This window comes from Acidimicrobiales bacterium (assembly GCA_025455885.1).
In the GTDB taxonomy this organism is placed as follows: domain Bacteria; phylum Actinomycetota; class Acidimicrobiia; order Acidimicrobiales; family Acidimicrobilacustridaceae; genus Rhabdothermincola_A.
On record JALOLR010000019.1, the window covers coordinates 1 to 52,817 of the forward strand.

At 73.6% G+C, this 52,817-nt stretch carries 45 protein-coding genes; 21 read left to right on the forward strand and 24 right to left on the reverse strand.

Translation table 11 applies throughout. From position 1 onward, the window contains the following. Positions 1–406: 406 nt before the first annotated feature. Together MUE36_14270 and MUE36_14275 are read left to right on the forward strand one after the other, a co-directional pair. Complete coding sequence (locus MUE36_14270) at positions 407–649, forward strand: hypothetical protein (protein ID MCU0312096.1); 243 nt, start codon at positions 407–409, stop codon at positions 647–649. Beyond that, positions 646–1,023, forward strand: coding sequence for a type II toxin-antitoxin system VapC family toxin (locus MUE36_14275; GenBank protein ID MCU0312097.1), 378 nt, complete (start codon positions 646–648; stop codon positions 1,021–1,023). The genes MUE36_14270 and MUE36_14275 overlap by 4 nt, the downstream gene beginning before the upstream one ends. 377 nt (positions 1,024–1,400) lie before the next feature. Here the strand turns inward: MUE36_14275 and MUE36_14280 are convergent, their stop codons facing one another. After that, on the reverse strand, positions 1,401–2,972 hold the full coding sequence (locus tag MUE36_14280) for an amidohydrolase family protein (protein MCU0312098.1): 1,572 nt from the start codon (positions 2,970–2,972) through the stop codon (positions 1,401–1,403). 119 nt (positions 2,973–3,091) lie between these two features. Between MUE36_14280 and MUE36_14285 the strand changes: the two genes are divergently transcribed. After that, positions 3,092–4,264: an SPFH domain-containing protein gene (locus tag MUE36_14285; protein MCU0312099.1), complete on the forward strand. Its 1,173-nt coding sequence runs from the start codon at positions 3,092–3,094 to the stop codon at positions 4,262–4,264. Positions 4,265–4,266: 2 nt separating this feature from the next. Next, positions 4,267–5,214, forward strand: a complete 948-nt coding sequence (locus MUE36_14290; GenBank protein ID MCU0312100.1) for a Tim44-like domain-containing protein — start codon at positions 4,267–4,269, stop codon at positions 5,212–5,214. Positions 5,215–5,232: 18 nt separating this feature from the next. On the opposite strand, the gene MUE36_14295 is transcribed toward MUE36_14290, so the two are convergent. The 12 genes from MUE36_14295 to cofC all read right to left on the reverse strand — a co-directional run bounded on the left by MUE36_14295 (position 5,233) and on the right by cofC (position 17,476). Then, the gene (locus MUE36_14295; protein ID MCU0312101.1) at positions 5,233–6,708 is read right to left on the reverse strand and encodes an extracellular solute-binding protein; all 1,476 of its coding nucleotides are present in this window, start codon (positions 6,706–6,708) and stop codon (positions 5,233–5,235) included. A 19-nt stretch (positions 6,709–6,727) separates the two neighbouring features. Beyond that, complete coding sequence (locus tag MUE36_14300) at positions 6,728–8,209, reverse strand: extracellular solute-binding protein (protein ID MCU0312102.1); 1,482 nt, start codon at positions 8,207–8,209, stop codon at positions 6,728–6,730. Between the two features lie 25 nt (positions 8,210–8,234). Beyond that, positions 8,235–9,071 carry a carbohydrate ABC transporter permease gene (locus MUE36_14305; protein MCU0312103.1) on the reverse strand — a complete coding sequence of 279 codons (837 nt, stop codon included), beginning with the start codon at positions 9,069–9,071 and terminating at the stop codon, positions 8,235–8,237. Continuing rightward, positions 9,061–9,999: a sugar ABC transporter permease gene (locus tag MUE36_14310; GenBank protein ID MCU0312104.1), complete on the reverse strand. Its 939-nt coding sequence runs from the start codon at positions 9,997–9,999 to the stop codon at positions 9,061–9,063. The genes MUE36_14305 and MUE36_14310 overlap by 11 nt, the downstream gene beginning before the upstream one ends. Next, positions 9,996–11,012: an ATP-binding cassette domain-containing protein gene (locus MUE36_14315; GenBank protein ID MCU0312105.1), complete on the reverse strand. Its 1,017-nt coding sequence runs from the start codon at positions 11,010–11,012 to the stop codon at positions 9,996–9,998. Before MUE36_14315 ends, MUE36_14310 begins: the two co-directional genes overlap by 4 nt. A 246-nt stretch (positions 11,013–11,258) precedes the next feature. Next, entirely contained in the window at positions 11,259–12,011 is a 753-nt protein-coding gene (locus MUE36_14320; protein MCU0312106.1) for an FGGY family carbohydrate kinase, read from the reverse strand. Between the two features lie 51 nt (positions 12,012–12,062). Then, positions 12,063–12,947: a hypothetical protein gene (locus MUE36_14325; GenBank protein ID MCU0312107.1), complete on the reverse strand. Its 885-nt coding sequence runs from the start codon at positions 12,945–12,947 to the stop codon at positions 12,063–12,065. 107 nt (positions 12,948–13,054) lie between these two features. Further along, entirely contained in the window at positions 13,055–13,708 is a 654-nt protein-coding gene (locus MUE36_14330) for a 3'-5' exonuclease (GenBank protein ID MCU0312108.1), read from the reverse strand. 73 nt (positions 13,709–13,781) lie between these two features. After that, positions 13,782–15,146, reverse strand: coding sequence for a PhoH family protein (locus MUE36_14335; protein MCU0312109.1), 1,365 nt, complete (start codon positions 15,144–15,146; stop codon positions 13,782–13,784). 250 nt (positions 15,147–15,396) lie between these two features. Continuing rightward, positions 15,397–16,113 (reverse strand): DUF429 domain-containing protein, encoded by a 717-nt coding sequence (locus tag MUE36_14340; protein ID MCU0312110.1) that lies wholly within the window; start codon positions 16,111–16,113, stop codon positions 15,397–15,399. Further along, positions 16,110–16,895, reverse strand: a complete 786-nt coding sequence (locus tag MUE36_14345) for a PIG-L family deacetylase (GenBank protein ID MCU0312111.1) — start codon at positions 16,893–16,895, stop codon at positions 16,110–16,112. The genes MUE36_14340 and MUE36_14345 overlap by 4 nt, the downstream gene beginning before the upstream one ends. Further along, entirely contained in the window at positions 16,892–17,476 is a 585-nt protein-coding gene (cofC, locus tag MUE36_14350) for a 2-phospho-L-lactate guanylyltransferase (protein MCU0312112.1), read from the reverse strand. The genes MUE36_14345 and cofC overlap by 4 nt, the downstream gene beginning before the upstream one ends. A 97-nt stretch (positions 17,477–17,573) precedes the next feature. Here cofC and MUE36_14355 point away from each other — a divergent pair, with 97 nt between their 5' ends. The 3 genes from MUE36_14355 to MUE36_14365 all read left to right on the forward strand — a co-directional run bounded on the left by MUE36_14355 (position 17,574) and on the right by MUE36_14365 (position 22,601). Beyond that, on the forward strand, positions 17,574–18,593 hold the full coding sequence (locus MUE36_14355) for an NAD(P)H-dependent glycerol-3-phosphate dehydrogenase (GenBank protein MCU0312113.1): 1,020 nt from the start codon (positions 17,574–17,576) through the stop codon (positions 18,591–18,593). 79 nt (positions 18,594–18,672) lie between these two features. Further along, positions 18,673–20,961 (forward strand): hypothetical protein, encoded by a 2,289-nt coding sequence (locus MUE36_14360; GenBank protein ID MCU0312114.1) that lies wholly within the window; start codon positions 18,673–18,675, stop codon positions 20,959–20,961. Then, positions 20,958–22,601: a hypothetical protein gene (locus tag MUE36_14365; GenBank protein ID MCU0312115.1), complete on the forward strand. Its 1,644-nt coding sequence runs from the start codon at positions 20,958–20,960 to the stop codon at positions 22,599–22,601. The genes MUE36_14360 and MUE36_14365 overlap by 4 nt, the downstream gene beginning before the upstream one ends. Positions 22,602–22,623: 22 nt before the next feature. On the opposite strand, the gene MUE36_14370 is transcribed toward MUE36_14365, so the two are convergent. After that, complete coding sequence (locus tag MUE36_14370) at positions 22,624–25,329, reverse strand: hypothetical protein (protein ID MCU0312116.1); 2,706 nt, start codon at positions 25,327–25,329, stop codon at positions 22,624–22,626. Between the two features lie 198 nt (positions 25,330–25,527). Between MUE36_14370 and MUE36_14375 the strand changes: the two genes are divergently transcribed. The 3 genes from MUE36_14375 (at position 25,528) to MUE36_14385 (ending at position 29,793) form a co-directional block, all read left to right on the forward strand. Further along, positions 25,528–27,198 (forward strand): ABC transporter substrate-binding protein, encoded by a 1,671-nt coding sequence (locus tag MUE36_14375; protein MCU0312117.1) that lies wholly within the window; start codon positions 25,528–25,530, stop codon positions 27,196–27,198. A gap of 103 nt (positions 27,199–27,301) precedes the next feature. Then, the gene (locus MUE36_14380) at positions 27,302–28,000 is read left to right on the forward strand and encodes a ribonuclease HII (protein MCU0312118.1); all 699 of its coding nucleotides are present in this window, start codon (positions 27,302–27,304) and stop codon (positions 27,998–28,000) included. A 137-nt stretch (positions 28,001–28,137) separates the two neighbouring features. Beyond that, entirely contained in the window at positions 28,138–29,793 is a 1,656-nt protein-coding gene (locus MUE36_14385; GenBank protein MCU0312119.1) for an ABC transporter substrate-binding protein, read from the forward strand. 6 nt (positions 29,794–29,799) lie between these two features. Here MUE36_14385 and MUE36_14390 read toward each other — a convergent pair whose 3' ends face one another. Further along, positions 29,800–31,047 carry an acyl-CoA dehydrogenase family protein gene (locus tag MUE36_14390; protein MCU0312120.1) on the reverse strand — a complete coding sequence of 416 codons (1,248 nt, stop codon included), beginning with the start codon at positions 31,045–31,047 and terminating at the stop codon, positions 29,800–29,802. Positions 31,048–31,159: 112 nt separating this feature from the next. Between MUE36_14390 and MUE36_14395 the strand changes: the two genes are divergently transcribed. The 7 genes from MUE36_14395 (at position 31,160) to MUE36_14425 (ending at position 39,358) form a co-directional block, all read left to right on the forward strand. Then, positions 31,160–31,600 (forward strand): hypothetical protein, encoded by a 441-nt coding sequence (locus tag MUE36_14395; protein ID MCU0312121.1) that lies wholly within the window; start codon positions 31,160–31,162, stop codon positions 31,598–31,600. Between the two features lie 12 nt (positions 31,601–31,612). Then, entirely contained in the window at positions 31,613–31,942 is a 330-nt protein-coding gene (locus tag MUE36_14400) for a NifU N-terminal domain-containing protein (protein ID MCU0312122.1), read from the forward strand. Between the two features lie 102 nt (positions 31,943–32,044). After that, complete coding sequence (locus tag MUE36_14405) at positions 32,045–32,806, forward strand: LLM class F420-dependent oxidoreductase (protein ID MCU0312123.1); 762 nt, start codon at positions 32,045–32,047, stop codon at positions 32,804–32,806. A gap of 84 nt (positions 32,807–32,890) precedes the next feature. Then, positions 32,891–33,760, forward strand: coding sequence for a hypothetical protein (locus MUE36_14410; protein ID MCU0312124.1), 870 nt, complete (start codon positions 32,891–32,893; stop codon positions 33,758–33,760). Beyond that, the gene (locus MUE36_14415; GenBank protein ID MCU0312125.1) at positions 33,757–35,331 is read left to right on the forward strand and encodes a DNA polymerase Y family protein; all 1,575 of its coding nucleotides are present in this window, start codon (positions 33,757–33,759) and stop codon (positions 35,329–35,331) included. Before MUE36_14410 ends, MUE36_14415 begins: the two co-directional genes overlap by 4 nt. Before the next feature lie 134 nt (positions 35,332–35,465). Next, complete coding sequence (locus MUE36_14420) at positions 35,466–35,984, forward strand: hypothetical protein (GenBank protein MCU0312126.1); 519 nt, start codon at positions 35,466–35,468, stop codon at positions 35,982–35,984. Between the two features lie 101 nt (positions 35,985–36,085). After that, a complete protein-coding gene (locus tag MUE36_14425) occupies positions 36,086–39,358 on the forward strand; it encodes a S8 family serine peptidase (protein ID MCU0312127.1) in 3,273 nt (1,090 codons plus the stop codon). A gap of 45 nt (positions 39,359–39,403) precedes the next feature. Here MUE36_14425 and MUE36_14430 read toward each other — a convergent pair whose 3' ends face one another. Then, the gene (locus tag MUE36_14430; GenBank protein ID MCU0312128.1) at positions 39,404–40,744 is read right to left on the reverse strand and encodes a hypothetical protein; all 1,341 of its coding nucleotides are present in this window, start codon (positions 40,742–40,744) and stop codon (positions 39,404–39,406) included. A 172-nt stretch (positions 40,745–40,916) separates the two neighbouring features. Between MUE36_14430 and MUE36_14435 the strand changes: the two genes are divergently transcribed. Together MUE36_14435 and MUE36_14440 are read left to right on the forward strand one after the other, a co-directional pair. Continuing rightward, positions 40,917–44,396, forward strand: a complete 3,480-nt coding sequence (locus MUE36_14435; GenBank protein ID MCU0312129.1) for an error-prone DNA polymerase — start codon at positions 40,917–40,919, stop codon at positions 44,394–44,396. A 108-nt stretch (positions 44,397–44,504) separates the two neighbouring features. Then, complete coding sequence (locus MUE36_14440; protein MCU0312130.1) at positions 44,505–45,053, forward strand: DoxX family protein; 549 nt, start codon at positions 44,505–44,507, stop codon at positions 45,051–45,053. Positions 45,054–45,126: 73 nt separating this feature from the next. Here MUE36_14440 and MUE36_14445 read toward each other — a convergent pair whose 3' ends face one another. The 3 genes from MUE36_14445 to MUE36_14455 are packed head-to-tail and all read right to left on the reverse strand — an operon-like array spanning position 45,127 to position 47,202. Then, on the reverse strand, positions 45,127–46,170 hold the full coding sequence (locus tag MUE36_14445; GenBank protein ID MCU0312131.1) for an NAD(P)-dependent alcohol dehydrogenase: 1,044 nt from the start codon (positions 46,168–46,170) through the stop codon (positions 45,127–45,129). Between the two features lie 57 nt (positions 46,171–46,227). Further along, the gene (locus tag MUE36_14450; protein MCU0312132.1) at positions 46,228–46,518 is read right to left on the reverse strand and encodes a hypothetical protein; all 291 of its coding nucleotides are present in this window, start codon (positions 46,516–46,518) and stop codon (positions 46,228–46,230) included. A 39-nt stretch (positions 46,519–46,557) separates the two neighbouring features. Beyond that, on the reverse strand, positions 46,558–47,202 hold the full coding sequence (locus MUE36_14455; GenBank protein ID MCU0312133.1) for a YbhB/YbcL family Raf kinase inhibitor-like protein: 645 nt from the start codon (positions 47,200–47,202) through the stop codon (positions 46,558–46,560). Between the two features lie 60 nt (positions 47,203–47,262). On the opposite strand from MUE36_14455, the gene mca reads away from it, so the two are divergent. Together mca and MUE36_14465 are read left to right on the forward strand one after the other, a co-directional pair. Further along, positions 47,263–48,114: a mycothiol conjugate amidase Mca gene (gene mca / locus MUE36_14460; protein ID MCU0312134.1), complete on the forward strand. Its 852-nt coding sequence runs from the start codon at positions 47,263–47,265 to the stop codon at positions 48,112–48,114. 35 nt (positions 48,115–48,149) lie between these two features. Continuing rightward, positions 48,150–49,112 (forward strand): hypothetical protein, encoded by a 963-nt coding sequence (locus MUE36_14465; protein MCU0312135.1) that lies wholly within the window; start codon positions 48,150–48,152, stop codon positions 49,110–49,112. A gap of 47 nt (positions 49,113–49,159) precedes the next feature. On the opposite strand, the gene MUE36_14470 is transcribed toward MUE36_14465, so the two are convergent. The 5 genes from MUE36_14470 to MUE36_14490 all read right to left on the reverse strand — a co-directional run bounded on the left by MUE36_14470 (position 49,160) and on the right by MUE36_14490 (position 52,705). Continuing rightward, the gene (locus MUE36_14470) at positions 49,160–49,663 is read right to left on the reverse strand and encodes a hypothetical protein (protein MCU0312136.1); all 504 of its coding nucleotides are present in this window, start codon (positions 49,661–49,663) and stop codon (positions 49,160–49,162) included. A gap of 76 nt (positions 49,664–49,739) precedes the next feature. After that, the gene (locus tag MUE36_14475) at positions 49,740–50,576 is read right to left on the reverse strand and encodes a polysaccharide deacetylase family protein (protein MCU0312137.1); all 837 of its coding nucleotides are present in this window, start codon (positions 50,574–50,576) and stop codon (positions 49,740–49,742) included. Continuing rightward, positions 50,573–51,124, reverse strand: a complete 552-nt coding sequence (locus MUE36_14480) for a thermonuclease family protein (protein ID MCU0312138.1) — start codon at positions 51,122–51,124, stop codon at positions 50,573–50,575. The genes MUE36_14475 and MUE36_14480 overlap by 4 nt, the downstream gene beginning before the upstream one ends. Before the next feature lie 152 nt (positions 51,125–51,276). After that, entirely contained in the window at positions 51,277–52,455 is a 1,179-nt protein-coding gene (locus MUE36_14485; protein MCU0312139.1) for a steroid 3-ketoacyl-CoA thiolase, read from the reverse strand. Positions 52,456–52,498: 43 nt separating this feature from the next. Next, positions 52,499–52,705, reverse strand: coding sequence for a hypothetical protein (locus MUE36_14490; GenBank protein MCU0312140.1), 207 nt, complete (start codon positions 52,703–52,705; stop codon positions 52,499–52,501). Positions 52,706–52,817 lie beyond the last annotated feature (112 nt).

The following is a 52,817-nucleotide window of genomic DNA, read 5'->3' on the forward strand; positions in this document are numbered from 1 at the left end:
GCCTCGCCGCTACGGCGTTCTTCGTCGCCACCCCGGCGGGACTTGTTGTGGCTGTCGGCCTCGTGGCAACGGCCGGTTCTGGTGCCCAGCTACTCGGGGTTCCGGTGTCGGGCGGGGAGATCAACCTCTCGTATGGGGTAACGGCGATCTCGGGGTTGTCGTTCGTGCCGGTGGACGCGTCGGGGCGGATCCTGCGGTTGCGGTTGACCTCAGAGCGTGGACACGTGGTTTCCGTTGGTCGGTCCGTCGCTGTCGCCGGCTGGATGGGGCCACGTCTCACCAGCGCGGAGCACATCGGAGAGGCCCCACGGCGGTCCACCGAACCTCACCAACCGGTTCGGGGCGGTGTCCGACCGAACCCCTGATGGGTGCGATGTGCACCCATCAGAGTGGTAGCCTGGCGGCCGTGTCCAGAGTGATCCAGATTCGAAACGTGCCCGATGACGTCCACGAGGCGCTGGCTGACGCGGCCGAGGCCGAGGGTCTGTCCCTGACCCGATACATGCTGCGCGAACTGGAGCACCTGGCCAAGCGTGCGCAGGCGGTGCACGCGAACGCCGCCGTGATCAGAGAGACGCAGGCAAAGGTTCGAGGCCATGTCGATCGAGACACGATCCTCAGCGCGTTGCACGAGGGACGCGGCGATTGAGAGTCGTCGATGCCGGCGTCATCGTCGGACTCGTTGCGAACGACCTCGATCCCGATCGTCTCGGAGACGAGGAGCTCGCCGTTCCCCACCTCATCGACAGCGAAGTGACCAACGTCCTTCGGCGTCTCGTCGCCCGGAAGATCCTGACCGAGCAGCAAGGCGCGTCCGCCTTGGATGGCTTCATGCGTCTCGCCTTGACCAGGTTCCCGGCCGACTGGCTCCGTCCGAGGATGTGGGCACTCCGGTCGAATCTGAGCGCGTACGACGCCACCTACGTCGCCCTCGCCGAGATGACCGACGCCACGGCCCTGCTCACGACCGACACCCGATTGGCCAACGCCCCGGGCACGAACTGCCCGATCGAAGTGATCTGAGCACCACCCGACGCAGCGGCGATCTCCTGGTTCGCGCAGCCAGTGACCAGCGCGTTCTCCCCGCAACCGGGTATCGGGCCGGCCGGAACGAGCGTGGGAGAGCGGGGCGCTTCGCGTCTCCGCGGGGTGAGACCGTGGCGAGGAGGTCCCGATCGGCGCGTCCGGCGTGGAGCAGACCCTGATGGAGGTCCTCGCTGGTGCCCGCGACGAACGCCATCTCCTCCGACTGCGAGCTGCTCGGTCGGGCGACGATGCTGCCCACCGCTCCGGTCGACCACGCCGTCCTCGCCAGGCGCACCGAGGTGCGCATCCCCCCGGCATCGGTGCGCTGCCGCCCATCCGGCTGGACCGTCGCCGATGCCCCGCCGCAGTGTGCGCTACGCCGTGGAGCCCTTGATGGGCTGCCCGGCGCGGACGCTCTCGTCGACGCCGGTCGGGGTGAGCACCACCTGGCCCATCACGAGGACGTGGTCGACACCGGCGGACATGCTGGCCGGGTCCTCCACCGAGGACGTGTCGGCGATGGTCGCAGGGTCGAACACGGTGATGTCGGCGTCGGCGCCGATCTGCATGCGGCCCTTGCGCTGCATCATCGGCACCGCCGCCTCGACCCGACGGGTGGGGATGATGGTGGCCTTGGCCAGCGCCTGTTCGAGGGTGAGCACGCCGAGGTCGCGCACGTAGGGGCCCATGAGCCGGGCGAAGCAGCCCGACGCCCGGGGATGGTTGTTGTTGCTCGACTCGGGGATGGCGTCGGAGCCGACCATCGTCCAGTCGACCTGGGCGGCGGCGTTCACGTCCTCCTGGGGGATCGCGTAGGCCACGACCAGCTTGTTCTGGGCCTGGTACCGCCGGAACGAGTCGGCGGTGAGGCGCTCGGAGGTGCCGGCGAGCTGGAGGTCCTCGTAGGAGATGCGGAACCGGCCCTGCCAGTCGCCGTTGAACCGGGCCGACGCCAGGTAGGTGCCCCAGAACGTGTACGGGTAGAAGCACCCGGTCATGTCGAGGCCCCGGGCCCGGGCGTCCTCGAGCTTGGCCATCGCCTCGGGCATCACGTGGGTGGCCATCGACGGGATGTGGTCGACGTGGACCGACGCCCCCGAGGTCTCCGCCACCCGGATCACCTCGTCGATGGCCAGCAGCGAGCTCTTCTCGGGCGGCTCGGGGCTCGAGTACCGCACATGGGTGAAGATCGGGACGTTCAGCTCACGAGCCACCTGGCCGAGGGCCACGTACTCGTCGTAGTCGATGTCGGGGGCGTACTCGGGGTCGATGGCGATCCCGATGAACCCCGCCTCGATCTGCTCGGCGACGGCGTCGCTCAACCGGGACAGCTGGGCGTCGCTGGCCGTGCCCCGGATGCCGAGCGTCTCGCGGAAGTACTGGTCGGAGACCGCCCCGCCGTAGTGCAGCGGCGGGCCGTTCGGTCCGGCGTAGGTGTCGAAGAACCCGGCGGCGTTGCTCGGCTGGGTGATGCCGTGCATGCCGAGGTTGGTGGTGACGCCGTCGCCGATCTTGAACCACACCCCGTAGGAGTTCGGCTCGTAGGAGAGCAGATCCACGAAGCCGGGCCCCACCACCTTCCCGGTGGCGTCGACGGTGGTCGCGCCCTGGAGGGGGTCGAGGGAGATCGACGCGATCCGCTCGCCGATGATCCCGACGTCGCCCACCGCGTCGAAGCCGGTGTCGGGGTCCATGATCCGCCCGCCCTTGATGACCACGTCGAACACCGTGTCGTTCGGGGGTGCCGGGGCGGCGCCCGGGAGGACGGGCGGGACGGGTCGGGGCGGCTCGGTGACCTGGACCGTTCCCGCGCCGTCGTCGCCCCCGCCGATGCTGCACCCCGTGGCTGCCACCGCGGCGGCCAGCGCCGCGCTGCCGCCCAGCACCAGGAAGCGCCGGCGGCCCGGGTCGGCAGGATCGGGAGTCTGGGGTGCGGGGGGAGGCACCCGGCGAATCTACCGGCCGTCCGGTGCCGTTCCCGGGCACCCGCGCACCTCCGGGGTCGGGCAGTACGCTCGGCGGCGTGCACCCGCACGGGGTGCGCACGAGCTCGTGAGGTGGTGTCGTGGCGATCCTCGGTGGCGTCTTCATCGCCGTTCCGGACGACAAGAAGGACCAGGTCCTCTTCAAGTGGCCTGACGTCAACCTGCGCAAGGGCAGCCGGCTGATCGTCGAGCCCGACATGCTGGCGCTGTTCGTCAACAAGGGCGAGGTCGCCGGGGTGATGGGCCCCGGCCAGCACCGCGTCGAGGCCGACGAGCTCATGGGCATCGGCATCATCATCGACTGGGCCACCGCCGGCAACGCCTACCGCGCCGAGCTGTTCTTCGTCGGCACCCGCGAGTACACGAGCGAGCGCTTCGGGGGGCGCATCGACGACGTCCAGGACCCCCAGACCGGCAACATCGTCACCCTCGGCGTGTTCGGCGAGTACAGCTTCCGGGTCACCGATCCCACCAAGCTGGTGCTCAACCTGGTCGGCACCATCGACGTGCCCGACAACGACCACATCACCGACTGGCTCGAACAGCAGATGATCAAGGTGATGCGCACCGAGGTCACCCGCCAGATCGTGCGCAACGGATGGCCGGTGCTCGGCCTGTCGGCCTACATCCCCGACATCGAACCGGTGGTCATCGCCGCCACCAACGAGGCCATCGCCGACTACGGCCTGGCCGTGGCCCGCATGGGCAACTTCGACATCAACCTCTCCGCCGAGGACCAGGCGACGCTCAAGGAGCTCGCCAAGGACACGGCCTACAGCCGCCTGGCCGGCGGGTTCCAGCAGTACGCCCAGGGCGAGGCGCTGCTCGGGGCCGGCGAGGGCATGGCCAAGGGCGGCGGCGACGGCACCGGCGCGGCGTTCATCGGCGTGGGCATGGGCATGGCCAACCAGATGACCCAGCCCCCCGCCCAGGGCCCCGTGCCGCCTGCGGCCCCCGGGTTCGCCGGCGGCGGCGAAGGGTTCGCCGGTCAGGGCACGGCGCCCGCCGGCGCGGCGATCACGTGTGCCGGCTGCGGTGCCGAGAACCCGGCCGGCGCCAAGTTCTGCCACCAGTGCGGCACGGCGATGCCCCAGGCCCGGTTCTGCGCCGAGTGCGGCACCGAGCTCGTGGCCGGAGCCAAGTTCTGCGCGTCGTGCGGCACCGCCGTCGCCCAGGCGACCGGCGCCGCTGCTCCTGACGGCGCCGACGACCCGACCCCCGGACCGTCCGACGACACCCCGGCGTCGAGCTGACCTTGCCCGGTCCCTTCTTGGCTCCGCTGGCGGCGATCGCCGCGCTCTGGTTCCGCGCCGGCGGCGGCACCGGCGGTGGCTTCTCCGGAGGGGGCGGAGGGTTCTCCGGCGGCGGCGGGTTCTCCAGCGGCGGGGGCGGGTTCTCCGGCTCGGGCGTGGGCACCGTCGGGGCCAGCGCGCTGTTCACGCTGCTCTTCGGCGGCGGCTTCATGTTCTTCATCGTGATGATGGTGTTCCTGTCCGCCCGGCGTGGCGGCCGGGGCATGATGCCGAGCCAGCCCGTCAACCCCAGCCAGGGTGCCTACCTGTCGGGCACCGACGTGGCCCGCCAGCACGCCGGGTCGCTCGCCGAGCTCCAGGTCGGCCTCGACGAGATCCGCGCCCACGACCCCGCCTTCGACCCCTCGGCGTTCGTCACGGAGGTCAACAAGGCGTTCTTCGTCATCCAGCGCGCCTGGGTGGAGCGCACCCCCGAACTGGCCCGGCGGGTCATGGCCGACGCCATCTGGCAACAGCACCGGTTTCAGATCGAGCAGTACCTGTCGGCCGGCAAGCAGAACGTGCTGGAGAACCTGGCCATCCAGAACACCGTCATCGTGTGGGCCGACAGCGACGCCACCTACGACACGATCCTGGTTCGCTTCTTCGCCAGCTGCGCCGACTACGACATCGACCTGAACGACAAGAACAAGGTCGTGCGGGGCAGCACCCGGGTCGAGCCGTGGACCGAGGACTGGGCGTTCCAGCGTTCATCGAGGGCGGTCACCAGGCCCGAGGGCGGCACCCTCGCCGATCGTTGCCCCAACTGCGGGGCGCCCCTCGACCTCGACATCGCCGGCGTGTGCAGCTACTGCAAGGTGGCGGTCATGTCCGGCGAGTACGACTGGGTGCTGGCCCGCATCGAGCAGCTCCCCAGCTGGGAGTACGGCCAGGCGACACTGCCCCGCTGAATCGAGGGCGACCGGCGATCAGAAGCCCTCGTCGCGGTAGCGCTCGAAGGCGGCGTCGAGCTCGGCCTGCATGCCGTCGAGCGCCACCTCGGGGGTGACCTTCTCGACGGTCAGCGCCTCCAGGCCGTTGCGGACCGCCAGGCGGGTCTCGGTGTACGGGCCGATCAGCGGGCCGGGGAACGCCGGGTCGATGCCGTCCACCACCATCTCGTTGGCGATCGACAGCCAGCGACCGGCCAGAGTCGTCGTCCAGTTCTCGACCACCCGGGGGTCCTGCGCGGCCGACTCGCGGTAGGGCAGGTACGACCCGCCGAGGGCGAGCTGGGCCTGGGCGTCCTCGGAGTTCAGGAAGGTCATGAAGTCCCAGGTGGCCGCCTGCACCTCCGGCGGACCGGTGTTGGTCATGTACCAGGCGTTGCCCCCGACCTGGCCCCGACCACCGGTGGTGATGCCCGCGAAGGGGCCGGCGCCGATGTCGAGCGTCGAGGTGTCGGCGGGCACCGGCGTCGTGGCCCCCAGGTCGGTGATGTCGAGGGTGCCGGCGAGGAACGACGCCACCGAGGTGGCGGCGCTCGACGACTCGACGAGGAACGACGACGACTGGCTGGCCAGTGCCAGGTACTGGTTGATCTGGCCCTCGGCGTAGGGGATGACCTCGAGGAGGCCGTCGGCCTGCATCTCGCTCATCCACGTCAACAGCTCGGTGGCCTCGGGGTTGCCGGCCAGGGTGGCGGCCTGGGCGCCGTCCCCACTGCGGCCGTTGTCGTTGTCGACGATCGACGACCCGGCCCCGGTCATCCAGAACTCGAAGATCCACGGTGCCACCGCGTAGACCATCGGCTTGTCGGCCACGCCGGCGGCCTTGATGGCCTCGGCGGTGGTCCGCAGCTCCTCGAGGGTCGTCGGCGGGACCTCGGGGTCGAGCCCGGCGCGCCGGAAGTGGTTCTTGTTGTAGTAGGTGAGCGCCGCGCCCAGGTTCGCCGACGCCGGGTACAGCGCCCCGTCGACGGTGTAGTAGTCGACCGCCGTGTCGACGAACGGCGACATGTCGTAGCCGGCGGCGTCGACGCAGCTCTGCGCGGGGAGCACCACGCCTGAGTCGACCATGAACTGCGTGGAGGTGTCGTCGACGACGATCCCCGCCGGGAGCTGACGGGTGGGGATGGCCTGGGTGAACTTGCGGACCAGCTCCTCGAAGCTGGCCCCCTGGCTCTCGAGGCTGACCCGCACCCTGGACTGCGAGGCGTTGTACTGCGACACCAGGGCCTCGATGGTCTTCTGGGGCTCGGCGACCTGGGAATGCCAGACCGTGATCTCGACCGGCTGGGTGGCCGACGCGAGGGCGTCGAGCGGGCAGGTCGGCAGCTCGGCAGAACCTCCGCCCCCGGTGTCGTCGGTGGCGTCGTCGGTGCCGCTGCTGCATGCGCCGGCCAGCAGGGCGGCGAGGCTCAGGGCGGCGATGGCGCCGAGGAGTCGGGATCGGGTCGTGGCCACGGTGGCCTCCTGGGTCGGGCTACAACGAGTCGTTGTAGGCAGTGAGGGCGGCGGTCACCTCGGCCGACGCCTCGGCGATGGCGGTGGCCGGATCGGTGGTCTGCAACGACACGGCGGCCATGGCGTCGGTCATGGCGATGCGGAACTTGTCGTAGGGACCGATGAGGGCGCCGGTGGAGTCGGGGTCCATCGCCTGGAGCTGGTCGTAGGCGATGCCGAGCCACTTCCCGGCCAGCTGGGTCGACCAGAACTCCTGCACCCGCGGGTCCTCGGCGGCGGCGTCGAGGAAGGGCAGGTAGCTGCCCTCGATGTTCCAGGTGGCCTGCTGGTCGATCTGGTTCCACCAGGTGATGAAGTCCCAGGCGGCGGCGATCTGGGCCTCCGACGAGGTGTCGCCGTCCATGATGAAGAAGCCGTTGCCGCCGATCTGGGTGGCGCCCGCCTCGTCGATGCCGAACATGGCGCCGGCGCCGATGTCGAGGCCGCTCGTGTCGGTGGAGGCCGCCTCGGCCCGGTTCTCCTCGCCGAGCACCGTGGTGTCGCCGCCGAGGAAGGCCACCACCGACGTCGCCGCGGTGGAGGTCTCGACGGTGATCGACGCGTTCTGGCTGGCCATGGCCAGGTAGTGGTCGACGGTGCCGGGGGTGGACTGGACCGGGGTGAGGAGGCCGTCGGCGACCATCTGGTCGATCCACTCGAACACCTCGAGGGTGACGGGGGTGTCGAAGGCGGCCTCGGTCGTCTGGTCGGGCCCGTAGCCGTTGTCGTTGTTGACGAGAGGCTGGCCGGCCCCGGCGAGCTGGGTCTCGACGAACCACGAGTCCATGAGCATCACGACCGGTGTGCCGGTGACGCCGGCGGCCTTGATGGTCTCCGCGAACTGGCGGACCTCGGCGAGGGTGCCGGGCGGCGTCTCGGCGTCGAGGCCGGCGCGCCGGAAGTGGTTCTTGTTGTAGTAGGTGAGCAGCCCCGAGACGCTGGCCGTGCCCGGCCACATCGCGCCGCCCACCGTGAAGTGGTTCACCGCCGCCTCGGCGAACCCGTCGGTGCTCGCCCCGGCGGCGTCGAAGCAGGCCTGCGCGGGGAGCACCGTCTGGCTGTCGATGAGGGCCTGGGTGGTCGTGTCCTCGCTGACGAGGATCTCGGGCAGGTCGCCCGTGGGGATGCCCTGGGTGTACTTGTTGAACAGCTCGTCGTAGTTGGCGCCCTGGAGCTCGGCGGTGACGCGGACCTTGTCCTGGGAGGCGTTGTACGCCGCCACCTGAGCCTCGAGCGTCGAGCCGGCCTTGCCGCTCAGCTGGTACCACACGGTGATGTCGACCGGCGCAGTGGCGCTGTCGAGGGCGTCGACCGGGCAGTCCGGGAGCTCGATGGTGTCGGTGGCCGGGCGACCGACGTCGTCGCTGCCGGCGTCGTCGGAGCCACCCCCGCAGGCGGAAGCGACGAGCAGCCCGGTGAGCAGCACGCCGGCGGCGCGCAGGGTGTGGGTGGAGCGAGACATGTGGGGTCTCCTTCGGTTCGGGGGGTCAGCCCTTGACCGCACCGGCGGTGAGGCCTCGGACCAGTTGGCGTTGGAGGAAGATGAGCAGGAGCAGGACCGGGATCGCGGCGATGATGGCGCCCGCGAAGCCGATGTTGTTCTGGTCGACGGTCGAGGCCGACAGGGTCTTGAGGCCGATCTGGATCGTCTCCCAGCGGCCCTCGGTGACCACCGCCCGCGGCCAGGTGTACTGGTTCCAGGCGGCCAGGAACGCGATCACCGTGAACGACGCCACGATCGGCTTCGTGACCGGGATGGCCACGCGGCGCAGGAAGGCGAGGTGTCCGAACCCGTCGAGCGCGGCGGCGTCGCGCAGGTCGCGGGGGATGCCGAGGAAGCCCTGGCGGATGAGGAAGGTGCCGAAGGCGGTGGCCAGGAACGGCCCGACGAGCGCGGGGTAGCTGTTGAGCAGGTCCCAGTCGCGGATCGTGCCGACGTTGGGGATGAGGGTCACCTCGATGGGCAGCATCAGGGTGGCCATGAAGACGAGGAACAGCACCCGCTTGAACGGGAACTCGAGGAAGGCGAAGGCGTAGGCGGCGAGGATCGAGGTGGCCAGCTGGGCCCCGACGATGATGACCGTGACCACCGCGCTGGTGAGCAGCTTCGGACCGAGGTCGCCGAGGTCGAAGGCCCTCGCGAACACCCCCCACTGCACGGCGACGGGCCAGGGCGGCTGTCCGGCCTGGACGTAGTCGGCCGGGGTGGACAGGGCCCGGATCAGCGTCATGTACACCGGGAACAGCACGATGACGCCGAGCACGGTGAGCACGACGTACCAGGCGGCCTTCTTCCACGGCGCCTGGAGGGTGTCAGTTCCCATAGTGCACCCGCCGGTCGAGGAGGAGGAACTGGGCCAGGGTGACCACGAGGGTGATGCCGAACAGGCCGATGGCGATCACCGAGCCGGTGCCCTGGTCGGAGGGCTGCTGGCTGTAGAAGATCTTGTAGACGAGGGTCTCGGTGGCCCCTACCGGGCCGCCGGCGGTGAGGATGTCGGACTGGGCGAACGCCTGGAGGGCGAAGATCACCAGCACCACCACGAGGAACATGAGCGTCGGGCTGATGAGCGGGAGCGTGACGCGGAAGAAGCGGCGCAACGGGCCGTACCCGTCGAGGGTGGCGGCCTCCTGGATCTCGTCGGGGACGGCCTGGAGGCCGGCCAGCACGATGATGAACGTGAGGCCGAGGTTCTGCCACACCGACGAGAGCGCGACGCCGCGCAGCGCGGTGTCCGGGTCGGCGAGGCTGAAGAACGACAGGTCGGAGAAGTAGCCGATCTGGGGGTTGAGCAGCACCAGGAACACCACCGACGCCACGGCCACCGAGCTGGCCACCGTGGAGGCGAAGATGGTGTGGAAGATCTTGATCCCCTTGAGGCGCCGGTTGGCGGCCACGGCCAGCAGCACGCCGAGCACCAGGCCCAGCGGCACCGTGAACAGCACGTACTTGGCGCTGATCTCCAGCCCGGAGGTGAACTCGTCGCCGGTCAGCACGTCGGTGAACTGGCTCGGCCCCACGTAGCGCTCGCTGGTGCCGAAGCGGTTCTGCTGGTGGAGGCCCAGGTAGACGAGCCGGACCAGCGGGTAGAAGAAGAAGATCCCGAAGACGATCGCCGACGGCACCAGGAACAGGTACGCGACGCCGGCGTCGCGCAGCCGTCGGCGGCGGTGGCGCGGCACCGGGGTGGGCGCCGGCGGCGGGGTGGACGTCGGCGTGGCGTCGACGAGGAGGTCGGTGGTGTCGGTCAATTCAGCCGCCCGGTGGTGTCGGGGCTGAAGAGGTGGACCTCGGCGGGGTCGGCGCTCAGCGGCAGCTGCTCCCCGGTGGTGACGGGGGTGTCGCTGCTGGCCTGGCGGACCGTGACCTCGGCGCCGCCGATCTCGCACAGCACCAGTCGCTCGTGGCCGAGCCACTCCACGGCGCGCACGGTGGCCTTCACGGGGCCGTCGGGGTCGACCACGAGGTGCTCGGGTCGCACCCCCACCACGACCTCGGTGCCGTCGGCGAGCGGTTCGGCGGCGAGGGGGGCCACCGGGATCCGTTGCCCCCCGAGGTCGACGTGGGTGGCGTCGGCCTCGACGACCACCCGACCGGGCACGGTGTTCATGGGCGGCGAGCCGATGAACCGGGCCACGAACAGGTTGTGGGGGCGGTCGTAGACGGCCTGGGGCGGGCCGACCTGTTGGAGTTCACCGTCGTTGATGATGGCGATGCGGTCGGCCATCGTCATCGCCTCGACCTGGTCGTGGGTGACGTACACGAAGGTGGTGGCCAGGCGCTTCTGGAGCTCCACGAGCTCGAGGCGGGTCTGGGCCCGGAGCTTGGCGTCGAGGTTCGAGAGGGGCTCGTCCATGAGGAACGCCGAGGGGCGGGCGACGATGGCGCGGGCCAGGGCGACGCGCTGGCGCTGCCCGCCGGAGAGGGCGCCGGGCTTCCGGCCGAGCAGCTCGGTGAGGCCGAGGATGCCGGTGGCGTCGGCCACCCGCTCCTTGCGCTCGGCGGCGGTCAGCTTTCGGGGCTCGTCCTCGCCGTCGACGTGGAACTTCCGGGCCACGAGCGGGGACTCGACGTTCTTGGCCACCGTCATGTGGGGGTACAACGCGTAGCTCTGGAAGACCATCGAGATGTCGCGGTCCTTCGCCTCGATGTCGTTGACGACCCGATCGCCGATGCGCAGCGTGCCCTCGGTGATGGTCTCGAGGCCGGCGATCATGCGCAGCGCCGTGGTCTTGCCGCACCCCGACGGCCCGAGCAGCACCATGAACTCGCCGTCGGCGATCGACAGCGTGAGCTTGCTCACGGCGGTCACGTCGCCGAAGCGCTTGGTCACGTCGTCGAAGGCGACGCTGCTCACGGCCGATCGCCCCCGGTGGGGTGGCCGCCCGAAGGTGCGGTGCCGCCCGCGGGTGGTGTCGGGTTGCGCACTGACCCCCCTGTCATCGAGCGGAGCGTAGCCCTGGTGGCGGCGGTGTCGAGGTGAACACGAGGTGACCGGCCCGCGCGCCGCTCAGGTGGGGAGCGCCCCGCCGGCGTGCACCGGGAGGAGCGGGGCCAGGCCGAGCGTGGCCGCGGCGTCGGCGGTGAGGCCCCCCGCCGGGTCGGCCGGGAGGACGAGACCGGGGAGTGCGTCGGTCCACACGATGTCGGCGTCGACCACCGCGAGCAGGTCGGTTCGCCAACGGCACGGGTCGCGGCGGTCGACGACGCCCGTGCCGACGGCGTCGTGTGCCCCGAGGCGGGCCTGGCCGGTGAGCCGCTCGACGAGCCAGCCCGACGGGACCGTCACGCGGTGCAGACGGGCCCAGGCGTCGGGGTCGCTGCGGTGGAGCCACGACAGCAGTGCCACCGTGGAACCGGGTCCGGGCAGGGCCCCGGTGGCGTCGAGCCACGCGTCGTGCCCGCCGGGGACGTGGCCGGCGAGCCACTCGGCGTCGGCGGCCGACGCGGGGTGCGACCCGAGCACGGCCGGACGCACCACCTCTCCCCGCTGGTCGAGGATCACCATGCCGCCCGGAGGCCGGCCGACGCCGACCATGAGGAGTGCGAACTCGTCGGTGGGCAGGCCCATGGCGGCCATCCCCGCCAGCACGTCACGGGTGGCGCCGCAGGCGGCCTCCCACCAGGCCATGGGGTCCTGCTCGTGGCCGTTCCCGGGATCGTGGCCCACCGAGGCCTCGACGACGACCTGCCCGGCGGCCCGGTCGTGCACGAGGGCGAGGACGGCGGTGGGCGACCACGAGATCTCGAGGACGAGCGACACGGGGTGAGCCTGGCACGACGGGGCGGGCGGCGCCGGGTCGCGTCCATCACCTCACCACGCCGGCGAGCCGGTGCCCAGCCGGGCGGCCGCCCTGATCCGGTCGACGGTGCCCGGCGCCAGGGTGGCGTCGAGCACGTCGGTGACCAGGGCGAGCGGGGGGAGCTCGGCCTCGACCCATCGGGCCAGCATCGACCCGTCCATCCAGCCCGCGGCCGGTGGCTCCGCGCAACCGGCGGCCGCGTCGGGGTTGCCGGCCGCCACGGCGCGGCGGAGCTCCTCCCAGCTCCACCGCACCGTGGCGTCGCGAAGGGCCGCGGCGGCGTCGGCGGGGGTGGCGGTCGGCGTGAGCGGGCGGGGCAGGCGGGACAGTGCGCCGGGCCAGTCGAGCCGGGGATCGCCCGCGGCCACGCGGGCCAACCGGCTGAGCCACAGGAGCACGACCGTGTCGACCGTCGGCGGCGGGGCCGGGGCGGTGGGCAGGCCCAGCATCCGCCGGCAGGCGTCGGCGGCCCGGCCGGCGATCGGCTCGCGGGTGGGCCCGACGACCAGGGGCCCCAGCGCGGGGGCGACGGTGACTGACGTCCCCGTCCGGTCGACGAGGTGGACCACGACGCCGTGGACGACGGGGCCCTGGCCACGGGCGAGGCGGCTCCGGGCCGGGGCGCGCAGGCCGACGGCGACGACGTCGGCTGCCGCGATGCGCCCGACGAGCGCGTCGACCGGGTCGGGCGCATACAGGGGGTGGACCACGACCTCGTCGGCTCCGGCGCGACGGTGGACGTGGACGAGGGCCGGCCGGTGGAGACCCGAGGTGCCCAGCAGGGAGCGGGCCGCCGCGACCAACGACGGCGGTTCCGGGGTGAGGGCCGACTCGGGGCCGGTGGCGGTGGCGGTGCCGGTGCGGACGGAGGACGGGACGGACGGGGGGTGGGCCACGGGAGGACCTCTCGCTCGGTGGGGTTCCGGCGAGTCGTGACGTGCCCAGCGCACCGGGGTCTCGCGAGCCCGTGGGCCGAGTCTGCCCCGGGGGTGCGACAGCCGGGTCAGCGCCTGACGGTGAGGCGGCGCGCCAGGGGTCGGCTCCGACCGCCGGGCACCTCGGCGAGGAGTACGCCGAGCAGCCCGGCGGTGGCCCGGGCGTCGACCAGGGCCCGGTGCGGCCCGAGGAGCGGTACCCCCACCTCGGCGCACAGCGCGCCGAGGGACCAACCCTGCGCAGGGCGGCGGAGCAGGCGGCGGCTCAGCTCCAACGTGCACAGCCCGGCGTCGACCCCGGCGAGCGGCGCGACGTCGTCGCCCAGGCGGCCCTCCTCGGAGCCCAGGAAGGCCACGTCGAAGGCCAGGTTGTGGGCGACGAGGATCGTGCCGGCGAGACGGTCGGCCAGCTCGGGCGCCCGGTCGACGAAGGCGGCGGCGTCGACGAGGTCCCCGTCGGCGATCCCGTGCACGTGGGTGGCCCCGGCGTCACGTCCCGGATCGAGGAGGGTCGACCACTCGTCGGTGATGCGTCCCTGCGCGTCGGTGGTGACCACCGCCATCTCGATGACCCGGTCGACCTCCGGGTCGAGCCCCGTGGTCTCGACGTCGAGCACCGCGAAGGGGCGGCCGTCGAGGGGCGCTCCCCACCGGCGGACCCGCACGTCGGGAAGGCGGCCACGGGACCGCCGCCGGGGGACGGTGGTCGGACGACGGGGCACGGGATCACCGTACGCGCCCCCGCCGACACCGCTCCCCGGTCGTTCCGGGCCGGCAGAGGCCGGTCGCCGTCGCTCAGCCGTGGAGGGGCACGTCGAGCAGCTCGGTCACCACGGCGGCGATCTCGCTGCGCTCGCTGCGGGTCAGGGTGATGTGGCCGAAGATCGGGTGGCCACGCAACGCCTCGATCACCGACACCACCCCGTCGTGGCGCCCGACGCGCAGGTTGTCGCGCTGGGCGACGTCGTGGGTCAGCACCACCCGGCTGCCCACCCCGAGGCGGCTGAGCGCGGTGAGCAGGACCGGCCGCTCGAGGTTCTGGGCCTCGTCGATGATCACGAAGCTGTCGTTCAGGCTGCGACCCCGGATGTGGGTGAGCGGCAGGACCTCGAGCAGGCCCCGCGCCTGCACCTCGTCGATCACCTCGGGCCCGGTGATGGCCTCGAGCCCGTCGAGGACCGCCGCCGTCCACGGGCTCATCTTCTCGAGCTCGGACCCGGGGAGGTAGCCGAGCTCCTGACCCCCGACGGCGAACAGGGGTCGGAACACCAGGACCCGCTTGGCCGACTGCTGCTCGAGCACCGCCTCGAGCCCGGCGGCGAGGGCCAGCACGCTCTTGCCGGTGCCCGCCGGCCCGCCCAGCGACACGATCCCGACGTCGGGATCGGCGAGGAGGTCGATGGCGATGCGCTGCTCCGCGGACCGGCCCCGCACGTCGAAGAGGTTGCGGTCGCTGCGGATGAGGTGGAGGGCCTTGTCCTCGTGCACCCTGGCCAGCGCCGACTGCGAGCCGGCGTGCAGCACGACCCCGGTGTGGCAGGGCAGGTCGCGGGCCCGGTCGTCGTCGGCCACGCCGACGTCGAAGAGCTCGTCGATCGTGGCGCCGTCGACCTCGAGCGAGGTCATGCCCGTCCACCCGGTGTCGCGGGCCAGCTCGTTGCGGTACTCCTCGGCGTCGAGATCGACGATCGACGCCTTGAGCCGCAACGGCAGGTCCTTGGTGACCACGCTGACGGCGAGGTCCTCGTCGGCCAGGTTCCTGGCCACGGCCAGGATGCGGTGGTCGTTCGTGTCGCCGGTGAGCGACGGCGGCAGCGCCGCGGGGTCCTGGTGGTTCAGCTCCACCCGTAGCGTGCCGCCCTGGTCGTTGACCGGGATCGGGGAGGTCAGCCCCCCGTGGCGCACCCTCAGGTCCTCGAGGAAGCGCAGCGCCTCACGGGCCGCCCAGCCGAGCTCGGGGTGGTTGCGCTTCGACTCCAGCTCGAGCAGCACCACCACCGGGATCACCACGTCGTGCTCCTCGAAGCGCACCAGGGCCTTCGGGTCGGCCAGCAGCACCGAGGTGTCGAGCACGTAGGCCCGGCGACGCACCTCGGAGGTGGCGGAGGGACGGGTGGGGCACGCGCCGGGGCGCGTAGGGGTGCGGCTCAGGTCGTTCACGGATCTCCCACGGGGCTCGGGCACCACGGGCGACCCACGATCTCAGCGTGCTCCCGCTGGTTGCGCACCGGCGGGAGGCGACGTCCGGGAGGGCGTCGGGTCCGGCAGCGATGGGCGTGAGGTGGGCTCGGGTGCAGGACGGAGCATGCACTGCACATATGACACCCCGACCGCGAGGACGTGGTGGATCCCACGGGACATGTCACGTCCTGTTCACGTGCCGGTCCGGAACCGTCCACGGGGGTGTCGCTCAGACCACGATCCGCATCGGGAGCCCCCGCTCGTCGCGGCTCCCGTCGCCGAGCACCTCCGCGGTCCCGGCCCACCACCGTCGGGCCGTCCAGGCGTTGGCGCCGGCGTCGAGGAGGTCGTCCACGGCCGCCCCCCGGGTGCGTGACGTGAGCACGGCCGCGTTGTCCGCGAGGTGGGCGACGAGGAGGTCGACACGTTCGCGTCGGCCCTCCGGCGATCGCTTGGACGTGGTCAGCGGCGCGCCGGCCATCGCCGCGAACCCCGACTCGGGGTGCGCCTCCACGACCGCCGCGGCGTCGGCAGGCCCGAGGGCGGCGTCGAGCTCCGCGATCCGGGGCAGGAGGTTGTAGGCCTGGACCGAGATCCCCCGCCCGTCGAGCGCCCGCCCGCGGCGCACCGCCTCGGCGTGGGTCGCCGCGCCGAGCAGCGGCCGCGGTGGCGTGGGGAACACGGTGGCCCGGCGGGGCCCGAGGCGGCGGCGGGCCTCGTCGTCGCAGGCCCGGCGTCCCGAGGCCGCGAGACCGAAGGGCATGTCGATCGCGACGACGGCCAGCCGTCCCCGTCGCACCCGGTCGACCAACGGGGCGACGTGGGTGACCACCTCCACGTCGAGCACCGGCCCGGCCGGCCCGACGGTGACGACCACCCACCCGCCCCGGGCCCCGTCGACCCCCGCCAGGAGCGGCCCGGTCCGGGCGTCGGGGGGCGTCGTCACAGGTCGCGCAGCGCCTTGAACGCCTCGCCGGCCTCGACCCCGGCGGTGGCACCGACCGCGGCCGCCCGTTCGGCGACCCGCCGTCGGAAGGCGGCGCGGGCGGTCCCGTCGTCGTCGGCGGGGATCCCGTGGGTGGTGACGAACTGCGACTCGTGGGCCAGGAGGGCGTCGACCTTGCTGTCGACGAAGCCCGTCACGTCCTCGACGTGGTCGGCCTCGTCGGCCTCGAAGAGCAGCACGGTCGAGGGGCGGTGCGGCGCCACGTCGTGGTGCGGGGCGAAGTGGGGGTCACGGGCGGCGACCACCGCGTCGAGGGCCAGCCAGCCCGCGGCGCGGTGGTCGGGGTGCAACCGGTAGCGCTTCCACGGGTCGTGGGCCGCCACGACGTCGGGGCGCAGTCGCCGGATCCAGTAGGCGACCTCGTCGCGGACGGTGAGCGAGACCTCGAGCTCCCCGTCGACGTGCCCCAACATGACCACCATGCCCCGCGACCCGAGGCGACGGGCCGCCTCGTGCTGCTCGTCCTCGCGGCGGGTGATCAGCGCGCCCGTGTCGGCCTCGGGGTCCCAGGTCCCCTTCGAGCCGTCGGTGAGCACCAGGTGGTCGAGCACGCACCCCCGGGCGGCCCACTTGGCGAAGGTCGCCCCGCAGAGGAACTCGGCGTCGTCGGGGTGGGCGGCGATGACGAGGGCCCGCCCCGGTACCGGGAGGTCGACCGAGTGGATCGGGTTCGCCGGCACCGCCCCGACCGGCAGCGGCGACGGTCGGGGGGCGTCGGTCAACGGACGGCGCCCCAGTCGGGGGCGACGAGGTCGGCGGGGACGTCCACGTCCCACCCGAGCCGCGGCTCGCGCACGACCCGCAGCCCGAGGCCCAGGCGCTCGGCCTCGGCGGCGTGGCGGGCGAACGAGCCGGGGCCGTAGGCGAAGGTGAAGCCGGCCGCGGTGGGCACGGCGGCCACGTTCGTGCCGTCGTCGTGGCGGTCCGGGACGAGCGTGACCTCCGGCCCGTCGGCCACCCAGGCGAGCTCGAGGGCGTGGGGGAGGTCGGCGTGGGCGACGATGGCCCTCGCGTACCCGGCGACGGCGAGGTCGGCCACCCCCTCGTTCACGGCGCCGTTGAGCCCCCGTCCCGGCTTCCACAGCACCGTCGCACCGTGGTCGACGGCCCACTGCGCCACCCGTTCGTCGTCGCAGACCACGTGGACGGGCAAGGGGCGGGCGGCGGCCACGACCGCCGTCGCCATCTGCCGTGCCAGCTCGGCGCGGGCGGGTCCGTCGAGGGCGGGAGCCAGGCGCACCTTCGCCTCGTGGAAGGCCTTCACCGGCACCAGCACGGCGACGGCGGGCAGCGGGCTCGGCACGGGCCGAGTCTAGGGGGAGGGGTTCGAACGACCCCCGGTCGCCCCGGTCGGTCAGATCCCCGTCACCGGTCGCGGCCCGGGTCCTAGGGTGCCGCGCATGGAGATCCGGTGCGCAGTGCTCGGCGCCGGCAGCTGGGGGACCACCGTCGCCCACCTGCTCGCCCACAACACCCCCACGGTCCTGTGGTCACGAGACCCGGCGGTCGCCCGTGAGGTCCGGGAACGCTCGACGAACGAGCGCTACCTGCCCGGTGCATCGCTGCACCCCGAGCTCGCCGCCACCGACTCGATGGCCGAGGCCGTCGCCTCCGCCGACCTGCTCGTCATGGGGGTGCCGTCGCACGGCTTCCGCGACTCGCTCGAGGCCGCATCGGCCCATCTCCGCCCGTGGGTCCCGATCGTCAGCCTGGCCAAGGGCCTCGAGCAGGGGACCCGGCTGCGGATGACCGAGGTGATCAACGAGGTCGTGCCCGGTCATCCCTACGGGGTGCTCACCGGCCCGAACCTCGCGAAGGAGATCCTCGCCGGTGACGCGGCGGCATCGGTGCTGGCCATGAGCGACGAGACGATCGCCGCACGGCTCCAGCGGGTCTTCTGCACCCGGCTGTTCCGCGTCTACACGAACCCCGACGTCGTCGGGTGCGAGGTGGCCGGCGCGCTCAAGAACGTGATCGCCATCGCCTCCGGCATGGCCGACGGCCTCGGCACCGGCGACAACACCCGTGCCGCCGTCATCACCCGGGGCCTGAACGAGATGGCCCGCCTGGGCACGGCCATGGGCGGCCAGGTCGTGACCTTCGGGGGCCTGGCCGGCCTCGGCGACCTGCTGGCCACCTGCATCAGCCCCCAGAGCCGCAACCGCCACGTGGGCGAGCAGCTCGGCCGGGGCCGCACCATCGAGGAGATCCAGGCGGAGATGCACATGGTCGCGGAGGGCGTGAAGTCGGCACCCGTCGTCATGGCCCTCGCCGAGGAGCACGGTGTCGAGATGCCCATCGCCAACCAGGTGTACAAGGTGCTCTACGAGGGCAGCACCGCCCAGGACGCGTACCGGGGACTGCTCGGTCGCGACCACGTCGACGAGATGTACGGGATGCGCCGGGCCCGGCGGCGCTGACGCCCGCCGTCGGAACGCTGCAGCGCATCGGCGAGCCGCCCCGACCTCCGGCACGGGGCGACCGGTAGCGTCTGGCCCGATGGCCGCGCCCCCCGACGACCGAGTGCTGCCCTGGTGGCTGGAGCGCCAGCTCGATCCGGCCGGCCCCGACGTCGTGCCCGGGCCGGCGGCGACCGAGAACTCGACCCACCGCAACTGGGTCCGGCTCGGCACCGTCGGCGCGCCGGAGCGGGCCGTGCTCGACCCGCGAGGGCTGCTGACGCCCTGGCCGCAGGGCTGGTCGCTCGACTGGTGGGCGGGGGCCGACGACCGCTGGCACCTCCCTTCGAGGTCGGCGACGGTGCGCCAGCGCCTGATCGACGATGCCCCGGTCGTCGAGACGGCGATGCGCATCCCGAGCGGCGAGCTCCTGCACCGGGCGTGGGCGGTCGCCGGGGGCTCGGGGGTCGCTCCCGGCGGCGCGGTCGTCGTCGAACTGGAGAACGCCTCGCCGGTGCCGGTGGCGGTGGCCGTGGCCGTCCGGCCGTGGAACCCGCTCGGTCCGGCTCGGGTCGACCTGATCGAGCTCGACGGCACCACGGTCGCCGTCGACGGCCTCGTCGCCGCGATCCTCCCCAAGGCCCCCTCCCGGGTGGCGGTGGGCGATGCCGAGGCCGACTCCGTGCACGTGGTGCTCTCCGGGGCGGCCACCGGCGACTGGCCCGACGGTGGGGCCCGCTGTCGGCGCGGTGGCGCCAACGCCGCGTTCCTGTTCCCACTGCCCCACACCGCCGTGCTCCGCCTCGTCGTGCCGTTGGCGGGCGTCGAGGTCCCGACGACCGCGCGCCGCAGGGCCGCGAACGAGGCCGCGTCGGTGGACGTGGGGGCGCTCCCGTCGGCCGAAAGGGTCGCGTCGGGCTGGGAGGCCCAGGTGCGGCGGGCGCCGCGCCTCGAACTGCCCGAGCGGCGGGTCACCGAGGCGCTGGCCGCTTCGCGCCGCCACCTCCTGCTCCACGCCGCCGGCGACGACGCGGGGGCCTGGCCGGCGGTGCTCGTCGGCGGGCTCGACACCGCGCTCCTGGCCGTCGCGCTCGACCGGCAGGCCCTGCACACCGAGGCCGGGCGCCTCCTGGTCGGCTTCGCCGACCGTCAGAACCTCGACGGGTCGTTCGCCCGGGAGACCCACCGGGCCGATGCCGCCGGCGCCTGGCTGTGGGCCGTCGGCGAGCACGTCCGCCTCTCCGGCTCCCCGGACCTGGCCGTCGCCCTCGTCGGCCCGATCGCCAAGGCTGCCCACCACGTGCAGCGCCGTCACACCTCGCGCCGGGCCCGGCGCGTCGACGGCCGGCCCGCGCTGCTCCCTGCCGGGGAGGGCCCGACCTGGCTGCCCGACGACGTCGTCACCAACCACGATGCGCTGTGGAGCTGGCGGGGGCTGGTGGGGGCGGCGTTCGCGCTCGACGCCGCGGGGCAGCCCGACGCGGCCGCCGAGGTCCGGCGCTTCGGGGAGGACCTCGGCGCCGCGATCGCCGCGCACCTGGCCGGTGCGGCGGCGCCCGTCGGAGCCGGTCCCGACGTCGTCGGTGGCCCGCTCGGCCCGCTGGCCACCGCCGTGGCCCTCGCCCAGACCCTCGCGGGGATCGATCCCTGGCCCACCGGGGCCGCCGACGCGCTCGCCGACGCAGTCCGGGCGGTCGGCGATGATCCGTCGCTCACGCCGGCGGTGTGGCACTGGCCGGGGCACGGCGGGCACAGCCCCCGTCTGACCGCCGCCGCCGCCCTCGCCGAGGCGATGGCGGGGCTCCCCGACGCGCTGGCGCGCCTGCGTTGGCTGCTCGACATCGGCGCCCCGCTGTGGACGTGGCCGGAGCTCGTGCACCCCCGCACCGGGGGAGGGTCCGGTGGCCAGGGCCACGACGCCGCCGCCACCGCGGCGGTGCTCGACCTGCTCCGCGGGCTGGTGGTGGTCGAGACCGCCGACGGCCTCGACCTGTTGCCGGCCGTGCCGGCCGAGTGGTACGGCCAGCCGATCGAGGCGCACGGCGTCCCCACCGCATGGGGGACCCTCTCGTACGCGGTGCGCTGGCACGGCGAGCGGCCGGCTCTTCTCTGGGAGCTCGTGCCCCATCGCGAGCCGGGCGTGGCGGCGGCGCTCGGCGACCGCGTCCCCGTGCTGCGGGCCCCGGGCCTCGACCCGGGCTGGCGCAGCAGCGAGGCCGAGGGTGAGGCGTTGCTGGCCGTGCCGCCCCTCGCCCGACCGCCGGCCCCCGCGGCCGACGAGGCGGCCCCGTCACCCGCCGATCCGCCCCGCGGCGACGGTCCGCCGCTCGACGACGGTGCCGACGGATCGACGCCGTCGGCACCCGACGAAGGGGCGTCGTTCTCGTGACCGAGGCGTCCGATCCGCACGGGTCGACCGGGTCGACCGACCCCGAGGCCGACACCCCGGCGCTCGAGGCCCTGGGCCTCGACGCCCTGGAGAACTACGCGGACCTCGGCGCCCCGGAGTTCGACCTCGCCGACGTGGCCCGGACCTCGGGACTCGACATCGGGGCGCTCGAGGCGTTCTGGCGGGCCCTCGGCTTCCCCGAGGCCCGGGCCGGGGAGAAGCAGCTCACCGCCGCCGATGTCGACATGCTGTCGACGGTCGTGTCGAGGATCGCCGACGGCACGCTCGACCCCGACGCCGCGCTGCAGATGGCCAGGGTCATCGGGTCGGCGCTCGACCGGGTGGCCGCCGCCCAGGTGGACGCGCTCGTGAGCCGTCTCACCAGACCGGCGGTCGGCACCGAGCGTGAGGAGCTGCGTCGCACCCTCGACCTCGCCGGGCTGATGCCCCCCGTCCTCGAGTTCGTGTGGCGTCGCCAGCTCGCCGCGGCCGCCCGCCGCCGCCTCCTCCGGGCCGCCGCCCCCGGCGAGTCGCCCCCGGCGTGCGTGGGCTTCGCCGACCTCGTGGGCTTCACCGCCCAGACCCAACAGCTCGACCAGTCCGAGCTGGCCCTCGTCGTCGGCCGCTTCGAGGCGATCGCCTACGACGTCGTGGCCCGTCACGGCGGTCGGGTCGTCAAGACCATCGGCGACGAGGTGATGTTCCTCACCGACGACGCCGACGTCGCCGCCCGCATCGCCCTCGACCTCGCCCGCACCTACCGGGACGACCCCGATCTGTCCGACGTCCGGGTCGGGCTGGCCCTCGGACCGGTCCTCGAACGCGACGGCGACATCTACGGCCACACCGTCAACCTGGCCAACCGGATCGTGAGCGTCGCCTACCCCGGTTCGGTGGTCGTCAGCGGCGAGCTGTACGACGCCCTGGAGCAGCACGACGACTACGAGTTCACCTCGCTGCGCAACCACTACCTGAAGGACATCGGGCGGGTGCCGCTCTGGCGGCTCCGCCGCACCGGGGAGGAGGTCGACGGCCCGTACCGAGCCGCCCGTCGGAAGCGCTCGTCGCGCTCGCGCATCCTCGAGGAGCGCTGGCGCGAGCGTGACCGCCAGCTGAGGCTGCGAGGAGCCGGAGCGCTCACCGCCGCCGTGGCCGGTCGCATCGAGGACCTCCCCGACCGCGTCGCCCACGTGCTCAGCGGCTCGGCCCCACCCGAGGTGGTGCAGGAGCTGGTCGACGACCCCACGCCCGAGGAGCTCTCCGCACTCGCCGATCTGGTGCTCGACGCCGGGCTCGATCCCGACCTCGAGATCGAGCTGCTCACCGACATCGGTGCGGCGCCCGACCTGCGGCTCCTCGACCTCGAGGCCAACCGTCGGGCCACCGAGGCCGAGGACGACGCCGAGCGACGGCTGAAGGACATCGAGGATGCCACCGCGCGGCGCATCGCCCAGGTGGAGCGCGAGGCCCAGCAGAAGGTGGCCGACGTGATCGCCAGGGCCGAGGCGGACTCCCGCAAGGTGGATCTCGATGCGGCCAAGCGGATGGAGAAGGTGGTGGACGAAGCGCACCGCAAGGCCGAGAAGGCCACGAAGGAGGCTCGCCAGCGCGCCGCCGAGGCCGCCCGACGCAAGTCCTGAGCCGACCGCGGGCCAGGGTCTCCTAGTCCGTCGGCGACTGCGGTCGGACGAGCAACGTGGCGATCCGCCACGGCTCGAGGACCAGTGAGCCGTCGAAGGGTCCGACCGTTCGGCCCCGGAGGTCGAGCACCCGTCCGGTGCACCCGTCGATCTCGACCGTCGACGGTGCTGACGACGGGTTGAACACCCGGACCGCGAGCGCGTCGCCTCGACGACGGATCGACGACACCTCCGCACCGGTCACCGAGAGGGCCTGGCCTTCCGCAGGGCGCCCGCCGTGGCCCTCGGAGCGGATCGTCAGCAACGGCACGCTCAGCTCGTCGGCGAGGACGTGGGCCCGTGCCCAGCGCTGTGGGGCGTCCGGCGGGGCGTCGTCGTCGAAGGCGACGCCGTAGCGGAACTCGTGCCGACCGGGCACCTGAGCGGCGGGGGTCGCCATCACCGGACCGGCCGGGAGGGGACGTGACGGCATCGGGCCGTTGGAGAGCAGGCTCGTCGCCCGAACGAGGGTCACGGCGAGCGCGCCGGCGCTCGTCGGGTCGGACTCCCGGTCGAGATCGACGAGCTCGTACTCGTGGAGACCTTCGTGGACGACGACGAGGCCGCCGGCGGCGACGAAGCGCCGCGAAGGGTAGGTGGCCAACGGCTTCTCGGTCGGTCCGCCCTCCGCCACGAGACCGCGCTCGACGACCGCGAACGCGCACTCGGCGAAGCTGGCGGCGGCCCGACGGGGGAGGGGCACGACGGTGCGGAGACGGTGGTCGCGCTGGCGATGATCGAGCGTCGTGGTGATCCGCACCAGCCCCGACCCGATCTGGAGCTCGACCACCGTGCACACCTGATCGGTGAGCTCGCCCACCCGCCGGCCGCCCTCGGCCCGTTCCGGCCAGGTGTAGGTGGCCGTGACCTCGAGCCGGCCGCGCAGCGGCCCTTCCTCGAGGACGCGGATCCCGACGGCCACCGGGCGGTCGATCACGGTGTCGTGGGGTGGGGCGTCGTGGTTGTAGGTGTCACCGGTGTCGCCGCTGTCGACGAGACGGGCCACGCCCTCGACGGCACGGCCCGCACCCCCGACCTCGCGCAGGCCGAGGGTGCCGTCGACCGGGTCGACCGACACCTCGACGACGCCGTTGGCGAGGCTGCGACCGTCGCCGCCGACGGTGACCGGCGCCAGGTCGGGGTCGGCCGGCTCCCAGACCCTCCAGCCGTACCCGGGCAGCGTCGGCACGTGGACGACGGCGCGGTGTGACGGCGGCGCCTGGATCGTCACCCGGGCGGGCCCGTCGGGCGCCTCGGCCGCCCTCGCCGCGACGTCGGTGCGGATCGGGCCGCTGTAGCGCACCCGCCGGTCGGCGGGGTCGTGGCGGAGCCACACCTCGAGCACCCCGTCGTCGCCCACCTCGGCACTCGCCGAGAGGAGGTGCGGGAAGTTGTCGAGGGCGCTCTGCACCAGGGTGACGGCATCGGCCCGTGTGATGCCCTCGGTGATGGCGGTCCCGTCGCTGCGGGCCAGGACCTGGCTGCCGGCGCAGGGCTCGTGGCCGGGGAAGCGCAGCTCGACGAGCCCCGCCCGCGGGCGGTGGGTGGGGTTCACCATCAGCGGCCCGGCGGTGTCGAGGTCCGCGGCGAGCGCGGTGAGTGCCCGTCCGGCGAGCCCCTCGGCCAGGTGGCGGGCCTCGGCGTAGCGCACCAGCACGGCGTCGACGACCTCGTCGGCCGAGCATGCGCAGCTCGAGTCGTGGGCGGCGTCGAGGACCACGGCGCGCCACGCCTCGGCGAGGAAGGCCGCGGGCCACCGCTCGGCGGGGAGGAGGAGGGCCGACAGCGGTTCGGCGAGTCGCTCGAGGCCCCGTTCGGCAGCCGCGGCGGCGCGGCGCACGTCGACACGGTTCGAGGTGACGCCCATCAACAGGTTGGCCCTGGCCCCCGATCGCAGCTCCCCCCGCCAACGGGGGAGGCCGGTGGTGGGAGCGACCGCGAGGTGAGCGGCCAGCCCGGTGACGACGAAGCGGTACTCGTCCTGGAGGGCATTGGCCTCGGTGACCACCCGCCCCAGCCAGGGTTGGGGCATCAGGTGGTCGGTGCCGTTCATCCAGAGGAAGTCGCCGGCGAGGGTCGCGCCGTGGCGTTCCTCGTAGCGGTGGACCATGGCCACCAGCTCCGCGGCGTCGTCGGGCAGCGTGGCCCCGTTGCCGTAGCCCTCGGGGAGGTACTCGGCGCGTACCGTCGAGCCGTCGGGCGCCTCCCACCAGAAGCCCGTCCGGTCGATGCACGAGGGCACACCGCGCCACACCACGGCGTGTTCGAAGCCGAACCCACGCAGGATCTGGGGCATCTGGGCGACGTGGCCGAACATGTCGGGCAGGTATCCGACCTCCATGGCCCCGCCGAACTCGGCGGCCCGCTCGAGGCCCATCTCGAGGTCCCTCACGATCGTCTCGCCCGAGACGAGGAACTCGTCCATCAGGACGTACCACGGGCCGAGCCCGAGATGCCCGGCCTCGGCCAGACGGCGGAGCACCGGGGCGGCGTCCGGGCGGACGGCGAGGTAGTCGTCGACCACCGCCATCTGCCCGTCGAGCATGAAGTGGGAGGCACCGGGGTCGCGCTCGAACCGGGGGAGGAGCTCGTCGAGCAGCTCGACGAGCTGGAGCCGGAAGGTCTGGAACGGGGCGTACCACTCGCGGTCCCAGTGGGTGTGGGGGACGACGTGCACGGTCCTCGTCATGGCGTCCGAGGGTACGGCAGCTCCCGGTCGGCACCCGTCGCGACGGCGCCCGCGCCCGTGCGGGGGAGCCCACCGTCCCCGACTGTGTCGTCGGTCACTCCTAAAGTGGATGCCGCACGGCGCCGAACCTTCGGAGCGAGTGACGTGGCGGCCGGCCGGCCGCATGATCCGGCAACGCCGCCGGGCGAGGGGAGCACGATGAGGACCCGATCGACATCGAGGAGACTGGTCGCCGTCGGCGCCGTCGCAGTGGCGGGGCTCGTCCTCGCGGCCTGCGGTTCCGGGGGTGACGACGAGGCCGTCGACATCCAGTCGGCCGACGTCACCATCGAGCCCACCGGCTCGCCCACCCCCGGGGGCAAGGTCAAGTACGCCCTCGAAGGCGAGAGCGACGGCTTCAACCCGGCGGTCAACCGCTGGGCCATCTCCGGGCTCATGGTCGCCAACGCGGTGTTCGACCCGCTCGCCGCCTTCGACGCCGACGGCAACGCCCAGCCCTACCTCGCCGAGTCGTTCACCCCCAGCGCCGACTTCCTCACCTGGACCGTCACGATGCGCCCCGGCATCACCTTCCACAACGGCGAGCCGCTCGACGGCGCGGCGGTGAAGACCTCCCTCGACGCCGCCCGGGAGTCGCTCCTCGCCGGCGGGGCGCTGCGCAACATCGCCGACACCGCGCCGGACCCCTCCAACCCCCTCGCCCTCGTCGTCACCATGGCCGAGCCGTGGGCCAACTTCCCGGCCAGCCTCACCCAGCAGGTCGGCATGGTCATGGCCCCCGCCCAGGTCGACGCCCCCGAACCCGACAACACGCGCGTCCCGATCGGCACCGGGCCCTTCGTGTTCAAGGAGTGGGTCCCCGACAAGGGCTGGATCGGCACCAAGAACCCGAACTACTGGCGCACCGACAGCGAGGGCACGAAGCTGCCCTACCTCGACGAGGTCGAGTTCATCCCGGTGCCCGACTCCCAGAACCGCGGCACCGCTCTCATCACGGGCGACGTCCAGATGGCCCACACCACCAACTGGCCGACCATCGCCACGCTGAAGGCCGAGGCCGACGCCGGCAAGGTCCAGTTCGTCGCCGACGTCGGCGAGAACGAGGAGAGCTTCGTGGTCCTCAACACCGCGAAGCCCCCCTTCGACGACGTGCGGGTGCGGCGGGCCCTCGCGCTGTGCACCGACCACGCCAGCTACCTGGCCGTGAACGAGATCCCGGCCGAGTTCCAGGCCGACAGCCAGTTCCGTGAGGGCTCTCGGTGGTACAACCCCGACAACGGGTACCCCTCCTTCGACGCCGCGGCGGGCACCGCGCTGGTGGCCGAGGTCGAGGCGGAGAGGGGGCCGCTGACCTTCACGCTGGGCACCACCACCGACGTGGCCAACCAGCTGTCGACCCAGACCCTGAAGACCCAGTGGGACGCCTGTGGCATGGACGTGTCGCTCACCTCCACCGAGCAGGGGAGCTTCGTCGGGGACATGGTCCTCGGCAACTACGAGGCCAACCTCTCGCGGCAGTTCGGTGAGGCCGATCCGGATGCCGACTACGTCTGGTGGACCGGGCAGAACGCGCCGCCGCTCCCCGGGCTGGCGCTGAACATGGCCCGCCTGAGCGACCCCCAGGTCCAGGCCGCCCTCGACGCCGGTCGGGCCTCGTCCGACCCGGCGACCCGCGAGCAGGCCTACGACGACCTGCAGCGGCGCCAGAGCGAGCTGATCCCCTACATCTGGCTCAACCACTCCCAGTGGGCGATCGGCGCGGCGAACGACGTCCGCAACCTCACCAACCAGACCCTGCCCGACGGCCAGCCGTCGCTGCCCTTCGGCCGGGGCGTGCACCGCCTGACCGAGACCTGGCTCCAGCAGTGACGGTGGGCGGTGCCGCCGCACCGCCCACCCCGACGAGGCCCGGGCACCGCCCGGGCCTCGCCGCGTCCGGACCCCGGAGCGGCGGGCTACGGTCGCATCCGTCGTGGCCAGCACCGTGCCCCCGCTGCGCAGAGCCCTCCGGGCCAAGGCGCCGTCGCTGCTCGTCGAACGCGAGCGGTGGGCCATGGGGGAGTCCGTGGTGGTCGGTCTCGACGAGGTCGGCCGCGGTGCCTGGGCGGGCCCGCTCGTGGTGGGCGCGGCCGTGGTCCCCAAGGACCGGCGCATCAACAAGGTCCGTGACTCCAAGATGCTCACCGAGACCGAGCGCGAGGCGATCTTCGAACGGGTGGCGCAGTGGTGCGACGCCTGGGCGGTGGGCTCGGTGAGCCACGAGGAGTGCGACGAGCTGGGCATGTCGGCCGCGCAGCGCCTGGCCGCCCGTCGAGCGCTCGACGCGTTGGGGGTGGCCGCGGACCGCGTGCTGCTCGACGGGAACTGGGACTTCGTGGGGCGCGGCAACACCACGACGGTGGTCAAGGGCGACGCCCGCTGCCTGTCCATCGCCGCGGCGTCGATCCTCGCCAAGGTGAGCCGCGATCGGCTCATGCGAGCCGAGGCCGAGCACCACCCCGGCTACGAGTTCCACGCCAACAAGGGCTACCCCTGCCCGCGCCACAAGATCGCCCTGGCCGGGATGGGGCCCACGGCGATCCATCGGCGCACCTGGGCGTTCATGGACGCCCTGCCGTGGTCGGGGGTGCCGCGCCGTCCCGGCTTCGACGCCGAGCCCACGCTGTTCTGAGTCGATCCGACCCGGCCCACGGTGTCGGAGTCGGTTCACCTACAGTTGAGTCCCCCGGGGGGTCGTTCGTCAGGCCAGGGGTCCGGGGTTCGTCAGGGGGATCATCGATGTCGCGGTGCACCGCGAAGGCAGGAGGCGTGCGAGCTCTCGTCGCCGTCGGAGCAGCGCTGGTCGTGGCATCGGGCCTCGCGGCGTGCGGCGGGAGCACCAGCCCCACCGAGGACGCCGCCTCCACGGCCGTCGACGTGACGATCGCGCCGAGCGGGCCGCCGCGCCCCGGGGGCTCGATCACCTACGCCCTGGAGGCGGAGAGCGACGGCTTCAACCCGACGTCGAGCCGGTGGGCGGTGTCGGGGTACACCGTGGCCGGCGCGGTCTTCGACCCGCTGGCGGCCTACGACGAGTCGGGGGTGGCCCGCCCCTACCTCGCGGAGTCCTTCACCCCGTCGTCGGACTTCCTGACGTGGACCGTCGCCGTCCGGCCCGACGTGCGCTTCCACAACGGCGAGGTCCTCGACGGCGCCGCGGTCAAGAAGAGCCTCGACGCCGCCATCGCCTCCCCGCTCGTCGGCGCGTCGCTGGCCAACGTCGCCGGCATCACCGTCGACCCGGCCCGCCCGCTCGAGCTCGTCGTCACCATGCGTGAGCCATGGGCGGTCTTCCCGTCGGTCCTGACCGGCCAGCCCGGCTACATCGCCGCTCCCGCCCAGCTCGACGCGCCGGCGCCCGACAACACCCGGGTCCCGATCGGCACCGGGCCCTTCGTCGTCGAGTCGTGGACGCCCGACAAGAGCTGGACCGGCACGCGCAACCCCGACTACTGGCGCCGCGACGCCGACGGCACGCAGCTGCCGTACCTCGACGCCGTCGAGTTCGTGCCGGTGACCGACGCCGCGTCGCGCACCGCCGCCCTGCTCAACGGCGACGTGCAGCTCGCCCACACCTACGACTGGCCGGCCATCCGGGAGCTGCGGGCCGCGGCCGACGAGGGACGGGTCCAACTCGTCGTCGACGTCGGCCCCGGTGAGGAGGGCTTCGTGATCTTCAACACGGCGCGACCCCCGCTCGACGACGTGCGGGTGCGTCGGCCGCTGGCGCAGTGCACGAACCGCGACGAGTTCCTGGCCGTGAGCCAGGTCCCGCCCGAGCAGGCGGCCACCAGCCAGTTCGCCCCGAGTTCGCCGTGGTTCGAGCCCGACGCCGGGTTCCCGGCCTTCGACCAGGCGGCCGGCTCGGCGGCGATCACCGAGCTCGAGGCGGAGAAGGGCCCCCTCCGGGTCGAGCTCAACTCCGTCCCCGCGCCGGAGACCCAGACGCAGATCCAGGTCATCGCCACCCAGTGGGAGGCGTGCGGGGTGGACGTCGACCTGAAGGCCACCGAGCAGTCCGCCTTCATCGCCGACATGGTCAGCGGCAACTACTCGGCGAACCTCTCACGCCAGTTCGGGGCCACCGACCCCGACGGGGACTACGTGTGGTGGATCGGCCGCAACGCCGCCCCGATCGGATCCTTCGCGTTGAACTTCGCCCGTCTCGCCGACGCCCGGGTCGACGACGCCCTCGACCGGGGGAGGGCCACCGACGACGTCGAGGCCCGCACCCGGGCCTACGCCGACCTCCAACGTCGGCAGAGCGAACTGGTCCCCTATGTCTGGCTGAGCCACATCCAGTGGGTCGTCGGCGGCGCCAACGACGTGCGCAACATCGGCAACCAGACCCTTCCCGACGGCGAGCCGGCCCGCACGATCAGCAACGGGAACGTCCGCCTGACCGAGACCTGGTTGGAGCGCTGAGCCCGATCAGTTGACGAGCAGGTCCTTGAACGGGGTCTTCGAGTCGACGCCGGGCTCCTTCGGGAGGCCGAGGACCCGCTCGGCGACGATGTTCTTCATGATCTCGTCGGTGCCGCCGGCCACGCGCATGCCGGGGATGCCGAGCACGATCCCGTTCCAGCTGTAGGTGCCCCACTCGCCGCTGTCGGCGGTGAGCCGGGGACCGAGCACCCGGGCCACGAACTGGGCGAGGGCCCACATGTTGTTGGTGAGCGCCAGCTTGGCGGTGCTCATCTCGGGGCCGGGCAGCTGCCCGGACTTGATCTTGTCGAGCGCCCGCTGGTTCGTGTACTTCGCCACCTGGAAGGCCACCTGGACCTTCATGAACTCGTCTCGGACCAACGGGTCGTCGGAGAGACCGAGGTGCTCGACGAGCTGGCGCACCCGGGTGAGCATCTGGCCGCCGGTGCCGCCGCCCGCGCCGAGGCTGGCCCGCTCGTTCATCAGGGTGGTGAGCGCCACCCCCCAGCCGCCGTTGACGTCGCCCATGCGGTGGCTGTCGGGCACCCGCAGCTCGCTCAGGAACACCTCGTTGAAGCTCGCCCCGCCCGTCATCTGGCGCAGTGGTCGCACCTCGACGGCGGGGTCCTTCATGTCGATCACGAACGCGGTGAGCCCCTTGTGCTTGGGCAGGTCGGGGTCGGTGCGACAGATGATCTCGCCGATGTCGCTGTAGTGCGCCCCGGAGGTCCAGACCTTCTGTCCGGTCAGCACCCACTCGTCACCGTCGCGGACCGCCTTGGTCTGCACCGACGCGAGATCGGAGCCGGCGCCGGGCTCGCTGAAGAGCTGGCAGGCGATCATGTCGCCCCGGTACAGCTTGGCCAGGTAGGCGTCCTTCACCTCCTGGGTGCAGTGCGCGTGGATGGTGGGGGCGACCATCCCGAGCCCGATGGTGAACGGCGCCGAACCGGGGACCTTGTACTGGCCCTCCAACGACGTGTAGATGCGCTCGTGGGCCGACCCCAGCTCGCGGCCTCCGTACTCGGCGGGCCCGGTGATCCACCCGAGGCCGGCGTCGTAGCGCTGGGCCCGCCACGCCTGGCTCTCCTTGACCTCGAGCAGCTCCTGCTCCCGGTCGAGCTCTTCGAACATCGAGGTGTTGTCGTCACCCTCGCCCCAGGCCAGCTGCCGGGCGGGCGGCTTCTTCTCGGCGTGCGCGTCGAGGAAGGCGGTGACCTCGGACGTGAAGTCCTCGAGGGTGACGTCGGGCATGGGGGCCTCCGGGGTCGGGCGACGGGCCGTCGCCGGTCATGCGGTGCGGCGGCGCGTTCACGGTAGCGGACCCGGCTTCGGGGGCGGCCACCCGCGGCGGTACCCTCCGGCCATGGCCCGTCGTCGCTGGTTCGGTGTCCTCGCGCTCGTGGGGTGGACGTTCTTCGTGTGGGGCAACCGCCTGGTGAACGCCTGGGGCTCCGACACCGAGGGGACCGGGGACAAGGTCGTGTCGACGGTGCTCGCGCTGGCGTTCTTCGGCCTCGCCGCCGCGGCGACGGTGGTGCTGGTGCGCACGTGGCGGCGGCCCCTCACGGTCGGGGCGGCCCGGGTTCTGCAGGTCTTCGCGGCGCTGACCGTCGTCGTGTGGGCGGTGCGGGTCCCCCTGATCGCGCTCGGCGACCACGAGGTGGGGTTCGTGGTGGTGCACGCCGCGATCGGGATCGTGGCCATCGCCCTCGCCGTCGGTGTGTGGCGCACCGCCTCGCGCGTCGAGCCGCGCCCGAGCGCGCCGGGCCGCGAGGGTGGCGTCGGCGTCGAGCGGGTCAACTAGCCTCGCAGCGCCATGGGTCAGCCAGTCACCGTCATCGAGAAGCCGTCGTCGCACCCGGGCGTGGTGCGCTTCGAGACCAACCGCCCTCTCACCGGCACGGGCCACGAGATCTTCCGGTCGGAGGCCGAGGTGGCGTCGGCCCGCGACACGCCCGCCTCCCGGGTGGCGGCGGCGTTGTTCGCCCACGGCGGCGTGAGCGCCGTGCACGTGAACGCCAACGTCATCAGCGTCCACCTCGACCGGGTGAACGCCACCGAGGGCCTCAAGGAGGTCGTCGAGGAGATGTTCATCTACTACGGCGAGGGCGTCGAGGTCGTGCAGCCGGAGGGCTTCGGCGACTGACGCGTCGGCGATCGACGCCCCGGCCGACGACGAGCGGTCGGACGTCGGCGCATCGGGGTAGGTTGCCGGCACCGTCGCCGCGACCGATCCGAGGAGGCCACCATGGCCCGTTTCAAGGTGGGCGTGCAGCTCCAGCCCCAGCACACCACGATGGACGACCTGCGCCGGGCGTGGCGCACCGCCGACGCCATGGGCGTCGACTCGATCTGGACCTGGGACCACTTCTACCCGCTCTACGGCGAGCCCGACGGCCCCCACTTCGAGGGCTGGACCACGCTGGCCACGATGGCCGCCGACACCGCCAGTGCCCGGGTCGGGATGTTGGTCACCGGCAACACCTACCGCAACCCCGAGCTGCTGGCCGACATGGCCCGCACCCTCGACCACATCAGCGGGGGCCGGGCCTATCTCGGGCTCGGCGCCGGTTGGTTCGAGCGTGACTACGACGAGTACGGCTATGACTTCGGCACCCCCGGGTCGCGGCTGCGTGACCTCGAGGCCTCGCTCGAGCGCATCACCGCCCGCCTCGCGGCGCTGAACCCGCCGCCCGTGGGCGACCTGCCGATCCTGATCGGCGGGGGCGGCGAGAAGGTCACGTTGCGGATCACCGCGCAGCACGCCGACGCGTGGAACACGTTCGGCCCGCCCGAGAACTTCGCCCACAAGAACGCCGTGCTCGACCAGTGGTGTGCCGACGTCGGCCGTGACCCGTCCGAGATCGAGCGCACGGTCGCCATCCAGGGCAGCGAGATCGACCAGGCCGAGGCCTTCCTCGAGGCCGGCGCCACCCACCTCATCCTCATGAAGGGCACCGAGGGCCCCTTCGCGTTCGACGACCTCGAGCGGCTGCTCGCCCTGCGCTGACCGCGTTCCCCAGCGGACCCCCGCCGGGGTACGAGCGGACTCGTCCCGGTTGCCAGTCTCGAACAGATGTTCGATACTGGGGAGGTGGCCGTCCCCTCCGAGCTCCGCCGCCTCGCCGGGCACGTCGCCCCCGTGGTGCTGGCCCGCGACCAGGGCCTCGACGTGCTCGACCCGCTGCGCCCCCTGCTGCCCGACGGTCGCCTCACCCGCGGCTCGGTGGTCGGGGTGGCCGGCGGACCGGGGGCCCTCACCCTGGCGTTGGCCCTGGCCGCAGGCCCCTCGACGCACGGCTCGTGGACGGTGGTGATGGGCCTGCCCGAGCTGGGACTGGCCGCGGCCGGCGAGCTGGGAGTCCGCCTCGACCGGCTCGCACTGGTGGCCCTGCCCCCGCACGACCCGGCGGTGTGGGCGCCGACGTTGGCCGCCGTGGTGGGGTCGGTCGACGTGGTGCTGGTCGACGGGCGCCTGACGTTGCGGGCCGCCGAGACCCGCCGCCTGGCCGCTCGCGCCCGTGAGCGGGGCACCGTGGTGGTGCCCGTGGTCCCCGGCACCGGGGCCCCCGAGGAGGCGTCGGCCCCCGGACGCCGTCGGCGGGGGACGGCCCTCGGCGACTGGGCCACCGACGTGGTGCTCGAGGTCGACGCCGGGCCGTGGGAGGGCGCCGGGGCGGGGGACGGGCACCTCTCGGGGCGCCGGGTGGAGGTGGCCGCCGGGGGCCGGGGACGGGCGGCCCGGGTCCGGCGGGCCGCGTTGTGGCTCCCCGGTCCCGACGGGACGGTGAGCGCCGCCCCGCTCCCGGCCGGGCACCGCGACGCGACCCGGTCCGACGGGGCGTCGTCGCGCCCCGGAGGCGGCCCGGCTCCTGGCGACGGGGGCTCGGCGGTGGTGGCCGCCGGGGTGGCGCGCACCGAACGGTTCCTGCGGTCGGTGCCGACCGGGCGGCAGGTGTCGTGACCGCAGTACGCACCCTGGTGGTCGTGTGCCCCCACTGGTCGGTGGTGGCCGCCGGGGCGGCACCGGACCGTCCCGCCGCGGTGGTGCGGGCCAATCGGGTGGTGGCCGCCACCCCCGCCGCTCGTGCCGAGGGGGTCAGCGCCGGTCAGCGCCGTCGCGAGGCCCAGGGGCGGTGTCCCGCGCTGGAGGTCCACGACCACGACGAGGCCCGTGACGGGCGGGCCTTCGCCGGCGTGGCCGCCGCCCTCGAGCGCTACACCCCCCGCATCGAGCTCTCGGTGCCGGGCACGGCCGCGTTCCCCACCAGAGGCCCGTCGCGGTACTTCGGGGGCGACACGGCGTTGGCCGAGGCGGTGGTGGCGACCGTCGACGAGGTCATGGGGGAGTGGGGCTGGGCGGGCACCGCCGGGGTGGGGGTGGCCGACGGGCCGTTCCCCGCCGCGTTGGCAGCCCGGGGTGCCGCCCCGGGCCGGGAGGTCGTCGCCCCCGGGGGGTCACCGGCGTTCCTCGCGCCCCTGGCGGTGGCCGCCCTCGACCGACCCGACCTCGTCGACGTGTTGGTGCGCCTCGGGTTGCGGACCCTGGGGGCGTTCGCGGCCCTCGACGCGGCCGACGTCGTGGCCCGCTTCGGCGCCGAGGGGCGGGCCGCCCACCGTCTGGCCAGGGGCCTCGACGAGCGCCCGCCGGCCACGTCGCCCCCGCCTCGGCACCTCGAGGTCGCCGCCGACCTCGATCCCCCCGCCGAGCGGGTCGACGTCGCGGCCTTCGTGGCCAAGGGGCTGGCCGACGAGCTCCACGCCCGTCTCGGGGCCTACGGGCTGTCGTGCACCCGGGTGGTGGTCACCGCCGAGACCGAGCAGGGGGAGGTGCACGAGCGGGTGTGGCGCCACGAGGGTGCCCTGGGGGCGGGGGCGGTGGCCGACCGGGTGCGCTGGCAGCTCGACGGGTGGCTCAACGGGCCCGCCGCCCGGCGGCCGACCGGTGGGGTGGTACGCCTCGTCATCGCCCCCGACGAGGTCGTGCCGGCCGCCGGCCGCCAGCTCGGCTTCTGGGGCGGCGAGAGCGCCGCCACCGAACGGGCCCACCGGGGCCTCGCCCGGGTGCAGGGCCTCCTCGGCCCCGACGCCGTGACCGTGCCCGAGCGTCGGGGCGGACGGGGGCCGGGCGAGCAGGTGGTGCGGGTGCCGGCCGTCGCCGAGGAGTCGGGTGAGCCCCGCCGGTCGACGGCGGAGCCGCGGGGCGGGGAGGCGCCGTGGCCCGGACGTGTCCCGGCCCCGTCGCCGGCCGCCGTGCCCGCCGAGCCGGTGCCCGTGGAGGTGCGTGCCGCCGACGGGACCGTGGTGGCGGTCGACGGCCGTGGGACGGTGGGCGCCGCCCCGGCCACGCTCGTGGTGGCCGGACGGAGTGTCGGGGTCGAAGCCTGGGCGGGCCCGTGGCCGGCCGACGAGCGCTGGTGGGATCCCCACGCCCGCCGTCGCCGGGCCCGTCTCCAGCTCCGTACGGCCGACGGCCGTGCGGTGCTCGTCTTCGTGGAGGGTGGCCGGTGGTGGCTCGAAGCGGTCTACGACTGAGCGCCGTCGGGTTCGGCCGTCGTGCTCCGCCGAGCCGGGGAAGGGGTTCAGGAACGGGTCGCAACCGTCGATGAGGAGAGGGCCGTCCCGACGGCCTCTCGTCCCTCGATCCGCACCTCTGCATCGGAGACCCCATGAGCGAACACGACCTCGTCGACCGGGCCCAGGCCGTCGTCGGTGACGCCGACACCATCGTGGCCGCGGCCTGGTTCCAACCCCGGGGCACCTCCGGATCGATCGTGGGGGGATCCACGCTCGTGGACGGCCACGGGTGGGCCGGCGCGGCGGTCGACATGGCCGCCGGCCTGGCCGCCTACGGCGCCGAGAAGCACCACGACGACCGGTTGGCCTCCGCCGACGGCGAGACCCGCGCCGTGCCCTTCTACAGCATGGTCGCCGTGTCCCCGAAGCGCATCTACTGCTGGAAGGTGGCCACCCACCACGGGCACCGCGAGCCGGGCGACCCGATCTTCGCCTACGACCGTGACCGCATCGCCGTCACCGTGCACTCCCGCATCGGGGTGCGCACCTTCTCCGTCGAGGACCTCGACACCGGGGTGCGCTGGGAGTTCGAGTCGCCCCGGGTCGAGGGGCACCTCAAGTTCGTGCTCGACGCCCTCCACGCCGACCAGCCCGACGCGGACCCGTCCTGACCGGCGCCGACCGTGGTGCGCGCACCACGGGGGGATAGGTTGACGGCGGGCCCGGGGACGCCATCCGGTCGCCTCCCCCCACACGACCCCAGGAGCGGGGCATGAGGTCAGGACCCACTCGACGGCGCGCCGGTTGGGCTGTGGTGGCCATGGTCGTGGTCGTGGCGTTCGTCGTGGCCGCCCTGGCGGGCGGACCGGCGCCCACCTCCGACGCGTCGGGCCCGACCGCAGATGCTCCGGACGCGTCGACCCCCCCCACCTCCGCGGATCCGTCCGAGCCGCAGGAGCCGCCGCCGACCGTGCCGTCCGACGGGGGGCAGTCGGGCCAGGCCGATCCGGTGGAGCCGACCGACCCGGTCCCGGTGGAGCCCGGGGTGGAGGCGGCCATCGCCACCGACGGGTCGGCCCCGGTGCTGGTGCGCCTGGACGTCCCCGACGGGCTCGTCCCCGAGGAGCGCGCGGCCGCCGTCGCCGCCGCCGCCGAGGGCGTGCTCGCCGTGTTGTCGACGGAGGTGGCGGCCACGGCCAAGCCCACCGGCACCACCCCCGTGCTGGCGCTCACCGCGGACGCCGACGCCCTGGCCGCCCTGCGGGTGGCCGATGCGGTCACCGCCGTGTCCGAGGACGGGATCAACACGATCAGCTCCACCAACTCGACGGCGTCGATCCAGGCTCCACAGGCCTGGACGCAGGGCGCCGACGGCACCGGCCAGGTCATCGCGGTGCTCGACACCGGTGTGGCCCGCGACCACCCGTACCTGACGCGTGACGGGGTGTCCGACGTGCTGGCCGAGGCGTGCTTCTCCTCCACCGGCTCGTCCGGCGGCGCGGCGTGGTCGTCGTACTGCCCCGGCGGCGGGACCGCCGGGGTGTTCGGCACCGGGGCGGCGGCACCGTGTCCGGTCCCGGCCACCGACTGCGCCCACGGCACCCACGTGGCCGGCATCGCCGCCGGCGGGACGGGAGCGGCCTCGTTGGGGTCGACCGTCGGTGCCTCGGGGGTGGCGCCCGACGCCGAGCTGCTCGGGGTGCAGGTGTTCTCGAAGGGCCTGAACTCGACGGTGTGCGGTGCGAGCGCGCCGTGCGCCATCGCCTTCGACTCCGACGTCATCCGCGGTCTGGAGTGGGTGTACGCCCAGCGGGCCGCCTACCCCGGCCTGGCGGCGGTGAACCTGAGCCTCGGGGGCGGCAAGTACGCGGGGACCTGCGACGCCAGCTACGGCGACGTCAAGCAGGCCATCGACGACCTGCGCAACGCGGGCATCGCCACGGTCGTGGCGTCGGGGAACAACGGCTGGGACGGGTTCGTCAGCGGCCCGGCCTGCGTCACCACCGCCGTCGCGGTCGGCGCCGTCGACGACGCCACGCTGGCCGTGGCCGGCTACTCGAACCAGAGCGCCCTCGTCGACCTGCTCGGGCCGGGCAGCACCGTGCGGTCGTCGTTCCCCCCGAACGTGATGGGCAACCTCACCGGCACGTCGATGGCCACCCCCGCGGTGGCCGGGGCGTTCGCGGCGCTGAGGGAGGTCCGGCCCACGGCCACGGTCAGCCAGCTCGAGGCGTCGCTCGAGGCGACCGGGATCACGATCAGCCTCTCCGGCGTGGGTTCGTGGCCCTACCTGCAGCTCAACGCGCCCGTGACCGCGGCGGTGAGCGGGCGGCCCACGGTCCCGCTGGGGGTGTCCGGTGTGCCGGGCCCCGGTCAGGCGCAGGTCTCGTGGTCGCCCCCGGCCAGCCCGGGCACGACGCCGGTCACCTCCTACCGCGTGACCGCAAGCCCCGGGGGGGCGACGTGCACGACCGCCGGTCTCGGCTGCACGGTCACCGGTCTCACCAACGGCCAGGCCTACCGGTTCGCGGTGGCGGCGGAGAACGCCTCGGGTCCCGGTCCGGCGGCGGGCACGCTGCCGTTGGTGCCCTTCACCTCCCCGACGGCACCGCAGGCCGTGACGGCCTTCGGCGGTGACGGCTCGGGCGTGGTGGCGTGGTCGCCGCCGTCGTTCGACGGGGGGCGCCCGATCACCGGGTACACGGCGACGGCCTCGCCGGGCGGGGCGACGTGCTCGACGACCGGCGCGCTCGGGTGCGTGGTGCCCGGGCTGACCAACGGCGTCGGCTACACGATCTCGGTGCGGGCCACGAACCTGGCCGGTCCCGGCCCGTCGGCGGGTGCGGCCGCGGCGATCACCGCTGCGCCCGGTGCGCTCGTGCCGCTCACCCCCGCCCGTCTCATGGACACCCGGCCCGGGCCGCAGTTCACCACCATCGACGGCCAGGCCCGCGGTGGCGGGCCGCTCGGCGCAGGCGCGGCCGGGGAGGTCTCGTTGCCGGTGCTCGGCCGAGGCGGTGTGCCGTCGTCGGATGTGGGGGCGGTGGCGTTGAACGTCACGGTCACCGCTCCGACGGCGTCGAGCTGGCTGACGGTGTACCCGTCGGGGGCGCCGATACCGGGCGCGTCGAGCCTCAACTACGGACCCGGCCAGACCGTGCCGAACATGGTGATGGCCGGGGTGGGCGCCGATGGGCAGGTGGTGCTGCGCAACGAGTTCGGCTCGGCGCACGTGATCGTGGACGTGATGGGCTGGCTGCCCGATGCCGCCGGCTTCTCGTCGCTCGTCACCCCCGCACGGCTCATGGACACCCGCGCCGGAGCGCAGTTCCCGACCGTCGACGGCCAGGCCCAGGGCACCGGTGCCCTCGGGGCGGCGAGCACCCGGTCATTGCTGGTCACCGGCCGCGCCGGAGTGCCGGCCTCCGGGGTGGGCGCAGTGGCGTTGAACGTGACGGTCACGGCGCCGACGGCGTCGAGCTGGCTGCGGGTGTACCCCTCGGGTTCGCCGTTGCCCGACGCCTCCAGCATCAACTACGTCCCCGGCCAGACCGTGCCCAACATGGTCATCGCCCGGGTCGGTCCCGACGGCCGGATCGCGCTGCGCAACGAGTTCGGCTCCGCCCACGTCATCGTCGACATCGTGGGGTGGTTCCCGCTCACCGGGTACGCACCGTTGTCCCCGGCCCGGCTGCTCGACACGCGGCCCGGCTTCACCACCATCGACGGGCAGTTCGTGGGGACCGGCGCCCTCGGTTCCGGCGGGACCCTCGCCCTCACCGTGGTGGGACGGGGTGGGGTGCCCCCGGTCGGAGCGCGGTCGGTCGTGCTGAACGTGACGGTCACGTCGCCGACGGCGTCGAGCTGGCTGCGGGTGTACCCGACGGGGACGCCGCTGCCCACCGCGTCCAACCTGAACTACTCGCCGGGCCAGACCGTCGCCAACGCTGTGGTGGCCCGGGTCGGTGTCGACGGCAAGGTGGCGCTGCGCAACGAGCTCGGCTCGGCCCACGTGATCGTCGACGTCGTCGGCTGGATCCCGTAGTCGGCTCACCACCGCCCATCGGCGGTACGCCGGTACGCGCTCGGCTCAGCGGTAGTAGGCGATGGCGTCGATGATGAGGTCGGTGGTGTAGTTGGCAAGGGCGGCGATCGTGGCGTTTGGACCGAGGGCGACGGTGGTGGTGGTGGCCACGACGGCTCCGGCCGTGGTCCAGTTGAGGGTGGAGGCGTTGGGGGTGGGGACGCCGTTGGCGTAGAGGGTGAGGAAGCCGGGGATGGTGGGGGAGCCGCCGCCGGTGTTGGCGACGGTGGTGGTGACGATGGCGGCGGTGGCGTCGGTGGGGATGCCCGAAGAGGCGGTGGTGAGGGCGAGGCCGGTGCGGGGGGTGCCGGCGGCGAGTCTGGTCTGGGGGGCGACGAAGGGGGGTTGCCCGGGGCGGGAGTCGTAGACGCGCACGGGGGAGGGGAGCACGGTGAGGGCCCCGGCCGTTGATGGTCCGGCAAGACGTCGCCATGTGCCGGGCGTCCCGTCGGCGACGCACAGCCAGAGGGTGTAGTCCCCGTCGAACACCACCTCACCGCCGGATCTCGTGAAGGTCGTCGAGGGTGGCGCCGGGATCGCCCCGCTGGTTCCGATCTGGTTGTCGAGCAGCAGCGCGGCCCGGTCGGCGACGAGGACGGCGCCGTACCCCCTCGCGAAGGAGACGAGGCCGTCCTCTCCGGCGGCGACGACGCCCACGGAGTCCGAGGCTTCGAACGCGCTGGCCCATACGCCGTACTTCCCGCCCTCCACCCGTAGACCGCCGCTGGTCTCACCGCGTGCTTCCACCCGAAGGGCCGTGCCGTTCTCCTGGGTCTCGGTCGAAAGGATGTCCACCGCCACGTCGGCTCCGGTGCTCTCCGCGACGACGGCTGTCCCTCCGGCGGAGTTGGTCGCCTGGACGGCGGCGCCGGTGCCGGTGCTGGTGGCGGTCACAGCGGGGGTCGAGTTGGAGGTGTCGAAGGAGCCGGTGGCGGCGGCGGCGGGGGAGGCGGTGGCCACTGTCGCGGCGGCCCCGCCGAGCACGGCCCCGGCGGCGACGGCGCCGGCCCGGGTGAGCATCCGGCGTCGATCGACCCGGCCGTCGTCGGCGTCGTCGGCTCTGGTCGCCTCGGCGTCGTCGCAGTTGGGGTCGGTCTCGGCGTCATCAAGTGACCTGGTGTCGGAGCGCGGGGTCGGTGCGGCGGTGGCGCCTTTGGCAACCGGGTCGGCGGCTCCTACGGGTTCGCGCTGACCCAGCCCTGCGAGGAGGTCGGCGAGCGCTGAGTCGTGTGGCGCCGATCGAGTTTCCAGCGCGGCGGTGAGGCGGGCCACGGTGATCTCGAGCTCGGCCACCCGCCGGGCCAGGTCGGCGGGGGTGTCACCCTCGGTGGGCGTGCGATCGTCCATGGCGCGTGCCTCCGCCGGTGGTCGGATGGCGGGGGCGTCCGCCGCCTCGCCAGCGTAGGTTGTGGGCCCCTTCGGGTGTCGGGCGCTTCCGGTGTCGAGGGTCGAATCGCCCGGGTATCCACCCTCCGAGATCGCGGTTGCGGTACGAACAGGTGTTCGGTACGGTGCGGGCATGGGGTGGAGGAACCCGCCGGTGCCGTGGGGCGAGCTGGAGCGACGGTTGGGCGACGGGCCGCGTCCCGCCGGTGGTCGCGCCGAGCCGTTCTTCCCCGGTGACGGCAGCGACAGCCCGGCGTGGTCGCGGAAGCGCCCGGCCTACGAGCCGCCGGCCGAGCCCGCCCGTCGGCGGGGGGCGGTGCCCTACGCCGAGCTGCACTGCCACAGCCACTTCAGCTTCCTCGACGGGGCGTCGTCGCCCGAGGCGCTGGCCGAGGAGGCGGTCCGCCTCGGTCTGGAGGCGTTGGCCGTCACCGACCACGACGGCTTCTACGGGGTGGTGCGCATGGCCGAGGCCGCCCGCGAGCTCGGCCTGCCCACCGTCTTCGGCAGCGAGCTCACCCTCGGTCGACGGCGGGTGCCGGTGGGGGAGCCCGACCCGGGGGCGGGCACCGACGAGAGCCACCTGGTGGTGCTGGCCCGCGACCCCCGCGGCTACGCCCTGCTGGCCCAGGCCATCAGCGACGGCCAGCTCCGCGGCGAGAAGGGCGGCCCGCGCCTCACCCTGGCCGACCTCTGCGGCATCGGCGGCACCGGCGCGCCGACCGCCGACCGGGGTCACTGGCTGGTGCTCACCGGGTGCCGCAAGGGCGCGGTGCCTGCCGCCCTCGAGGCTGCCGGGCCCAGCGCGGCGGGGCGCCGCCTCGGCGAGCTGGTCGACGCCTTCGGCCGCGACCACGTGGCCGTCGAGCTGTGGGACCACGGCCACCCCCTCGACTCGGTGCGCAACGACGGTCTGGCGGCCCTGGCCGTCGCCGCCGGGGTCGACCTCGTGGCCACCACCAACGCCCACTACGCCACCCCGGCCCAACGCCCGTTGGCCACCGCCGTCGCCGCGGTGCGGGCGCGACGCAGCCTCGACGAGATCGACGGTTGGCTGCCCGCCGCCGCCGGCGCCCACCTGCGCTCCGGGGCCGAGCAGGCCCGCCGGTTCGCCCGCTATCCGGGAGTGGTCGAACGGGCCGGTGAGCTGGGGCTCGACTGCGCCTTCGACCTGCACCTCGTCGCCCCGGCGTTGCCGCCCTACCCGTGCCCCGACGGGCTCGACGAGATGGGCTTCCTGCGCCGGCTGGCCGAAGCCGGGGCCGAGCACCGCTACGGGCCCCGCTCCGCCGACCGCGTCCCCGGGGCCTGGGCCCAGATCGACCACGAGCTCGCCGTCATCGACCAGCTCGGCTTCCCCGGCTACTTCCTGATCGTCTGGGACCTCGTCGAGTTCTGCCGCCGCCGCAACATCTACTGCCAGGGCCGCGGGTCGGCGGCCAACTCGGCGGTGTGCTTCGCGCTCGGCATCACCAAGGCCGACGCCGTCCAGCTCGGCCTGCTGTTCGAGCGGTTCCTGTCCCCCGAACGCGACGGCCCACCCGACATCGACGTCGACATCGAGTCCGGCCGGCGCGAGGAGGTCATCCAGTACACCTACGAGCGCTACGGGCGCCGCTACGCCGCCCAGGTCGCCAACGTCATCACCTACCGGGGTCGCTCGGCGGTGCGTGACATGGCCAAGGCCCTCGGCTACGCCACCGGCCAGCAGGACGCGTGGGCCAAGCAGGTCGACCGGTGGAGCGGGGTGTCGGCCAGCGCCCGCGCCGCCGACTGCGACATCCCCGCCGCGGTGCTCGACCTCGCCGCCCAGATCGAGCACGCCCCCCGCCACCTCGGCATCCACTCCGGCGGCATGGTCCTGTGCGATCGCCCGGTGGTCGAGGTGTGCCCCGTCGAGTGGGCCCGCCACGAGGGCCGCACCGTGCTCCAGTGGGACAAGGACGACTGCGCCGCCGCCGGCCTCGTGAAGTTCGACATGCTCGGCCTGGGCATGCTCACCGCCCTGCACCGTACGGTCGACTTCGTGGCCGGCGCCCACGGCCTCGAGCTCGACCTGGCCACCATCCCCCAGGACGACGCCGTCTACGACATGTTGTGCGCCGCCGACTCCATCGGGGTGTTCCAGGTCGAGAGCCGGGCCCAGATGGCCACCCTGCCCCGGCTGCGGCCCCGCACCTTCTACGACCTGGTCGTCGAGGTCGCCCTCATCCGCCCCGGACCCATCCAGGGCGGCTCGGTGCACCCCTACATCCGGCGCCGCAACGGCCTCGAGCCCGTCACCTACCTGCACCCGCTGCTCGAGAACTCCCTGGCCAAGACCCTCGGCGTGCCCCTGTTCCAGGAACAGCTCATGCAGATGGCCATCGACGTCGCCGGTTTCACCCCCGGCGACGCCGACCAGCTCCGCCAGGCCATGGGCTCCAAGCGCAGCCGCGAACGCATGGAGCGCCTGCGCGAGAAGCTCTACGGCGGCATGGCCGAGCGGGGCATCACCGGCGAGGTGGCCGACCGCATCTACGACAAGCTCGCCGCCTTCGCCAACTTCGGGTTCCCCGAGAGCCACTCGGTGTCGTTCGCCTACCTGGTGTACGCCAGCTCGTATGCGAAGCGGTACTTCCCGGCCGCGTTCTGCGCCGGGCTGCTCGACGCCCAGCCCATGGGCTTCTACGCCCCCCACACCCTCGTGGCCGACGCCCGCCGCCACGGCGTGCAGGTGCGCACCCCCGACCTCAACGCGTCGCTGGCCGGGGCCTCGCTGGAGTGGGCCGAGGGGGTCGCCGTGGCCTGCCGGTCCGTCGGGGCGCCCGAGGAGACCGGGCCCGACCCCCACCCCCCGGCCGACGACGATCCCACCTTGTTGCCCAGGGGCGGGGTCGACGTGGCCCAGCCGGCGCTGCGCCTCGGGCTGGCGTCGGTGCGCACCGTCGGCGACGACCTGGCCGCCGAGATCGTGGCCGAGCGCCACACCCACGGCCCCTACGCTTCCATGGAGGACCTGGCCCGGCGGGTGAAGGTGGACCGCAGCACCCTCGAGGCCCTGGCCACCGCCGGGGCGTTCGCCGGGCTCGACGACGGCACCGGCCGGGCTCTCGACCGGCGTCGGGCCCTGTGGGCCGCCGGTGCGGTGGCCCAGGGCGGCGCCGATCGGCTGGCCGGGGTGGTCACCGGGGTCGAGGCCCCTCCACTCCCCGGGCTCTCCGACCGCGAGATCGCCGGGGCCGACCTGTGGGCCACCGGGGTGGCTCCCGACGGCCACCCCACCCGGTTCATCCGCGGCGAGCTCGACCGGCTGGGGGTGGTCACCTCCACCGGGCTGGCCGCCGTCGAAGCCGGGAGCAGGGTGCTCGTCGGCGGGGTCGTCACCCATCGCCAACGCCCGGCCACCGCCGGGGGCACCACCTTCCTCAACCTCGAGGACGAGACCGGTCTGGTGAACGTGGTGGTGTCGATGGGGTGCTGGGCCCGCTACCGCCGGGTGGCCCGCACCGCCCCGGCGCTGCTGGTGCGGGGCCGCCTGGAGCGGGCCGAGGGCGTCACCAACGTCGTGGCCGACAAGCTCGAACCGCTGCCGCTCGCCGCCGGCCTGCCCGCCTCGCGGGACTTCCGCTGACGGCGCCTGCGGGTCCTGTACCGACCCGAGCCGGCGCGGTCGAACGGGCTCACCTGTGTCGCCGCCTAGTGTGACGAACCGTCAGCGCACGTCAGGGGGAGCACCCACATGGTCATCGCCGAGGTCATCGACAGCCCGGTGTTCAACGAGACCGGCCTCGACCTGGGGCTGTTGATCCTGCGGGTCGTGATCGGGCTCACCATCGCCGCCCACGGCTACAACCACATCTTCCGGGGCGGCAAGATCCAGGGCACAGCCGGGTGGTTCGCGTCGCTGGGCATGAAGCCCGGCATCCTGCACGCCTGGCTGGCGAGCATCACCGAGCTCGTGGGGGGCGTCCTGTTGGTCCTCGGGCTGCTCACCCCGTTCGGCGCCGCCGCCGTGGCCGGCACCATGGCCGTCGCCTTCGTCACCAACCACCGGAAGAACGGCTTCTTCATCTTCCGTCCCGGTGAGGGCTGGGAGTACGTCAACGTGTTGATGTGCACCGGTCTGGCCCTCGGCGCCCTCGGCCCGGGCCAGTGGTCACTCGACCACGCCCTCGAGCTCGAGTGGGTGTCCGGGCTGACCGGCTTCGCCATCGCCGCCGTCGGCGGCCTCGGCGGGGCGGCGCTGCTGCTCGCCGTCTTCTGGCGCCCCGAGAAGAAGCCAGCCTGAGCCCACCGAAGGAACTGTGAGTGAAAGCGTCCGGACAAGCGGACGCTTTCACTCACAGTTCGCTATTTGGGCGTCAGGGCACCAGGACGGCGCGGCCCTGGAGGGTGCCGCCCACCATCATGCGGTACACGTCGGCGGCCCGTTCGAGGGGGTACCGCTCGGCGTGCACGTGGAACGAGCCGGTCGCGGCCAGCTCGAAGAGCTCCTGGAGCTCGGTGATCGACCCCCAGTAGGTGCTCTGCACCGAGCACTCGTAGGGGAACGTGAAGAAGTTCACCGGCAGGGTTCCCCCACCGACCCCCACGATGGTGAGCCGGCCCAGCGGCGCGACGACGGCGGCGGCCAACGCCAGGGTGTCGTCGTAGCCGACGATGTCGAGCACGAGGTCGGCTCCCCGGCCGCCGGTCAGGCCCCGGATCTCGGCGGCGGCGTCGGGACCGGCCACGACCGTGTGGTCGGCACCCAGGTCGGCGACGAGGGCGAGGGCCGACTCGCGTTGGTCGACCGAGACGACCCTCGTCGGCGACAGCGCCTTGAGGAACTGCACGGCGAGGTGGCCGAGGCCCCCGGCCCCGATCACCACCGTCGTCGAGCCGGGCACGAGCCAGGGGAGCGACGCCTTGATGGCGTGGTACGGGGTGAGACCCGCATCGGTGAGCGGGGCGGCGTCGGCCGGTGCGGTGTCCCCCAGCGGCACCAGGTAGCGCGCCGCCGGGACCAACAGGTACTCGGCCATCCCACCGTCGACGCTCAGGCCCGGACCCGACGCCGAGATGTTGCGGCAGTAGTTCTCCATCCCCCGTCGGCAGTTGAGGCACTGGCCGCAGCCCCACGCCCCGAAGACCGCTACGGGCGCCCCGACCTCCAGCCCGGGGGTGGGGAGCGTGCCGGGGCCGAACGCCTCGATCCACCCGGCGTTCTCGTGGCCGAGCGTCATCGGCGTCTCGCGGGGCGCCGCCGCGGAGAACTCCATGAGGCTCACGTCGCTGTGGCAGGCTCCCGCCCCACCGACGCGCACCAGCACCTGCCCGGGCCCCGGGTCCGGTTGGGGCACGTCGTTCAGCGCCGTGGTCTCGTCGACGTCGGCCGACCCGCCGACCAACTGGAACGCCTTCATGTGCCACCCCCAGATCGCCGCGGCCGTGCGCTGCGGTCGTCCCAGGGTTCTAGCGGATCAACGCAGCGCCTGTCCCAACGCACCGATCGACGCCGCGATGGCGAGGTAGGCGTCGTTGTCGGGTCGCCCCGATGCCTTGTCGTTCACCTGCTCGGCGAGGAGGCGCAGCTGGGTGGCCACGGACTCGGCCTCGGCCCGGGTGACCTCGTCGCGGTCGGAGCGCAGGAGCGGGGCGAGCTGCTCGGCCTGGAGCCGCACGGCGGTCGCCCCTTCGACGGCACCGAGGCGCTCGCCGAGCACGGCTCGGGCGGTCTCGGTGACGAAGCGGACGCGTTCGGCCGGGTGCACGTCGAGAGCCTTGCACGCCGGGAGCGGCGCCGACCCTCGTCAGCCTCGTCGCCGGTAGGTCCCGGTGAGCACCGCGGCGCTGGTCGACTCCGCCCCGACGACGCCGAGGGCCTCCTCGGCCGAGGTCGACTCGCCGATGCCCGACGGCTCCGCCAGGGCGTAGAGCGTGAACTCGTAGGTGTGGGTCTCGCCTGTCGGGGGGCACAGCGGCTCCCAGGCTGCGTCACCGGCGGTGTTGCGGCCCGTCACCGCCCCGGGCGGGGTCGCGTCGGCAGGGATCTGGGCCCCGCTGGGGTCGATGCCCGCCACGACCCAGTGGACGCGTCCCGCGGCGTCGGGGTCGGTGGCGATCACCACCAGCTCGGCGGCGCCGGGGCTGCCCCCGACGGTGATCGGCGGCGACTCGCCGGCACCGTCGCAGCTGTACGTGGTCGGGATCGGCTCTCCCGGCGCCCACGCCGGCGAGACGATCGAGAGCCCGATCGGCGTCAGCGGTGCGGTGGTCGTCGTCGTGGTCGACGACCGGCGGGGTGGTGCGGTGGCGCCCGGAGCCGGGTCGCGCAGCTCGCGACCGCTGGTCCCACAGCTCGTGGCGAGGACGGCCACCGCGAGGCCCGCCGCGACGGTCAGGGCCCACCGGGCGCGGCGGGGGCCGGGACGACGGGAGGCCGGTGAGGGAGCCATGGGGGCCGAGACTACGACCGCCCCGGTGGCGGGCCGGGCCCACCCCGATAGTTTCGGTCCATGGCCGACCGCTGTCTGCTCTCCGTGCACGCCCACCCCGACGACGAGGCGTCGAAGGGCGCCAGCACGGTGGCCAGGTACAAGGCCGACGGGGTCCGCACCGTGCTGGTCACCTGCACCGGGGGCGAGGAGGGCGACATCCTCAACCCCGCCATGGACACCCCCGAGGTCCGCGAGCGCCTCGCCGACGTGCGCCGCGCCGAGCTCGACCTGGCCGCCCGGATCATCGGCTACGACGAGGTGATCCTCCTCGGCTACCGCGACTCGGGCATGCCCGACAGCGAGGCCAACGCCCGACCGGAGGCCTTCGCCAACGCCGATCTCGACGAGGCCGTGGCCCGGCTCGTCGAGATCATCCGTCGGGAGCAGCCCCAGGTGATCCTCACCTACGGCGACGAGCAGAGCCACTACCCGCACCCCGACCACCTCCGGGTGCACGACATCTCGTTGCCGGCCTTCGCGCTGGCCGGCGACGCCGCGTACCGCCCCGATCTCGGTGCGCCCTTCACACCGCTGAAGCTGTACTACTCGGTCTGGTCCCGGGCCCGCATCGAGGCCATGCACGAGAAGTTCCTCGAGCTCGGACTCGAGTCGCCGTTCGGCGAGGGGTGGTTCGACCGGCCGAGCCAGGACGACCGCATCACGACCTCCGTGCCGATCGACGACTACCAGGACGTGCGGCTCGAGGCGCTCCTGGCCCATGCCACCCAGGTCGATCCCACGTCGCCGTTCTGGTTCGGGCTGCCTCGTGAGGTCGCCCGCAAGGTGCACCCCTTCGAGGACTACATCCTCGCGGAGTCCCGGGTGCCCACCGACCTCCCCGAGAGCGACCTCTTCGCCGGGATCTCCTAGCGCGCCCGGTCGGCTCGACCAGGCGCCCCGAGACCGTGTCCCGCCAGCCCCGGAGCGCCGGCGTCGCCGTGCTCGGCGCGGTGCTCCTCCTCGTCGCCGGGGCGTCCGTCTCCCTGGCCGTCGGGGCGTGGTGGCTACGCGCCGAGGTGCTCGACCCCGATCGATGGACGGCGACGTCGGCGCTGGTCGTGGCCGACCCGGATGTGCGCGCCGACCTCAGCGCCGAGCTGGCCGACCGGATCGTGGCGGCGGTCCGCCTCGAGGAGGTCCTGGGGCAGACCCTGCCCTTCCCGCTCGGGCTGCTGGCCGACCCGCTCGCCGAGGGGGCCGCCGAGCTGGTGGCCGCGGCCACCGAGGCCGGCGTGGCCACGCCGGCGTTCGCGGGGGTGTGGGAGAGCGCCAACCGGGCCGCGTGGTCCGAGCTGCTGTCGGCCCTGCGTGACGACGGCCGGCTCACGTCCGTGGTCGACGGGGCGCTCACGCTCGATCTCGAGCGGTCGTTGACGTTGGTGCGCGACGAGCTCGTCGACGCGGGCGTGCCGGGGATCGACGCCCTCGACTTCTCGGGGGTCGACACGCGGTTCGTGCTGGTCGACGAACCCGAGCTCGACCGGCTCCGCCAGCTGGTCCAGGCGATCGACGTTGCCGTCATCGTGTTCCCGGTCGTCGCCATCGTGCTCACCGGGATCGGCTTCGTGCTGTTGCGACGGGTCGGCCCGGGGCTGGTCGCCGTCGGCGCGGGCATGGTGCTCGGGGCGGTCACGGCCCTGGCGGTGGCCTCACGGGCTCGTTCGGTGGCCGTCGAGGCGTTCAGCGGAGGCATCCTGGGGCCGGTGGCGGCCGGACGTGTGGTGGACGCCGTCGTGGAAGGGGTCCGCACCCCGTTCCTCGGGGTCGTCGTCCTGGGTGCCGTGTCCCTGGGTGTCGGCACCGCCGTGTGGGTGGCGTCGGGGCGGCGCCCGTCCGCCGCAGCGCCTTCATCGGGCCTCGTGCCCTGATCGGGGGACTCCGCGGTGTCCCGCCGTCAGGTCGGTCGCTCAACGCGCTAGCGGGTCGTCACCTCGATCGGCAGTCGACGATCGGGACGATCCGGGTCGTACAGCTCGAGGGTGCCGGGATCGGTGAGCACGACGGTGACCTCGTCGCCGGGTTCCTGGCGGCCGGTGTCGACGAGGGGCGACGGGGTGGTGGTCGCCCGGTCGGCGAGGTCCGCCGGTTCGGTGCCGGTCGGGACGAGAACCCCCACGACCCGGCGATCGTCGGTCCCCTCGACCCGGATCGCCATCACCGACCCCGTCGGCAGCCGGGCCGGGTCGGTCGAGACCTCCGCGGTGTCCTCGCCCCGCTCGCCCAGTGACGCCGTGAGGCCCGACTCGTCGGCGGTGACGACGAGTCGGGGTCGCAGGTCGACGGTGGCCACGCCCGGGTCGCCGGTGGCGTCGTCGCCACAGCCCGAGAGCAGCAGGGCCACGACCACCAGCGCGACAGCGGGTGGGCCCCACCGCCGGGTCCCCTGGCCGGCAGGGCGGATCCGGGCGGGTCGGGCCATCGGCCGAGTCTGGCATGGCCGCCGGCTGCCCCCGTGGTTCCCTCACCGCTCGGGGCCGGCGCCGCCGGCGCCCGGCTCAGGCGCCGACGCGCTGGAGGTCGCGCAGGGCGCGGTACCCGATCAGGGTGGCGCCCGAGCGGCTCACCATGGCCCGCAGGCCCGAGTCGTGGCAGACGGCGTGGTGGTCGTCGACCCTCGCCGCCCAGTCGGGGGTCATGGCCCGCAGTTCGGGGGTGTCGAGGGCGGGGTGGACGTACATCTCGGTCACCCCCGGGGCGAGGTCGAAGAGCGATCGCTCGAGGCTGCGGCGGCTGCCCACCCCGTTGACGTGGACGAAGTGGTCGGGGAACACCACGCCCTCGTCGGCGGCGAGGCGGCGGAACGGAAAGCCGATGGTGCGTTCGCTGGAGGCTCCCGAGAGTCGCAGCGGCAGGCCGAACTCGACGGCCAGCTCGAGGTACACGTCGAAGAACTCCGGGCGCAGCTGCAGCGCCCCCATGTGGCTGTCGAGGTGGCTCACGTCGAAGCCCCAGAGGATGGCCCGTTCCACCTGGGCCCGGCACTCCCGACGGACCTCGTCGAGGTCGGCGTGGTCCCACACGTCGGACAGCGTCCGCGGGAAGCCGCCGTCGCCGTCGAGCAGCGACGGCGCCCGCGTGATCGGGCCCCACCGGTAGGCGTCCCACTCGGCGTTGAGGGTGAGGTGCACGCCCACGTCCTCGCCCATGTACTGCTCGGCGGCGTGACGGGCCCACGGGCAGGGGACCATCAGCGAGGCGCTGGTGGCCAACCCGGTGCGCAGCGCGTCGTAGACGCCGGCGTTGGCGGCGTGGGCGAGGCCGAGGTCGTCGCAGTTGAGGATCAACAGGCGGGCGTCGGGGTCGTGGCCGAGGCGCTCGGCGAGGGTGGTCACGGGCCTGACGGTACCGTCCCCGAGCAGGCGGCCCACAGACCTCGGCCCTCCCGGCGGGCCTCGGCGGCGGCGGCGGTGAAGTCACGGGTGTGGGCGGTGTTGGGGGCAATGGTGAGCACCTCGGCGAAGCCGCCCCGAACCAGCTCGAGGTTCACGAACAGTCCGTCGCTGCGCCGCAGCACGTAGGCCAGCAGCCGGCCGTAGGTGTCGCGCTCCTCGCGGTCGCGCTCGAGGTCGACGGGCGTGCCCGGGGGGAGCAGCTCGGTGGTCCGTGCCGAGGCCTCCGGCCCGTAGCACCCCACCGGCTCGGTGGGGTGCACGGTCTCGGGCGTGTCGACGCCGATCAAGCGGATGCTCTCGGTGCGCCCGTCGACGGCCACGCGGATGGTGTCGCCGTCGACCACCTCGCGCACGACCGGACCCGTGTCGATCGGGAGCGCGCGCTCGGCGGCCTGGTGGGCGACCACCACGACGGCGAGCACCGCCAGCCCGACGAGCAGGCCGATGCCGGCGAGGGCGGTGAGCCCCCGGGAGGGGGAGCGCGCCACGAGGCGGGGATGGTTCGTGGGGCGCGAGCGGTCAGAGGTTCGGGCGGCCATGGCGGTCCTCAGGGGTGAGTCCTGTCGATGGCCGCCGAGGCGGCGAGCGGTCGGCCGTGACCACTGCGGACGAGCGGGGCGGCGTCGTGGCCGCCCGGAGGTCAGAGGCGTTCGACGATGGTGCCGGTGCCGAGGCCCCCGCCGCAGCACATCGTGACGAGCCCGTAGCGTCCGCCGGATCGGTGCAGCTCGTGGACGGCCTTCGTGACGAGGATCGCTCCGGTGCCGCCGAGCGGGTGGCCCAGGGCGATGGCCCCGCCGTTGGGGTTCACCGTGTCGGGGTCGGCGCCGAGCTCCTTGGCCCAGGCCAGCACCACGGATGCGAACGCCTCGTTGACCTCGGCCACGTCGATGTCGCCCATGGTGAGCCCGGTGCGGGCCAGGAGGTGGCGGGTGGCGTCGATGGGGCCGGTGAGCATGAGCACCGGATCGACGCCCACGAGGCAGGTGTCGACGACCCTGGCGAGCGGGGTGAGCCCGAGGTCCTCGGCCTTCTCGGCGGACATCATGAGCACGGCGGCGGCGCCGTCGGAGATCTGGGAGGACGAGCCGGCCGTGTGCACGCCGTCCTCGCGGGCCACCGGCTTCAGGTTGGCGAGCCCCTCGGGCGTGGTGTCGCGCAGGCCCTCGTCCCGGGCGACCAGGTGGGTGGTGCCGAGCGGGGTCCCGTCGTCGTCGACGTCGGGGGCGTGCACCTCGACGATCTGGGTGGCGAAGCGGTCCTCGGCCCAGGCCCGAGCGCCGAGCTGCTGGGAACGCAGGGCGAAGGCGTCGGCGTCGGCGCGGGAGATGCCCCACGCGTCGGCGATGCGTTCGGCCCCCTCGAACTGCGAGGTGGCCTCGTAGCGGGGGAAGTACGTCTTGGGCAGCGCCGAGCCGAAGCCGAGCCTCTTCGACGAGTTCGACCCGATGGGCACCCGGCTCATCACCTCGACACCGCAGGCGACGGCGACGTCGACGACCCCGGCGCCGATGAGCGCCGCGGCGATGTCGGTGGCCTGTTGGCTCGACCCGCACTGGGTGTCGACCGTGGTGGCGGCGGTCGACGCGGGGAGCCCGGCCGCCAGCCAGGCCGTGCGGGCGACGTTGAACGACTGCATGCCGACCTGGCTGACACAGCCCCCCACGACCTGGCCGACCTCGGCGGGGTCGACACCCGTGCGTTCGAACAGGGCGGTGAGGGGGACGCCGAGGAGGTCGGCGCTGTGGAGGGTGGACAGCCCGCCGTTGCGCTTCCCGACCGGGGTACGCACGGCATCGACGATCACGACGTCGCTCATCGGGCGAGCCTACAAGGCTGCCCGCTCCGCCCTCCCGGGTGGTTCACGCCGCTCGTGCCGACACAGGGGAACGGGGGTCGGCCTCGGCCTCGGTGCCTGCGCCCTGGCGGGCTCGTCGGAGCGCCTCCCGGGCGAGGGCCAGACCGGAGCGCCCCACCGCCTTGGTGGTGTCGTCGATCCGCCAGGCGACCGGGGCCTCGATGGGGTCGACCGAGCGGGCCTCGGCCAGGAGTCGGAGCTGTGCGTCCATGGGACCCAGTATCCGCAGGGGGTGTGACATCGAGGATCCGGTGCTGGCCCGTTGGGGTCGGTGAGGATGCGTTCGGCGTCGTGGAGGCCTGGTCTGACCCTGGGTGTGACCG

Excerpts from the sequence above, each read along its gene's own strand:
- MUE36_14300 (MCU0312102.1), bottom strand. The coding sequence starts at position 8,209 with ATGTCTCGCTCCACCCACACCCTGCGCGCCGCCGGCGTGCTGCTCACC.
- MUE36_14305 (MCU0312103.1), bottom strand. The coding sequence starts at position 9,071 with ATGGGAACTGACACCCTCCAGGCGCCGTGGAAGAAGGCCGCCTGGTAC.
- MUE36_14315 (MCU0312105.1), bottom strand. The coding sequence starts at position 11,012 with ATGGTGCTGCTCGGGCCGTCGGGGTGCGGCAAGACCACGGCGCTGCGC.
- MUE36_14355 (MCU0312113.1), top strand. The coding sequence starts at position 17,574 with ATGGAGATCCGGTGCGCAGTGCTCGGCGCCGGCAGCTGGGGGACCACC.
- MUE36_14360 (MCU0312114.1), top strand. The coding sequence starts at position 18,673 with ATGGCCGCGCCCCCCGACGACCGAGTGCTGCCCTGGTGGCTGGAGCGC.
- MUE36_14370 (MCU0312116.1), bottom strand. The coding sequence starts at position 25,329 with ATGACGAGGACCGTGCACGTCGTCCCCCACACCCACTGGGACCGCGAG.
- MUE36_14375 (MCU0312117.1), top strand. The coding sequence starts at position 25,528 with ATGAGGACCCGATCGACATCGAGGAGACTGGTCGCCGTCGGCGCCGTC.
- MUE36_14390 (MCU0312120.1), bottom strand. The coding sequence starts at position 31,047 with ATGCCCGACGTCACCCTCGAGGACTTCACGTCCGAGGTCACCGCCTTC.
- MUE36_14395 (MCU0312121.1), top strand. The coding sequence starts at position 31,160 with ATGGCCCGTCGTCGCTGGTTCGGTGTCCTCGCGCTCGTGGGGTGGACG.
- MUE36_14400 (MCU0312122.1), top strand. The coding sequence starts at position 31,613 with ATGGGTCAGCCAGTCACCGTCATCGAGAAGCCGTCGTCGCACCCGGGC.
- MUE36_14405 (MCU0312123.1), top strand. The coding sequence starts at position 32,045 with ATGGCCCGTTTCAAGGTGGGCGTGCAGCTCCAGCCCCAGCACACCACG.
- MUE36_14420 (MCU0312126.1), top strand. The coding sequence starts at position 35,466 with ATGAGCGAACACGACCTCGTCGACCGGGCCCAGGCCGTCGTCGGTGAC.
- MUE36_14425 (MCU0312127.1), top strand. The coding sequence starts at position 36,086 with ATGAGGTCAGGACCCACTCGACGGCGCGCCGGTTGGGCTGTGGTGGCC.
- MUE36_14430 (MCU0312128.1), bottom strand. The coding sequence starts at position 40,744 with ATGGACGATCGCACGCCCACCGAGGGTGACACCCCCGCCGACCTGGCC.
- MUE36_14435 (MCU0312129.1), top strand. The coding sequence starts at position 40,917 with ATGGGGTGGAGGAACCCGCCGGTGCCGTGGGGCGAGCTGGAGCGACGG.
- MUE36_14440 (MCU0312130.1), top strand. The coding sequence starts at position 44,505 with ATGGTCATCGCCGAGGTCATCGACAGCCCGGTGTTCAACGAGACCGGC.
- MUE36_14445 (MCU0312131.1), bottom strand. The coding sequence starts at position 46,170 with ATGAAGGCGTTCCAGTTGGTCGGCGGGTCGGCCGACGTCGACGAGACC.
- MUE36_14455 (MCU0312133.1), bottom strand. The coding sequence starts at position 47,202 with ATGGCTCCCTCACCGGCCTCCCGTCGTCCCGGCCCCCGCCGCGCCCGG.
- mca (MCU0312134.1), top strand. The coding sequence starts at position 47,263 with ATGGCCGACCGCTGTCTGCTCTCCGTGCACGCCCACCCCGACGACGAG.
- MUE36_14470 (MCU0312136.1), bottom strand. The coding sequence starts at position 49,663 with ATGGCCCGACCCGCCCGGATCCGCCCTGCCGGCCAGGGGACCCGGCGG.
- MUE36_14485 (MCU0312139.1), bottom strand. The coding sequence starts at position 52,455 with ATGAGCGACGTCGTGATCGTCGATGCCGTGCGTACCCCGGTCGGGAAG.
- MUE36_14490 (MCU0312140.1), bottom strand. The coding sequence starts at position 52,705 with ATGGACGCACAGCTCCGACTCCTGGCCGAGGCCCGCTCGGTCGACCCC.